Raw genomic sequence first — 57,671 nt, forward strand, 5'->3', positions numbered from 1 at the left:
AAACGAAAGGGCAGTTAATGAAAAGTCTCCATACTGCTTTTTCGTTTGCACCACCTTCGATTCTTTCCTTAACGATTTGTGGAGATGTTTGGGGATATTATAACTGGTAAATACAATTATAAGATTAGAAAGTTAGGAGATGTGGCATTTATAGGTTCAAGTCATAGAGTATTCACAACGGAATTTGTAGAAAGTGGTATTCCATTTTATAGAGGTACGGAGATAGGTGAACTAGCAAATGGTATTGAACCGAGTGAACCATATTATATTTCGGAAGAACATTATAACAAACTTACAAAGGATAATACTAAACCAAGGATTGGTGACTTACTAATGCCTTCTATCTGTAATAAAGGTCAAATTTGGATGGTTGATACTGATAGACCATTTTATTATAAAGATGGTCGTGTTTTATGCATATCTCCTAATAGAGATATATTTAATTCAAAATATTTGGAGTATTTTATGCGAATAAAGACATTAGTGGAATATCCGAAACTCGGATCAGGGTCTACATTTGCTGAATTTAAGATTTTTTTACTGAAAGATATGGATGTTTTAGTACCACCAAGAAATGTTCAAAACCAATTCGCAGACTTTGTTGCATCCGTCGACAAATCAAAATAATACAAAGTTTGCTCATATGTTCATACGATAAAAAATGCAATATAATATGTAAATATATAAAAATTCACACAATAAAAGTAACGTTTTGCAAAATAAAGCAACAAATAGCTTGAAAGAAAAGAGAAGGATTGATATAATGCACATGGGTATTAATACCCAAGGTGCTACTTCACAATTGACGTGAATGGCGGTTTGCTTTTTACGGAGAGTTTATAGCTTCGATTACATAGATTACTTAATCAGAAAATATGTATGGAGGAACTCGCTTATGCTAACAATCGGTGACTTGATTGCAGTAATTAGTCTCTGCTTAACCAGTTTTGGTCTTGGCTATACGATTGGTGCGAATAGCAATAAGACCGAAAAAAAATAACCGCCCCAGTCTGCAAACTAAGCGGTTATTTTTAACCTAATAAACATCAGGCGAACCGTCATGGTAGCACCTTTTTGTATTTAAATATGAACTGTCTGTATCATAGCACAAAACGACTTTTGTGTCAAATTATCAGCAGAATCTTAAGCGGCTATTATAAGCGATTCATCAGATCTTTCTGATTACAACAGATGTTCCGTTTGCAATGACTCCGATTACATTATTGGAAAACATATTGTAGTCAATGTCAATGCCAATGACTGCATTTCCACCCAATGCAGCTGATTTTTTGATCAGTTTATCCATGGCAGCGTGCCTTGCTGTCTCGAGCTTTTCCTCGAATATCCCGGATTGCACGCCAAAGAAATCAGCAAACGAAGAAGTAAATTCTGAAAGAAATCCGGTGCCAAGAACTACTTCGCCGGCGACAATTCCAAGGTAAGATACGATTTCATAACCTTCAAACTGAAATCCGGTTGTTACCATGTGGGTTTTTTCACGATAATCCAGATCCTTTTTTTCGTTTTCTGCCCGTTGTATTTCTTCTTTTTTTGCACGACTGTCCCACAATTTTTCGTCATAATCCGGATTGCTGTATTGATAACCTGCACGCATCGCTTCGATGATCTGAGGTAATTCTTTAGGATCAATATGGCTTAACTCTTCGTCTGATAACAGTTGGACCATTTCATTTCCACAATAATCGCAGTTTTCTGCAAGATGATTGCTTTCTCTGCAATTTCCGCAGTGTTTACAGCATAAAATCATAAGCGTTCCTCCTTTAGCGTATGTATTTTCAAAACGGTAAGCTCATAAGTTAATATCATTGTAATAGGAAGCTGCCATTTGTACAATGTTTTTCTTTTGTGAACAGGAACCGAACCTGTTATTCTCTGGTGAAATATGTGTTTTCAAGCAGAATTTACCGGATTTGCAGGATTCCTCTCATAACTTTGCAGGATTCCTCTCATAACTTTACAGGATTCCGCTTATAACTTTCTTGTGAGAAAAACCACTTCGTGTTAAAATATCAGAAGACATTTCACGAAAATACAACAAGAGGGGGTGGCGGCGTGACGAACTTTGATTTCCTGAAGGATATTCCGCAGTTTGCAGCGTTTGCGGATGTTGCGGTGGCAGCGGAAAAGATCCTGATGATCGACCCGGAGGCGAGCGTGATGAACTGCCGGCGGGCGATGGAATTTGCCGTCAAATGGATGTATTCGGTTGACGATATGCTGGTGATGCCATATCAGGACAAGCTGGTCAGCCTGCTGAATACGGAAGAGTTTAAAGGAATTGTGGATGCAGACATTTTGCGGAGAATGGATTTTATTCGCAGGGTGGCAAATCAGGTGGCACATACGGGAAGAAAGCTGACGCTGGATCAGGCGAAGCTGTGCCTTGAGAATCTTTATATATTTCTGGATTTTGTAGCTTATTGTTATGCGGATGATTATCAGGAGGGGCAGTTTGATGCAGGTCTTCTGGAGCAGAATCAGGAGATTCTGGCAGCGGAGACAGCCTTTCCGGATATTGATCTGGAGGCTTTGATCGCAGAAAATAAAGCATTGAAGGCAGAACTGACTTCCAGGCGTGAGGAGCAGAAGCAGACGTATGTTCCGAAGCCGCTGGAGCTGTCGGAGTATGCAACCCGCAAACAATATATCGATACGATGCTGATTGATGCCGGATGGATGGAAGGAAAGAACTGGCTGAATGAAGTCGAAGTCTATGGCATGCCCAATAAATCAGGCAGCGGTTTTGCGGATTATGTGCTTTATGACGATGCACACCGGCCGCTGGCGGTGATCGAGGCGAAAAAGACCTGTGCAGATGTGGCGAGCGGACGGCAGCAGGCAGAGTTATATGCGGATTCTCTGGAGCGGCAGTATGGACGCAGACCGGTCATTTTCCTTACGAACGGATTTGAGACGAGGATTGTGGACGGACAGTATCCGGAGCGGCAGGTTTCCTGCATTTATTCCAGAAGAGATCTCGAAAAATGGTTTAATTTAAAAACCATGCGGGGCGATCTTGGCAGTGTCCGGATTGATAAAAAAATCGCCGGAAGGTATTATCAGGAAGAAGCGATCAAGGCAGTATGCGAGAGCTTTGATAAAAAGAACAGAAGAAAAGCACTGCTTGTCATGGCGACCGGATCGGGAAAGACAAGGACAGTCATTGCACTTTGCGATGTGCTTCTGCAAAACGGCTGGGTGAAAAATATTTTGTTTCTTGCAGACCGCACTTCCCTTGTCACACAGGCAAAACGAAGCTTTGTCAATATGCTGCCGGATCTTTCGGTGGCAAATCTGTGTGAGGAGAAAAGCAATCTGCATGCACACTGTATTTTTTCAACTTATCAGACGATGATCAACTGCATTGATGCCACACGGGACGAAGACGGAAAATTATTTACGAGCGGCCATTTTGACCTTGTGATCTGTGACGAGGCACATCGTTCGATCTACAATAAATACAAAGACATTTTCACATATTTTGATGCACCGCTTGTTGGTCTTACTGCGACGCCGAAAGATGAGATCGATAAAAATACCTACAGCATTTTTGAGCTGGAGAAGGGCGTGCCGACTTACGGTTATGAGCTGGCACAGGCGGTAAAAGACGGTTATCTGGTGGATTTCCTTTCGGTGGAAACAAAGCTGAAATTTCTGGAAGAGGGCATTGCGTACGATGAGCTTTCGGACGAAGATAAAGAAGCATACGAGAACACCTTTGTGGATGAAAACGGACAGGTTGTGGAGCGGATCCAGTCCTCAGCACTGAATACCTGGATTTTCAATGACGATACGATCAGACAGGTGCTGGACATTCTGATGACACATGGAATCCATACAGACTACGGAGAAAAGCTCGGCAAGACGATTATTTTTGCGAAAAATCATGCTCATGCGGAAAAAATATTTGAGGTGTTCAATAAAGAATATTCACATCTGCCGGGTTATGCAAAAGTGATCGACAATCGTATCAGCCATTCCCAGAGCCTGATCGATCAGTTTTCGGAGCCGGATAAACTGCCGCAGATCGCCATTTCCGTTGATATGCTGGATACGGGAATTGATGTGCCGGAAATTTTAAATCTGGTCTTTTTTAAAAAGGTAATGAGCAAGGCAAAATTCTGGCAGATGATCGGGCGTGGAACGAGGCTCTGTCCGGGACTTTTGGATGGTGAGGATAAGCAGAAATTCTATATTTTTGATTTTTGTGGGAATTTCGAGTTTTTCCGGATGCAGAAGGGAAAAGAGACAGCAGTCCGGCTGCCTTTGCAGAGTGCGATTTTTAACCTGAAATTTCAGATTTCGTATAAATTGCAGGATTTACAATATCAGACAGAAAGACTGATCGCCTATCGCAAAAACCTGGTTGAGAGTATGCAGGGAAAAGTACAGGAACTGAGCCGGGATAATTTTGCGGTGCGTCAGCATTTGAAATATGTGGAATATTATTCCAATCCGGAGAATTATCAGAATATCCGTTACGAGGATACGCTGACCGTTCAGGAGGAGGTTGCACCGCTGATCATGCCGGATCAGGAAGAGGCGTCCGCCGTTCGTTTTGACGCACTGCTCTATGGGATTGAGCTTGCTTATCTGATGGGAAATAAATATGGAAAAGCGAGAAAGGATCTTCTGAAAAAGGTGCGTGCGGTGGCAGGTGTTGCCAATATTCCGCAGATCAAAGCACAGGAAAAACTGCTGAATCAGATCCTGCACACGGATTATCTGGAGACGGCCGGTGTGGATGAATTTGAACATATCCGTGAAAATCTGCGGGAACTGATCAAATATATCAAAGAAAAAGAAGGAAAGCGGTATGATACCGATTTTGCGGATGAACTTCTAGCGATGGAATGGAAAGAGTCGGAGCTGGAAAATGATGACCTGAAAAATTATAAAGCGAAAGCAGAATATTATGTCCGCAGGCATCAGGATAATGAGGCGATTGCCAGGCTGAAGAATAATCAGCCGCTGACAGCGGCGGATGTACAGCTTCTGGAAGAGATCCTCTGGGGAGAACTGGGGACAAAAGAAGAGTATGAGACGGAGTACGGGCAGAAGCCGCTCGGAGAATTTGTCCGTGAAATTGTCGGCTTGGATATGAACGCTGCAAAAGAAGCATTTTCAGAATATCTGGATGAAAACAGCCTGGACAGCAGGCAGATTTATTTCGTAAATCAGATCGTGGAATACATTGTGCAAAATGGCATGATGAAAGATCTGTCGGTGCTTCAGGAGGCACCATTTACGGATCAGGGAAGTGTCGTGGACATTTTTACGGATCTGAACGTATGGATGGGAATCCGGAAAGTGATCGACCAGATCAATGCAAATGCCGCAGCAGCTTAGGAGATAAATAAACTATGAATTTTTTTGATTACATAAAGAACGAGTCGTTTTTTAAACCGCTTACGTTTAAGTACCGCAGGATTTATTATGACTGTATCCGGATTTTGATCGACCGTTCGAAGGAACTTCCGGTTCTCTACGAGTCGGATGCAAAGGACAGTATCACGCTGTATCTGAAAAACGAAGAGATTCAGCGACTGATCGAAGAAGCGGATGATGAGAATGAGGCGGTGCAGCTTCAGGCGGCTGAGATTCTGGCCATTTTCCGTGAATGTGGATGGATTAAGCCACGGCAGATCGGACGCAGCGGAGAATATGTTGTAAATCTTTCGACGGATTGCCGAAGAGTGATTGATTTTCTGGATAAACTGACTGAAAAGAAAAATGAAGGTACGATGTCAAACCGCATTCTCTCAATGTATGAGATCATGAAATCCGCATCGGAAGAAGGCTCGGTGCGAAAAGAACGACCGTATTCAAACATTCTGGTGCCGATGATGGAAAATGAAACCGAGCTTCGCAATGAGCTGGCTGATTTAAAAGACAGTATATCGGATATCATGAAAACAGTCATCGAATTTCAGGACATGAACAGTTTCGGGCAGTTCATTATGAAAAATGAAATGTTGGACCGGTTTTTCAGTGAATATTTCTTCGTAAAAAACAACGGACTGATCCCGACCCAGCTTTCTTTCATCCGTGACCGGATCGAGGATCTGCGTTATGGGGATATGTATGAGAAAATGGTCGAAGAATGTGGAAAACGTCTGCGTTGCCCGAAAGAGCAGGCAATTTCCCGTGTGGACCGTTACATGGCGGAACTCCAGTATTTCCTGAGTGTGGAATACGAAGAAAATATGGAACTGATTGATACTCGCATCAACAGTTATTATAATCTGGCAAATACAAGAATCATGCAGATGGCGAGCAGCCGTGTCAGACTGGAGAATCTTCTCGGCGATTTCCTGGACCGTGTTTCCAGGATTTCAAAAGAAGAGCAGGATGCGGCGATGGAAAAAGTGGAGAAATGCACTCGTGTTATCAACCAGAAATACGTTGGTTACAAATCATTCGAGCAGAATCGGCGTATCCGCAACGAAGGTCAGAATATCGCATTAAACACCAATGCGATGTCGGAAGAAGAGATGCAGAAACGGACGGAGAATCTGTTCCGCAGTGCACCGAACCGATATGCTCCGGCCCGTGTCGGAGCATATCTGGATGAGGCACTTGGATCGGATGTGAGCATGGAGCTGAAAGAAAAGGGTGTGCAGACAAAAGAAGAGGCACTGATGATCGCAGCGGCGATGCTTTATGCGAAAAATGCAGAATTTCCATACGAAGTCCGCATCAAGGACGAAAAAGTGAGCACAAAGATTGCCGATATCAGCAATGTGGTGATCTCGAGAAAATAAAGATGTCAGAATTGTGGATCACAGGGTACGAAAATATTTACAGGGCATCTTTTTGAACGCAGAGAAGCGGATTGTGAATGTCCGCTTTACAAATACAATGAGGTAAATTTATATGCAGGATTTAAGTTTTATAAGCAATATGAGCGACGAGGATGCGTATCTGTTCAAACGCTGTGTGCGGCGGCTTCTGGATACGACATTTCTTGTAAAAGACAAAGAAGAAAAGCTCTATCAGTTTGTGGCCTCCGAATCCAACCGTTACGACATGAACCAGTATCTGGCAGTGATCGGCTACAAAGTGGTTGTGGAAGAACAGATGGGTGTGGCGATGCTGCAGCCAAATGATGATGATAAAGAAACGGTTGGGCTGAAACGATTGAACCTTTATCATTTTGACCAGAGGCACATGAAGCTGCTGCTGGTGCTGTGGCTTTTATTTCTGGAGCGGATGGGTTATGAAGAGGCAGTCTATGTGACGGTCGGTGAGATTATCGACAAATGCAGGCTTTATGATATTGAGCTGACGCCGGTCGAGTTTAAAAAGGCATATGCGACCTTCCGCAGATTCTGCCTGATCGATTACAGTGACGATATCACAAAAGAGGACGGGGCTGTGCGTCTCTATCCTTCTTTGCAGTTCTGTCTGGATATCGGACAGTTGAAACAGGTGATGGCAGAATTTGTGGAACAGGAAGATTTCGAGGCAGCGGACATGGCAGACCTGGAAGAGGCAGAAAGTGAGGAGAGCGATGAGTAAAATAGTTTTACGCAATGTACAGCTGATCAACTGGTATGGATTTACCAACACGGTCGTTCCGGTTGCAGAAAATCTCACCCTGATCTCCGGAGAAAATGAGTGCGGAAAATCGACGATCCTCGATGCCATCAAATATGCCTACACCGGTGATACGCAGTTTAATAAGGCGACAAGCGGATATAATACAGGCGTGGGCAAGCGAAATCTGATCTCGTATACACGCTGTCTGGTCGATGCAAGTGCCGGCGTGTATGCAAGACCGGCGGAGAAGATTCCGGTTGTGTATACCCACATCGCACTGGAATATTATGACCAGATCAACGAAAAATCCTTTGTGCTCGGCGTGATCATCGAGACAGCCGTGACGGATATCCGCGGCACGTACTGGTATGCGATGGAAGACAAACATCTGTCGGATATTTCCTATGTCTATGAAGACGGTTCTGCCTTAAAGCCGTACGATGCGTCCGGATTTCAGAAACGTTACAATGTCAAACTCCGCAAGAAACAGGATGGAGTGGCATTGTTTATGCAGATGGTCGGACTGAAGCTTCCGTATCAGGAAGTGTTTCGTTATCAGAGAAAACTTCGAAATATCATGGCATACAATCCGGCGGCAAAGATCCAGGAATTTATCCGGGAATCGGTTCTGGAAGAACACGATGTCAATTTTGAAAAATTAAAAGATGCCAAGAAAAATATTGAGCAGATCAACAGCCGTTTGGAGCTGATCGAAGAAGAGATCGGTGATCTGGATGCGATCCTGAAGGATTATGCAGAATACGATGAGCGTGTCATGCAGCTGAAAGTGGATGATATTAAATTAAAATATCGAAATATGCTTTCCTGGAAAGAAAAACGCTGCATGGCAGAAGAAATGATCCGCAAAAACAGCATTGAAGTAGAAGCACAGATCAAAACAATCAAAGAACTGAGCACGGAGATCGATGCACTTGACCGTTATTATATGGAAGCAAAAGCCGCACTGCGGGAACTGAATGTTTCCAAAGCGATCGACAATTCCAGACAGCAGATCACTGCTTTCGAGAAACAGCTGGAGAAGCGGAAGAGTGAAAGGGAAGAGCTGGAGCAGTTCCGGAAACGTTTGCTGCATGTGGCAGAAGAACTGAACAAAATGGAATGCGAGGTTTCTCATTTTGAAACGCTTGGCAAACTGACGGCAGTCGATCTTTCCAATTCGGAGAAACAGGAAGCCATCGATGCACTGAGAGCGGAAATCCGTAAAAAACGTGACAGCATTGTGCGAAGCAGAGCTTATCTGGACCGCGAGCTCAAAGAAGTGCAGCTGGAACGCAGTGAACAGAGCAAGATCGTTGAAAACTGTGACCGCAACAAAGCGGATTATTCGCATGTGCAGGAACAGACGCAGCTGATTCGTGAGATCAACAAAGAACTGAAAAAACAGGGCATCGATGAAGAAGCCCGCATGGCGTGTGAATATGTATCGGAACTGAAAGACGAAGCATGGCGTGATGCGATCGAAGCTTTTCTTGGTGTGCACCGCTATGCGATCCTGGTCTCGCCGCAGGCCTTTGATGTTGCCAATCAGGTTATGGACCGCTCCGGACATCGTTATGTGGAGCTGGTCAATACAAAGCGTCTGGCTGAACGCAAGATCAAATGTGCGGAAGATTCGGTCTATCATTATCTTCAGATTCAGAATGAGACAGCAGCAAAGTATTTCCAGTTCTGGCTGGGAGCGATCCATGCAGTTGAGTTGGACGAGGTTGCAAAATACGATAATGCCATGTCAAAAGAAGGAAAACTCGGCAGAAATATGGCAGTTACTTACATCAACACGAAAAAGATCAAGAGCTACTGCCTTGGCGGGGCGGCGATCGAGCTGAACCGCAAAAGAGCTGCGAAAAAACTGGATCAGCTGGAAAAACGGGAAAAAGAGATTTTGAGCAGCAGACATACGATGCAGAATCAGGATGTCTTTCTGCAGAGCAGTCTGGATTATTTCAAAGATTACAATCTGGAAGCCAACAGAGAATGTGAGCATTTAAATGCAGAGCTGGAAGCAGAAAAGGTGCGTTATCGTGAACTTCTGGAAGCCCAGAAAAACAATGCAGAATTTATGGCACTTTCGCAGCGTGTGACCGATCTGGAAAAACAGCTTCGCAATAAAACACGGGAGAAAGACGAAGAGAGCAAGAAGCGTTATCGTCTGGAAGCAGAGATCGAGCAGAAAAAGAAAGACAGCGTGATGTATCAGGCGAAAGAAGCGGAAGAGCAGAAACATCTGGAAGAAGAACAAAAGCTCAATCGTTCTGCAGCAGAGCAGGCGATCACAGAATACGACCGCTATCTTGCCGGAGAAGATAAAAAAGGCGGCATCATGCAGCTTTCCGAGAAAGAGCAGATGGAAAAACGCGTCAGCAGTTTTGCGGCAAATATCAATGGACAGCAGCAGGCGTACAACAACCGAAAGCAGGAAGAAGAACGTCTGCCGATCGGTCTTGAGTACGAAAAAAGCTATCACCAGAGACGCGGAAAAATCTGGATCGATGACCTTCAGAATCTGCAGCAGAAATTAAAAGAGCAGACCATGCGTTATGAAAGCATTTTCAAAAGAGAATTTGTTCTGAATATTTACGAGACGGCAAGGGCTGCAAGAAAAGACATCGCACAGATCAACAAAGAGCTTCGCAAGCTGAAATTCGCGACATGCTATCAGTTTGATGTGAAATTTTTGAATGACAATTCTGACTATGCCAAAATTCTGCGTTATGCAGAGTATCTTCAGCAGACCGGAAATCTGGCGGACGGTCAGATCGCCCTTACAAAGCTGATGGGTTATGAGGATGACGAAGTAGAGAGACGGGAGCGGGAGATCAAAGATATTATTAACCGCATCATTGAAAAAAATGATCTGGCGGAGATCCAGAAATTTGCAGATTACCGCAATTATATGAGCTACGAGATCATCATCAACAACGAAGAAGTAAAAGACGGAAAATTATCCAAACAGGTAGGATACAATTCCGGTGCCGGAACGCAGATCCCATATACGCTGATTTTGTCGGCGGCACTCTCCATGCTCTACAATGTGCGAGTCAATTCCGTAAGACTGATCTTTATTGATGAGCCGTTTGAAAAGATGAGTGACCACAATATCAAACTGATGCTTGATTTCTTCAAGAACCAAGACTTTCAGGTTATCTTCTGTGCACCGCCAAATAAACTGGAATCGATCGGAAGTGAATGCGGTGTGATCATCCCGGTTCTGAAAAATGCAAACGACGATATGTTGATCGGAAAGGTGAAATTTCATGACACAGTTAATGGAGCAAATTAAAGAAAAAGATGCACAGGCATTTACCCACAGCGGAAAGTTTCATGCGGACGATGTATTTTCGTCTGCACTTCTGCTGTCTGTCAATCCGGAGATCACGATCCACCGCGGCAGTCAGGTGCCGGAGGATTTTAAAGGAATTGTTTTTGACATCGGAAGAGGGAAATACGACCATCATCAGAGGGATAGCAGAATCCGTGAAAATGGTGTGCCGTATGCAGCTTTCGGACTTTTATGGGAAGAGTTGGGTGCTGAGATTTTAGGAGAAGAACTGGCAGAAAAATTTGACGAGGCTTTTGTGCAGCCACTGGACAACAATGACAACACCGGCGAAAAAAATGAACTTGCCACCCTGATCGGCAATTTCAATCCGCCATGGGATGCACAGGGCGGAAACGATGCGGCGTTCTTTAAGGCGGTCGGTGTGGCCGGCATGATCCTCGATAACAAACTGGAGCGTTATCGGGGCAATGAGCGTGCCGACAAACGTGTAGAAGAAATTTTAAAACAGCATCAGAAAGAGATCGCTTCCGGCAAAAAGCCGGCGGATGAAAAGCAGATTCTGGTGCTGCCGGATTATGTCCCGTGCCAGAAATATCTTTCCGAGACAGACATTGCATTCGTGATCTTTCCATCCAATCGCGGCGGCTACTGTATTCAGCCTCAGAAGCGAGAATACTCCCTGAATTATAAATGCAGTTTCCCGGAAAGCTGGCTTGGTCTTGAAAAAGAAGAATTAAAAGAAGAGAGCGGTCTTTCCGGTGCAGAATTCTGTCATAAGGGCGGATTTCTTATGACGACAAGTACGCTCGAAGATGCCATAAAGGCATGCAAGATCAGTCAGCAGCAGTTCCATGAGCAGGTTGTGATCGTAAATCTTGGCACAGATGAGGCAGCCGATGCATTGCTTTTCAAACTTCCGCAGTTTTCCGGTGCCAGAATCGTGCACATGGAGCTGCCGGATCTTCCGCCGATGGAGTGGGACGGCATTTACGGTGAATCCACACTTGAAAAGCAGGAATGGAAAGCACAGATCAAAGATCAGGTGAAAAAGATTCTGAAATCCAAACCGGAAGCAGTCTATGTACAGGGAGATCTTTTTGCGGTGTATCCGCTGATCCATGCACTTCGTAAACGCCATATGCCGGTGCTTGTGATGACAGAGATGGAAGGGGAACAGAAAATTGTGCGGATTCCGTCCGGATCATAGTGTGATTTCAGATTTTTGACCCTGGAATCTCAAAAAGTGCACAAAAAAATAGTGGGAAAAACAGGAAAAAAGTAGAAAAATGCATTATATTCTTGCAATTTAGTCGGATTTTAGGTACAATATAGTTCTATGATGATACGGAATTGCAGAAGCTGTGGAAAAGCGGAGCAATTCATAAGGATTATTTTAGGTAAATAATGATCCGGAGATGGAAGAGGGCGGATATACGAAGGTTTTCGGATTGTTAAAAGAAAAAAGTATGAAAGGAAAAGGAAATGAATAAGAAAGACGAATTCAAACCGTACATTCCGGCAGACAGAGTCATGCCGGAGCTTACTGTGACTTCCATTATTATGGGTGTTTTGCTCGCAGTAATTTTCGGAGCAGCCAATGCATATCTTGGACTCCGAGTTGGTATGACTGTTTCTGCTTCTATTCCGGCAGCAGTTATATCTATGGGTGTTATTCGCATTATCATGCGTAAGAATTCCATCCTTGAAAGTAACATGGTACAGACCATCGGTTCAGCCGGTGAGTCACTTGCAGCAGGAGCGATCTTTACGATGCCGGCACTGTTCCTCTGGGCAGAAGAGGGTCTTTGCTCTATGCCGAGCCTTGTCGAGATCACACTGATCGCACTTTGCGGTGGTGTTTTAGGTGTACTTTTCATGGTACCGCTTCGTAATGCCCTGATCGTGAAAGAGCACCTGACACTGCTTTACCCGGAAGGAACTGCATGTGCAGACGTACTTCTGGCCGGCGAAGAAGGCGGAGCAAACGCTTCTACGGTATTCTCCGGTATGGGACTTGCAGCAGTATTTAAATTTATCGTTGATGGTCTGAAGGTGATCCCGGCAGACGTATCAGCAGCTTTTAAATCTTTCAAAGGTGAGATCGGTATGGAAGTATACCCGGCACTGCTTGGTGTTGGTTATATTGTAGGACCAAAGATCGCATCTTACATGTTTGTTGGTTCTGTATTCGGATGGCTGGTTATCATCCCGCTGATCTGTCTGTTCGGACCTGATACCTGGCTGTATCCGGCAGAAGCAGGCACAACAATCGCTCAGCTTTATGCAGGCGGCGGTGCATCAGCTATCTGGAGTACTTACGTAAAATACATCGGTGCAGGTGCCATCGCAACAGGCGGTATCATCTCTCTGATCAAATCTCTGCCTCTGATCGTAAAAACTTTCAGCGACTCTATGAAGAGCGTAAAAGGCGGAAAAAATACAAGTACTGCACGTACTGCACAGGATCTGCCGATGCAGTTTATCCTGATCGGAATCGTTGCCATGGTTGTTATCATCTGGGCAGTACCGGCTATCCCGGTAACTCTGCTTGGAGCAGCACTGATCGTAATCTTCGGATTCTTCTTCGCAACGGTATCCTCCCGTATGGTAGGTCTGGTAGGAAGTTCCAATAACCCGGTATCCGGTATGGCAATCGCTACTCTGCTGATCGCAACTATGGCGATCAAAGGAAGCGGCAAAACAGGTATCGACGGTATGACAGCAGCAATCGCAATCGGTTCTGTTATCTGTATTATCGCAGCAATCGCAGGCGATACTTCACAGGATCTGAAGACCGGTTATCTGCTTGGTGCTACACCGAAAAAACAGCAGATTGGTGAGCTGATCGGTGTTCTTGCATCCGGTCTGGCTATCGGCGGTGTTCTCTACCTGCTGAATGCAGCATGGGGTTACGGCGGAGCAGAAGTACCGGCTCCTCAGGCAACTTTGATGAAGATGATCGTAGAAGGTATCATGGGCGGAAACCTGCCATGGAACCTGGTATTTGTCGGCGTATTCCTGGCACTGGGTCTTGAGATCCTGCGTATCCCGGTAATGCCGTTCGCAATCGGTCTGTATCTGCCGATTTACCTGAATGCAACCATCATGATCGGTGGTGTTGTACGTATGGTAATGGATGCACGTAAGAATGTCGATGAAAAGACAAAAGAACAGCAGTCCACAGACGGAACACTGTACTGTGCAGGTATGATCGCCGGAGAAGGTCTGGTAGGTATCCTGCTGGCAATTTTCGCAGTATTTGGTATCAACACAAGCATCGGAGAGAGTGTAAACTTTGGCAACATCGGTGGTGTCATTCTTATGGTACTGATGATCGCATCCCTGTTTTACTTCTCTCTTAAGAAAAAGAAAAAAGCATGAAAAAAAAGAAACAGGAACAACAGATAAATTATCTGGATCTGATTCCGGTAAAAGCCGAAGGCCTGAAGTGGCACAAAGACTTCAGGGATCGCGTGATACTGGAAGTAAAAAATGAAGGTTTTTTTAACGGGATCGCACAGAAAGTATTTAACCGCCCGGAAGTCACAAAGATACATCTGGATGTACATGGAAGTTATCTTTGGCCTTTTATCGATGGAGAGAGAACCGTCATGGATCTGGCTGCTCTGGAAAAAGAGCGGTTTGGTGAAGCGGCAGAACCCCTTTATCCACGAATCGTAAAGTATTTTCAGATTCTTGAGAACAATCATTTTGTAAGTTTTAAATAATAAAATCCCTTGCGGCGGGCAGTTTCTGCTGTAAGGGATTTTTTACCACAGGGGGATTCTTTTTATGTGCACAAATAAAAAACATGCAGAAAATCTCTTGCACGCACGGGGCAAATTTTCCGGTCGCATCGGTTATGTGCTGGCAGTTGCCGGCTCTGCGGTTGGACTTGGAAACATCTGGCGATTTCCATATCTTGCGGCAAAATACGGCGGAGGTATGTTTCTGCTTGTCTATCTGATTTTAATTGTAACTTAACAGAATATCTGACAAAAAGGACATTCTAACGTGAGACCATCCGTGAAGAGGTGGGAAATGACGGGAAACCCCGTGAAATCAAGGTTTGTGGCGAATTTCATAGAGAAAAAATGAAGCATCTTTGACAGCGAATTTGAGAATAAGCTGTTTCGGATGCTTTTTTTGTGCCCTTGGAAGGGAGGGAAGTGGATAGAGTGCTTGGAAGCATTGGTTTTACTTGGTTTTTGAGCACTTGTTCTATCCACAACACCTCAAAGTTAGGTTGTAAGGACATTATACATCAGGCATCCTCTTCTGAAAATAGGTCAAGCGTTATAACGTGGCGTTATTGCGTTACTGATTAAGTGTTGTCAATGTGCGTGTTTGTTTCGTAAAGTCCCATAAAATAAGGGTTTTTTGAAAGTAACGCTTTGAAAAAAAGGCGTTATTCAATGCAATCAGTACACGGAACAGGAGAGCCGGGACTGGATGCAATCAAAGTGACAAATTGGAACCTTGCAAATAAAGTTGTCACTTTGGCTTATTTTCAAGGAAAAATGAACTTTTTCGGGAATTGCTTCCCTAAAAAGCAAAGTGACAATAAAAGGGTTACAAGTAACCCAAAAAAGCATAAAAAAATCAGCCAACCATGTCACCATTTTCTGTACCCATCAATCCGGATGATTTTGCAGTCACATCTCTTTCTTTTTTCACCTTCCGGAGCTTTAGTTGCAATAAGCCCATGAGTTCCTCTTTGTCATCTTCAGGAAGCTCCCGGAAACCATTCAACAGATCCTCTTCCAATTTGCAGATATTGGACTTCTGCATATTGGAAGATATTCCGGTTGCCAACCAATTCATATCACACTCTAACACTTGTGAAAGCTTATAAAATGCAATAACGGAAGGCGTAGTTTTTCCGTTTTCGATTTTGCTCAATGCTCCTGAAGTGATGTCACATCTCTCATATATGTCTGTTTGAGAGAGTTTCAATTCTTTTCTTCTTGTTTTAATACGTTCACCAATTCCCATCATATCTAATTCCATGATGACCTCTCTTTCTGCAAATTGGAATATATATTCTTCCTGAAAGCAGAAAAAGTGTTGACATTCTGCAAATAGGAAGATATAATAAACCTTGCAAGGGTTACTTGTAACCCACTAATCCAAGATAAATCATATCAAAAAACTTAGTAAATCTCAATAGTCGGAGTTCTCCGGCACAAAGAAAGTCACCCGGTTCAGGGTATCAGAAAATGGAACTATGAAGGAATGAAGGAGGTGCAGGATGCAGAAGCAGGAATTTGAGGAAAGAATTGAAAGAACTGTCACGGATGAGCAGTACAAAGTGATTGAAGAAGTCTACATGTGGCATCCATCTATCCGGAACACATCCGGCAAAGATGAAGTTGCTGAACTGTATAAGAGCTTTGGTATGACAATCTTCCATGACATGCTTCCAAGAGCAAAGAAAGCCCATGAGCTTGATGAGCTCCTCCGGAACGCACAGAGAGAAGTGCAACGGATACAGGAAGAGATAGAAGAGCTGTCCTGTCCTACTTTAAGAGTTGAAGAATGAGACAGTGGCATCAGGGAAAGGAAGGTTTTATGAAGGTAACAAGGATACAAGACAAGTATAACCCGGACAAGGTTTGGATGATAAAGCGGTACCTGTGCGGTACATTCTATGTCAATCAGGAGATTAAGGGGCAGAAGTTCTATGACCGTGATAGAAGGATGACAAAGCGGATGCTTGTCAGTATCGGAGTTTTAGCTTGAAGCCCTGATGTTCAAATATATAGAGAGGAGATGAGGCATTTGCTGAACCTGTCAAGTGATGAAATGGAAGCATTGGTTGAGCACAGAGAGAAGTTGGATGCAGAGCTTGAGCAGCTCCGGGAGAACCGGATGGAGCTTGAGGCAGAGATTGAGGGAAAGGAAAACGCTCTCAATATAATTGACAAAATTATAGAGGGGACGGAGGTGAGCTACTGATGAAGAACGGAAAGGCTCCCACAAGGGAACAGAAGAAGATAATGAAGGCTCATGGATTGGTGCCGGAGAATTGGCTTGTGGTCAAGAACCTTCCGGACTCATTGGAAGTAGTGAGCCGGGTATCTCTGAAGAAGGTTGGAGGAAAACCAAAGACAAGGACTATATCAAAGAGCCTGTAATTGGTTGGAAAGGTAGGCTGTAATGGAGAAATACAAGGATAGTGATGTGGAGTTGATGTCAATACTCCTGAAGCTTCAGGAACAGACAAGCCCCATCAGGATGTCCATAGGATACACAGTAGGCGGCACAGTCCGTCAGGGTATCATCCTGTATGAGGCGGCTCCAAAAGTCATTGAGACCCTTATAGAAAAAGGATACACCTGTGACCTGAATGGTTGCGGTATGAGGGTATACAAGCTGTGATGTGAGGTGAGCAGATGGCAACAAAGCAGACGAGACTGACACCCTTTGGGCGGAAGGTCAGGAAAAGGCTCATAGACAAGAATATGACACAGGTGGAGCTTGCTGCTTTGCTTGGATGCAATAAGCAGTACATCCATAAGATTTTAGTCGGTGAGCGTAGTGGAAAGAAATACATTGAGGCAATATCAAGGATACTGGATATTGAGGTAGCAGCATGAAGGAGGTGAGCTGATTGGCTGAAGTATATGTCACATTGGGAGAAGCTGCTGAACTGGAAAGAGTTAAGTACAACACAATGGTCAAGAGGGTATTAAGGAAGCAAGAGTCCTTTGTGACCAAGACCGAGAAGTCAGAGAATGGCGGAAAAGATGTGGTACTTGTGGCGGTCTCCTCACTTTCAAAGCAGGCAAGGAACGCATGGAAGGAACGGGAGAAGCTGAAATCTTTCACGGAAGAATTTCCGGACAAGAAAGAGGATGAGCAGAAGCCGGAAGTTCCATGGTATGTGAATACAGATGTTGATTGGTACATTGAAAACTACAAGGAGAGATACTACAAGGCTGTGGAGCTTGGGAACGTGGTCAGAAAGTTCCTTCAGTATGACGAAGGAGACCGGACAAAGTACGCTGAAGAGTTTGCACAGAAGTATCTTGGAAAAGGTCAGAGAACACTCTACCGATACACCAAGGCATACCTTGAAGCATCCGCATGGGCGGACAAGCTTGAGAAGGAAGACGGAGCAGGGCGTGAGTTCTTCAAGGTTCTCTGCCTGTGCCGGAAGCCAAAAGAAACCGGATGCTTTCCAAGTATCAAGCTAGAGGTCAAACAGGTTATCAAGAATATATGGTTCAATGAGGACTTTGCCCGAAACCAAGGAACCCGTGAGATGCTGTATGAGAAGCTGACAGCCATTGCCAATATCAACAAGTGGGAGAAGATACCATCCTATCAGACGGTGACAAGGTACATCAGTTACCTCATGGAGGATGAGGGGATGAGGAACGCTTGGTTCCTTGCATCCCGTGGTACCCGTGAGTACAAGAATAAGGTCATGGTGAAAGGAAGCAGAGACACCAAGGGGCTTCAGGTGATGCAGATTGTCATGGGTGATGAGCATACCTTTGACTGTTGGGTGAGCTACAAGCAGCCTAATGGCAAGGTTATAGCCATCAAGCCACACTTGGCTGCATGGGTAGACATGAGGAGCAGGGTCATCATGGGAGATGTGATGTGCAAGGATGCCAACTCTGACATCCTGAAGCAGAGCCTACTCAAAATGATATATTCAGAGCCGGGCGGAGTTCCGGAGTATCTCTACATAGACAATGGTAAGGACTACACAGCCAAGACCATGACAGGAAGAGACAGGAATGACCGGAGCGGCATGAACTTTGACAATGAGACAATGGGCTTCTACAAGAGTATAGGCATCAAGGATGACCACAGGGCTCTTCCTTATGAGCCATGGAGCAAAGGTCAGATTGAGAGGTTCTTCCGTACCGTGTGCAATAAGTTCACACGTTGGATGAAGTCATACACCGGAACACTGACAGGCTCAAAGACCTCTGACAAGGTGGATAAGGACATCAAGCGGATGCTTGAGAGAGGAGACCTCCTGACACTGGAAGAGTTCTATGAGAAGTGGCATGAATGGCTCACAACGGTCTACATGCACACGGAACACTCCGGACTGAAGAAGATGGGAGAGACTTATAAGAAGCCTTATGACTGCTTTATGAATGAGGACAGATACTTCAAGGCGGCACCGCCTAAGAGCTATGCAACCATGCTGATGATGAAGTCAGAGAACGTGCTTGTCCGTAACATTGGCATTACCAAGTGGGGATATGAGTACCGCTCTGATGAGCTTTGTGACTATATCGGGCGGAAGGTTGACATCAAGTATGACCCGGATGATATGGCTGTCCTGTATGTCTTTGACCAAAAGGGCAAGCGTATCTGTGAAGCATATTGTCAGGAGCTTCTTCAGATAGCTCCGAAGGTTACACAGAAAGCTCTTGAGGAGCACCTGAAGATGCAGAAGAGACAGCAGAAGCGTGACCGGGAAAGACTTGAAGAGGCAAGGAGACCGTTTGAGGAACTCAATGAGCAGTATGTTGGCTTCAATGAGACTACAGGTGGTATTGAGCTGATGATAGGTGGAAAGAAGCAGGAGAAGGCTGCAAAGGTCATCACGATACCTACAGACAGAACCTATCAGCAGGGCTTCAGAGCCGAGAAGAGAGAAGAGCCTGAAGCGGACAGCGAATACATGAGCAGGCAGGCAGAAAACGCCCTCAAGAAGCTTAGAGCTATAGGAGGATGATATGGTCAGGATGATATTGATTGGAGCTGCCCTTGTGGTTATGGCAGTTATAGCATTGGTTGAATTGGCGTGGTTGGCATTTTCGATTGCGGCGGCGTACTTGGAAAATATGAAATAAGGTTGAAGGAAAGGAAGGTTGTAAATATGGAAGCATTGAATACCTACAAAACAGAGAAGACATTGGCAGAGCAGATGAATGAGAGACTGGCGGAGATGAAGATGACGAAGGCAGAGGCAGCTCTCAAGATGAACTACTCAAGAGCAGCACTTAGTCAGTACCTCAATGGGAAGTATGCAAGTGACCCTACAGAGCTTGAGAAGAAGGTCAGAGAGTTTCTTGCCGCTACCGGAGGCGTTGCTGAAGGTCAGGAACCGGAGAACAGCGTACCTACAGGAGCAGGCACACTCAAGAAGAAGGTGGAGTTCTTTGAGAGCAGAGACTTTGTGCAGACCATTGGTGTGTGTCAGGCATGTCAGGAGTACATGGGGCTTGGGATAATCGTTGGAAAGTCCGGTCAGGGAAAGACACACGCCCTGAAGAAATATGCAGAGCTTCCAAGGGTGGCATACATTGAGTGTGATGACACAATGGCTTGCCGGGACTTGGTGGAAGCCATTGAGAACGGTATAGGACTCCCAAAGGGTTACGGTGGAACGATATGGAGCAGAGTCAACCGCATCCGTGAGTTTTTCAATACCAATGAAGGGTTCCTACTCATCATTGATGAGGCAGACAAGCTCATCAACAAGTACACACAGAAGAAGATGGAGATACTCCGTGGTATCTTTGACCAGTCGAATGTAGGCATTGTCATAGCAGGAGAGCCGAGACTTGAGACAGAGCTGAAGGGCAATCTTGCCCGGTTTGCTAACAGGATGGACTTCTACTACAAGCTGAAGGGACTGTCAAAGAATGAAGTAGTTGACTACCTTGAAGGATATGAGGTGGATGAGGCTGCCATGGGTGAGATGATAAGCCGGGCAACCAACACACAAAGCGGATGCTTCCGTCTGTTGGACAGAACGCTCAACAACGTGCTCCGTATCCTGAAGCAGAAGGGTGAGACCCGTATAACCATGAAGATTGTGAGTGAAGCATCCAACATGATGATGTTGTAGGAAGGAGAGAGTTCTATGAAGGAGATTAAGATTGCACTTAGTGGAGAGAAGGAAGAGCAGATTGCTCAACATATTATGAAGAGCGTATATGAAGCAATCAATGAGCATGGATACTGTGACATCAATCTGTGTGCAGATACTATCCCGGAGCCTAGAAAGGATATACAGATACCTACATTCCTGACGCAGTATGCAAGAGGCGGAGTCATTGAGAATGGGAACGATAAGAGAAAGAGAGGATAGTATGGCAGGAAATACATCACAGCCAAGTATCAAGAGGGTGTGGGGGATTGCCAAGAGTCCGGAGCTGAAGCTCACGGATGAGGAGCTGCATCTTCTTGTTCAGGCACATACAGGAAAGGACAGTATCAAGGCTCTCAACAAAAGGGAGCTTCAGACTGTCATCCGTGTACTTGGTAACATGAAGGACTCTGCTAAGAAGTCAGAGCGTGGAAGGAACCGATACAGCGGAAGTGAAGTCACAGAGAACCAACGGAAGAAGATATACAAGCTCACACAAGAGCTTGGATGGGACAAGCCTGCAAGGGTCAATGGAATGTGTCAGAAGATGTTTGGTGTCAGTGCGGTTGAGTGGCTGAACTATCAGCAATGCTCAAAGCTCATTGAAGCTCTGAAGAGTATGTTGAAGAGGCAGAAGGAGAAGGAGGAGCAGGATGAGGGATTGCAAGCTAATAGTGACAGTCAGGGATGACAAGGTCAACTTTGAGGGACAGGACATCAGTGTTGAGGAGTTGGCACAGATAGCAGGCTTCCTTCAGGTGTTCGTTGGCATGGAAGGTCTGAAGCGTGGACTGGATATGGATGATGTGAAGAACAACATGCTTGACATCCATCTTGCTGCAATGGAAACGCTAGAGGAACAGCTCCGGGCAGGAAAACTTGACCCGGATGACAGCTCATAAGAGGAAGGAGTGGTATATAGTGGCGAAGAATAAACGGTTGACCAATAAGGAGAAGCAGGCAAGGGCAGAGCTCAAGAAGAGGATGCAGGACAAAGGGGTGCTTCCTCCGGATAAGCCGAAGCTGAACCGGAAGAAGTTCATTGATGAAGCAAGGGAAGAGTGGAATGGCAGAAGTAGTGACTGCTTTATATGGGAGCATTACCTCATGGATGCCATCTCCTACATGCTTTGTCAGAGAGAAGGGATGAGCTCAAGAGCCTCACTTGAGGCTGTAGGAGCTGCCAAAGTTCTGAAGCTTGCCATCAGGCTCCGTGAGTTCTCTGAAGAGGTCAGGGAAAAGGGTGAGCATGAGTACAAGTTGGTTGACCAGTACAACTATATCAAGGACATCTTGGATGCCTAGAAAGGAGCAGACAAATGAGTACAGCTTACAAGAAGATGACAAGCCACGGGTCAATCAGTATCCCGGTGGCAATGAGGAGAGAACTTGGCATTGAGCCAAAAGACCCTATGATTGTGGAAGAGCATCAGGGTGAAATCAGAATAAAACCGTACACGCTCCGTTGTAATTTTTGCGGAACGACAGAGGATGTGCATGAGTTTCATGGGAAGGGTATCTGTGAAGCCTGTGCAACAAAAGCATTTGAGAAGTTAGGAGGAGGACAGTAATGGAACAGCAGACAGTGAAGAGCATGACCAATGAACAGCTCATTGGAGCATGTGTGTGGCTTGACCGTGAACAGAAGAAGAGCCGGGCTATGATGAACAGCTACAAGGCGGAGCTTCAGGCTAGAGGATTGGCTATCATGGAAGACCACAATGTGAAGTATGTGAAGTTTTACGGTGATGAGGGTAGTGCTGCCATCACAGACAGCATGAGCCTTGACATCCTGAACCCGGACAAGCTGAAGGAGCTTGTGGGTGAGGGAGTATACAAGATGAAGGTCAAAGAGGAGACCAAGACAACCTACAAATTTGACAGCAAATTTGAGAAGGCTATGAAGGCAATCTTCACAGGTGACTACACCTTTGAGACCACACTTGAGGAGTTCCTTGATGAAATGAGCATCAAGCCGGATGACAAGCAGAAGAAGCTCCTCCTGAAGAAACTGAAGGGAGAGTTTGAGAAGGACAAGGAGACTCTCATCTCTGTATTGGTTCCTGAAGGGGAAACAGTTCCGGACTTTGACGTGGAGCTGTGGTACATCTACCGTATCAAGAACGGGGAACTCATCAAAGCTTTTCTTCCGGAAGAGATGATTGATGCCATCATTGAGGGCATCCGGAAGAGCATCTTTGTGGAGACCAAGACATCCATCACATTAGACTATGATGACACGGAAAAGGAGGACTAATCATGGCAGAACAGAGCAAGGACATCCTTAGTGAATACACCAAGGACATAACTCCGGAGCAGAGAGCAGAGCTTCAGGAGAAAGTGAGCAACATGACGGAAGAGGAACTCAAAGAGTTCCGCAATAGTTTAGACCCTGACAGCATGGGATTTTTTGGAGAGGAGAGTGTGTAGAAATGGCAGCACCAAAGATTGAGAAGCTCCTGACCCCGTACAATTTCACAAATAAGGATAACGCAGGGCGTATCAAGTACATTGTTATCCATTATGTAGGGGCTCTTGGAGGAGCAGAGGCAAATTGTAAGTATTATGCAAGTAAGTATCTTGGAGCATCAGCACACTACTTTGTAGGCTTTAATGGAGAGGTATGGCAGAGTGTTGAGGATGAGGACATTGCATGGCACTGTGGAGCAAGCAGCTATAAACATGCAGAGTGCAGGAATAGCAACTCTATAGGCATTGAGATGTGTGTCCGCAACAAAGGAAGTCAGTCAGCGGAAAGCAAGGATTGGTACTTTGAAGAGGCAACTGTCAATGCTGCCATTGAACTGACTAAGTATCTGATGCAGAAGTATGGAGTTCCTGCTTCCAATGTTATCCGTCACCATGATGTGACCGGAAAGATATGTCCTAATCCGTATGTGTATAATTCGACAAAGCACACATGGGATGCCTTCAAGAAAGCTATTTCAGGAGGGACAGAGCAGAAGGACAGCATGACCAAGATAACCGGAAAATCTGAAGCTACAGCGGAGCAGATGACAGCATACATCAAGGCAAAGAATGGCAGCGTTGCACAGAGCGTACTTGACATGATACCTCTGTATCTGTCTGAAGGTGAAGCGGAGAATATCCGTGGTGACATTGCATTTGCACAGAGCTGTCTTGAGACAGGCAACTTCACCTTCTCCGGAAGTGCTGTGGAGCTCTCACAGAATAATTTCTGTGGTATGGGAGTGACACAGAACGGAGAGACAGGAAACAGTTTCAAAACGCCACAGCTTGGCATCCGGGCACAGATACAACACCTCAAGGCATACGCCAATACAACGAAGCTGAAGCAGGAATGTGTTGACCAACGCTTTGACCTTGTATCCCGTGGATGTGCTCCTTATGTGGAGTATCTTGGAATACAGGAGAACCCGAAGAGCAAAGGATGGGCGGCAGGAGCTGGATATGGTGAAAAGATACTGAAGATACTGGATGCAATTAAGGAAACCGGAAGCAGTCAGGCAGGAGATGGAAGTCCGAAGCCGGATGAGACCAAGAAGGATGATGACTTCAAGGAGTATCTCATCACAACCACATGTGATGTGCTGAACATCCGCTCCGGTGCAGGAACGGATAACAAGGTGGTAGGAGCTATCCGTGAAGTGGCAGGAAAGAAGAACAAGTACACCATTGTGGAGGAAAAGAACGGATGGGGCAGATTGAAGTCCGGAGCCGGATGGATAAGCCTCTCATACACCAAGAAGGTAGCTGCATCCACAGGCACAACATTCACACCGTATCTCATCACAACCACATGTGATGTACTGAACATCCGATCCGGTGCAGGAACAGGATACAGTGTAGTAGGAGCCATCCGTGAAGTGACAGGAAAGAAGAACAAGTACACTATTGTGGAGGAAAAGAATGGATGGGGCAGATTGAAGTCCGGAGCCGGATGGATAAGCCTCTCATACACCAAGAAAGCATCATAATAGTAGGAAGGAGGCTATAATGGTAGCAGATGAACTAACAAGAGACCTCATTGAAGAGACCACATTAGAGGATATTTCAGAGAGCTACCGCCCTGTGGTGGACATCATAGGGATTGAGAAGTTCATTGAGCTTAGTGAGTATGCCAAAGGAGATGAGCTCTATTTTCCAAAGACAGAGAACATCATAGCTCCGGCAAGAAACAGGCGTATCAAGAAAGAGTGGAACGGATACAACTCAAAGGAGCTTGCAGAGAAGTATAATCTGACAACCAAGCAGATAGGAAACATACTGAAGGATGAGCCAATGATAGGACAGATGAGCATTTTTGACATGAATAATGATGATTGATTTTCCGAAAATGTTTCACCTAAAGAGTCTTTCATAATGAGTATAAGATAAGAGCATGTACTTAGTACATGCTCTTATTGTTTTGTGCATTATTCTCAAAAAAAATGACAGAAAAGGAGTGGTTTGTATGACGAATTTTACAGTGGATGTATCACAGATTGTCCTCTTTATCGGTGTGATGGCGTTTATCGTCTCCATCATTACGGAGGCACTCAAAAAGTGGACATGGTTTGACAAGAAGGTGCCTACAGCCCTGACGGTCATCATCCTGTCCCTCATCCTCTGCCCGGTCTGCCTGTTGGGACTTGCGGCATATTATGGGGTAGCCATTGAGTGGTTCATGGTATTTGCATCATTCATTGCTGCCTTCATTGTGGCGTTGGTGTCAATGGATGGATGGGAAAGGGTCACAGAGCTTGCAGAAAAGCTCATCAGAAAGAAGTAGCCTATGGATTATGTTATCACGTTCTCTGATGTGATGGCAGGGGTTATCACTCTTGGGCTTGGAGTGATAACCTTCTTCATCAAGGGGTGGTTCAACAACCTCAAGAGCAGCACAGAGGAGATAAAAAAGCAGATTAAAGAGAATGATGACAAAGTAAATAAGAGAATTGACAAGTTGGAAGAGGAGACAGACCGGGATATAGCGAACATCAAACAGGAACTCAATGATATAAAGGGTGATTTTGCTACCACGTTTGTACTCCGTGAAGACTTCTTCCGCTCCATGAACGGAGTGGAGGACAGAATGAGGAGCATTGACAGCAAGATTGACAAGCTCCTAATGCAGAGTAACAGAAAAGAGTGAGGTGAACAACGTGAATGACTTAGAAAAAGCAGAAATCAAGCAGAACAAGGCAATCAGGGGATACATCATCCGGTGCTTGGTGAAGGGATACAACAACACAGCCCTCACAAGGCAGTTATCCAATGCCATGATAGCAGCCGGGCTCATCATATCCCCGGACATCAGCAAGTATCTTGATTATCTTCAGGGAGCCGGATACATCGAATTTACCGAGGAAAAGGTCACAGCCTACAATGCCTATGCCAATGATGCAGTCATCAAGCTCACCAAGGAAGGCGTAGACCTTGCGGAAGGTACGATTGAAGACAATGGGGTTGATATTTGATGGGTGATAAGAGAACCAAGCAGAGAATAACCTCAAAGATTGATGAGCTCCCTGAAGACTTGCGGATGAAAGTGGATGTGATGCTTGCTGACACATCCAATACCTATGAATATATTAGCCAATTCCTGAAGGGAGAGGGCTATGACATATCAAAGTCCAGTGTAGGCAGATATGCCACCCGGACAAATAACGCCATGCAGAGGCTTCTTGAAGCACAGGCACAGACTGACAGGCTGATACAGGTGGTGAAGGAGAACCCGGAAGCGGACTACACGGAAGCTGCCATACTCTTGACCATGAACGGGCTCCTGAACAAGGTGGCAACCGCAGAGGAAGAGTTCAATGAGATGCCACTTGATAAGGCAGGAAGGCTCATTGCTTCACTGTCCCGGACAAAGGTATATAAGGACAGGGTGAAGCAGGACATGAGAAGGAAGGCTGACATTGCTTTCCGTGAAATGGAGTCCGAGATGCTGAAGGTCATCAAGCAGGATGAGAAGTCAGCAGCACAGCTCAAGGAGATACTGGCAAAAGCAAAGGAGCGGATGATGGAAGATGATTGATATTGACAACTGGATGAGGGAGCTTGAGGAAGAGGAAGATATAGAAATCAAGAACAATGAGGAGTATCAGACCAAGCTCTTTGAGGAATATGTACTCCGTGGGTCAGACCATCAGGAGGAAAGAAGAAAACTGAATGAGAGGTATCTGTCCGGGGAGGAGCTCATGGGAGAGCATGGACTTAGAAAAGAACTTGCTGCCTTTGACATGTCATATTTTGGAAGGGCGTATCTTCCACACTACTTCATCCGGAAGTCACCACACTTCCATGAGGAGCTTGATGAGATATGGAGCCGGGGAGTAATGAAAGGAAGGAACCCTCTGAAGGAAGCAAAGGTCATATCAAGACTGAAGGGCTCCCGTCAGGTGGTGGCAGCTCCCCGTGGTCATGCAAAATCAACCAACTTCACATTCAAAGACAGTCTCCATGCCATCCTGTACGCATACAAGCACTACATTCTCATCCTGTCAGACTCTTCAGAACAGGCGGAAGGCTTTCTTGATGACATCAAGACAGAGCTTGAGGACAATGCAAACATTATCATGGACTTTGGCTCCCTGAAGGGAGACAAGGCATGGAGAACCGGAGTGATACTGACCAAGACAGACATCAAGGCGGAGGCAATAGGCTCCGGAAAGAAGGTCAGAGGTAGAAGACACCGGAACTGGAGACCTGACCTCATTGTACTGGATGATATTGAGAATGATGAGAATGTCAACACACCGGAGCAGAGGCGTAAGCTGAAGAATTGGTTTGACAAAGCAGTATCAAAAGCAGGGGATACCTACACAGACATCATGTATATAGGTACCATACTCCACTATGACTCCCTGCTCAACAATGTGCTTCAGAACCCAAGATATAAGACAAAGAAGTACAGGGCAGTCATATCAGAGGCGGTCAATACAAAGCTGTGGGATGAGTGGGAAAGCATATATACCAACCTCTTCAATGAGAACCATGAGGAGGATGCAAGGACTTTCTATGAAGCCCATAAGGAAAAGATGCTCCTTGGAGCTGAAGTCCTTTGGGAAGAGAAGCTGTCCTACTATGACCTGATGGAGATTAAGGTATCCGAAGGTACAGCATCCTTCAATTCAGAGCTTCAGAATGACCCGATTGACCCGGAGAGTGCAACATTCAATCCTGAATGGTTCGATTATTACGAACCGGAGCTCATGGACTTCTCAAGTCCGGAGTTCGTCTTTGTGGGTGCAAATGACCCGTCACTTGGAAAGAATAAGAAGTCAGATACAAGCTCCATCATCAACCTTGCCCTGTCTACCAAGACCGGGTACATGTATGTGGTGGATGCCTCCGTAGAGAAAAGGAAGCCGGATGTCATCATTGAGGATGTGTTTGAGATGAACCGGAGACTGAAGAGGGACTGCAAGAAGGGCTTCTACAAGTTTGGTGTGGAAGTTGTCCAGTTCCAATACTTTTTCAAGGAGGTCATGGCTGCAAAGTCAGCCGAGGAAGGAGAGTATATCCCGATAGAGGAGATACAGTCAACGGTCAACAAGGTACTCCGTATTGAGTCATTGCAGCCTGTCATCAAGAACAAGTACCTGAAATTCAACCGGGAGCACAAGACACTCCTGAAACAGCTTCAGGAGTTCCCTATGGGAAAGAATGATGATGCTCCTGATGGTCTTCAGATGGCGGTGCAGCTTGCACAGACAGTCAAGGCGGTAGCATCAAAAGCAAATTACAAGACAGTCCTCCGGAGACGTTTCCGGATGGGTAAAGGTGCCTACTAGGAGGTGTGATACAGCATGGCAAAAAGAAAGAAAAGGAACCGGGGCGGAGGAGTACCCTTCAATCCGGATGTAGATACAGGAACAAAAAGACCTGTGACCGCAAGAGTGGCGGTTGGGGATGTCAATGACAAGTTCTCTGATTATCCATCCAACGGACTGACACCACGCAGGCTTGCCCGTATCTTTCGGGAAGCTGATGAAGGGAATGTCAGGGCACAGATGGAGCTCTTTGAGGAGATGGAGGAAAAGGATACACACCTCTTCTCACAGATGCAGACAAGAAAGCTTGCTGTGACGGGTCTTGATTGGGAAGTGCAGCCATTCTCTGAAGATGAGATTGACAAGGAGATAGCGGACTTCATAGATGAGCAGCTCAAGGGAATTGAGAACTTTGATGAAGTGCTCATTGATATGTTGGATGCCATTGGAAAGGGTATCAGCATCATGGAGCTTGCATGGACAGTAGAGGATGGAAGGAATGTCATTGAGGATATTGAGTATGTGCATCCTAAAAAGCTTGTGTGGGATAGTACCACGGATGAGCTGAAGGTATGCACAAGAGAGTATCCTTCCGGTGTGGAGCTTCCGGAGAATAAGTTCGTAGTACATAAGTACAAGGCAAAGTCAGGACACGCAAGCCGGGCAGGAATTATGAGGGTTGTCTCATGGATGTACCTGTTCAAGAACTATGACATCAAGGATTGGGTGAGCTTCTGTGAAGTGTTCGGTATGCCGCTCCGTCTTGGTAAGTATGATGCTTCTGCATCAGAGAGTGACAAGAAGCAGCTCATGGAAGCCATCATTAGTCTTGGAACGGATGCAGCCGGGATTGTGCCGAGCTCCACAATGATAGAGTTCATTGAGTCACAGAAGACCACAAGCGTAGAGATATATGAGAAGCTTGCCCGGTACTGTGATGAGCAGATAAGCAAGGCAATCCTTGGACAGACACTCACATCAGACAGCGGTGGAGGCTCTTATGCACAGTCAAAGACCCATAACGAGGTCAGACATGACCTGACTGTAGCTGATGCAAAGTCATTAGCTGTGACAATCCGCCGGGACATTATCAGACCGCTTGTAGAGTTCAACTATGGAAGTGAAGCAAACATACCATTCTTTGGCTTTGACTGCCATGAGGTGGAAGACCAGAAGGAAGTAGTTGAAATATACAAGACACTTGCCTGTGATATGGGGCTTGAGATACCAAAGAGCCACATATACAAGAAATTCAACATACCGAAGCCGGAAAACGGTGAGGAAGTCCTGAAGCCGCCGCAGGCAGGAATGATGACAGCACAGCAGCAACCAATGGAAACAACGGAGGAGCTGAAGCTGAAGCAGGAAGAGGGACAGGCAGAACAGAGACAGGTGGACACAATCGTCTCCATTGCTAATAAGCAATCAGAGGACATCTTCCGGGAGATGATGAAGCCTATTTTCAAAATGATTGACAAAGCGGAGGACATGGATGAGCTGCAAAAGGTTCTGAAGGATGAAAAGAAGCTCCGTGAGTTGTATCAGGATATGGAGAGCCCGGAGCTTGAAGACCTGATACAGCAGGGCATCTATCTGTCACACCTGATAGGGAGGTCAATGGACTAATGGATGTATTGTATGGACTGACAAAGGACTTTGTCTTCAAGGAGGCGGTGGCGTTCCTGAAGGGGAAGAGAACACTGACAAGTGAAGAGTACAAGATGCTGTCTGATGAGAGCCGGGCAAAGGCTTTCACGGTGTCAGGATATACAAGTCTTGAAGTCCTTCAGGAGTTTCTTGACTGCCTGACAAAAGCAGCAGAAGAAGGAACCACCAAGGAGCAGTTCCTGGAAGATATGAACAGGTTCCTTGAGGAGCATGGATATGAGGGCATCAATCCTTGGAAGTGTGACAACATCTTCAGGACTAACATGCAGACCGCCCTCAATGCAGGACACTATAAGAGCATGACAGATGAGACCACAATGAAGCTAAGACCATATTGGAGATACCGGACAGCCGGAGACGGACATGTGAGAGAGTCACATGCAGTCATGGAAGGAAGAGTGTACCGGGCAGATGACCCTATATGGGATGTATGGTACCCACCCAACGGGTTCCGGTGCCGCTGCATGGTGGTGAGCTTGTCAAAAAAACAGGTTGAAAGGATGGGATTGCATGTTGAAACAGAGGCACCGTATGATGTGGACTACTCCACCGGAGAGATACTCACAAAGTTTCCTGACAAGGGCTTCTCCAATAACCCGGCAAAGACCGTATGGAAGCCGGACATGACCAATATATCTCCGGAGCTTAGGAAGATGTTTAGGGAGAGAAAACAGCCGGAAGATGGTGAAACAAAATGAGAGCCTTTTTAAGAGGCTGTGAGTGTTCGGATAGGTAAATCTAAGGATATTTACATTGAGAAGCTCTAAGGGGCGTTATAACGCGTTATAACGCTATCAGAAAGCAAAGGAAAGAGGTGAGCGGATATGGCAAAGCTGATTGCATGTGCCGGACAGGGCGTGGAGCTCTCCGGTGTGCCTACAGAAATCAAAATACTTCCCCTTGGAAGAGTACATTCCCAAAAGGGGGACTTCAATGTGGATGATGAGAGCTTTGAGCTCATCCGGAAACAGTTCAAGGACAGAAAGCTTGACCTTGTCATTGATTATGAGCACCAAACACTGTCAGATGTGCAGGCTCCGGCAGGCGGATGGATAAAAGACCTCTACAAAGGTGAAGATGCCATCATTGCAAAGGTGGAATGGACACCAAAAGCAGCCGAGTACCTGAAGAATAAGGAGTACAGATACCTCTCCCCGGTGGTATTGGTGCGAAAAAGAGACCAAAAGGCAACAGCAATACACTCTGTTGCACTTACAAACACACCTGCTATTGATGGGATGTTTGCATTAGTGAACTCCCTTGATATAGAGGACATTTCAGAAGGAGGAAATATCATGGACTTAAAGGAACTTGCAAAGGCATTAGGACTTCCGGAGACCGCAACGGAAGAGGAAATCAAGAAAGCGGTTGAGGATGCTGCAAAAGCAGCAGAGAAGCTCAAAGAAATGGATGGAAAGAAGCCGGGTGAAGGAGATGGGAAGCCGGGAGATGGTGAACCGAAGCCTGAAGGGGCTGATATGGTGGCAAACAGCACCATCCTTTCCATGCTTGGACTGAAGGCGGATGCCAAGACCGAGGATGTGGCAGCTTCCATCATGGCTCTGAAGGCAGGAGCACCGGATACACAGGCTGAACTCCTTGCACTCAAGCAGCGTATGGCTGAAAGAGATGCAGATGAGGAGGTTCAGAAGGCATTGAAGACAGGAAAAATCACAGCCGCACAGTCTGAATGGGCTAAGTCATACGCCCTGAAGGATATGGAAGGCTTCAAGGGCTTTGTGGACAAGGCTCCTGTAGTAGTTCCGCAGGGCAAGCTTGACCTGAAGGATGCTCCGGCAGCTTCCAACTCTGATGAGGTGGATATAGCCATCCTCAAGAACATGGGAGTATCCATGGAGGATGTTAAGAAGTACAACAAGAAGGAGGACTAAGAGATGAACAGAGCAGGAAACGAGAGAACCGGGAACCGGATGCTCAACATCCCTGTCAAGGGAGGAGCAGAACTGACAGAGGCAACAATGGCAGCCATCAATTCAGATGGTTATGCAGTAGAGGCAACTGCTTCCGCCGGGCTCCTGATTGCCGGATGTGTGCAGAGATATTGTGACAACCGTAACGGGGCAGATGGTGAGCAGACTGTCAGTGTGAAGCGTGGGACATTCGTATGGGAGAATGATGGAACCATCAAAGAGACTGACATCCTGAAGAAGTGCTACATCAAGGATGAGAAGACAGTGACCATCACAGCGGATGGCTCAAGTGTAGCAGGCACCATCTTAGAGGTAGATGATGATGGCGTTACAGTAGACATAACACAGGTATAAGGAGGACATGAAACATGATTGTTAATCAGGCAAATTTACACGGACTTACAGTGGGATACTCAACAGCTTTCAACAAGAGCTTTGATACCACACAGTCCAATTATCAGAAGGTTGCAACTGTGGTACCGAGCACCACAGGAGAGCAGGATTACAAGTGGCTTGGTCAGATGCCGGGCATGAGAGAGTGGATTGGTGAGAGAGAAGTACAGGCTCTTGCTGCTTATGACTACCTCATCAAGAACAAAAAGTTTGAGATGACCATTGGTGTACCGAGAGATGACATTGAGGATGACAAGTATGGAGTGTATACTCCTCTCTTCTCCAACATGGGAGAAGCTGCTGCATTGCATCCGGATGAGCTTGTCTTTGGTGCTATGATGAGCGGCTTCAATGAGAAGTGCTATGACGGGCTTTCATTCTTTAATACAGCCCACAAGGTAGGTGATGCGACCTACAGCAACAGAAGCAATAAGAAGCTGTCAAGGGAGTCCTACATGGAAGGAAGAAGCTCCATTATGAGCATCAAGGGAGATAAGGGCAAGAGCCTGAAGCTTGTGCCTGACCTTTTGGTTGTACCTCCGGCATTGGAGGAGACAGCAAGGCTCATCTTGGAAGCAGACCAGATTGACGGTACCACAAACGTGCTGAAGGGAACAGCAAAGCTTCATGTAGAGCCTGCCCTTGCAGAGCATCCGGAGTATTGGTTCCTTCTTTGCACCAACCGCTTCCTGAAGCCTTTCATCTATCAGCTTAGAAAGAAAATCAAGTTCACATCCTTAACAAGAGACACTGATGAGAATGTCTTCATGTTGGATGAGTACCTGTATGGAGCTGATGGAAGAAGCAATGCAGGATATGGTTTTTGGCAGATGGCGTATGGCTCTACCGGAGAAGTAGAAGCACAGGCACAGGGATAAGAAGTAGGTGATTGGAATGTACTGTACTGTTGGAGAGGTTCTTGAAATGATAAAGGATGATATGAAGAATGTCATCATTGGAGATGAGTACATAGAAGATGAGCAGGAGCGTGAAGCTAAGATTGCAACACTATGTGAGTCTGCTATATCTGATGCTTGTGCCGAGATTGACGGGTACCTTGCCAAACGGTACAGAGTTCCCTTCACTAAGACACCACAGGTCATCAACAAATTTGCAAAAGACATATCTGTATACAACCTTGTATCAAGGACAGGTATAGATGAGAGTGACCGGGAGAAGACCTTCCTGAACCGATACAACGCAGCCATCAAGTTTCTGCTTGATGTGGCAAAGGGCATCATAAGCATAGGCGTTGAGGAAAAAGGAGGAAGCAGCGAAGCAGCCAATGGCTTCAAGATGAAGTCTTCAGGCAGGGTGTTCTCAAGGGACAGTATGAGAGGATGGTGATGGGATGTCGTCAATCAGGGCAGAGATGTCCGGAGATACTGATGAGCTGCTCCAACGCCTGAACCGATTGAGCCACCTTGAGACCCGTGGGGTTCTGAACTCCATAGCGGAAGGATTGAGGACTTCCACAGTGGAACGCTTCACGGAGGAGAAGACTCCGGAAGGTACAAGTTGGAAGCCATCCATCCGGGCACAGGAGGAAGGCGGCAAGACGCTCACCAAGACCACACAGCTCAAAACAAGCATCCGGTCAGAAGTGAGTGACAGTGGACTTGCAGTAGGTACCAATGACATCAGGGCTGCCACACACCAATTTGGTGATGAGCGGACAATAAGAGCAAAGAATAAAAAGTACCTCACATTCAAGATTGGTGGACAATGGAAGAGAGTAGCCTCTGTCAAAGTAAGCATACCACCAAGACCGTTCTTGGGTATCAGTGAAGAGGATGAGCAGGACATCAAGGACACCTTGGAGGAAATTTTTGAGGAGTAGGACATGGTAAAGGAAAGGAACTACTTAATAGAAACGCTGAAGAGCTCCGGCATCAAGAGTCAGGTCTACACCAATATGAAAAAGCTGAAGGCAGGAAACGAAGTCCACGTTGGTGCAGTATTGCGAAACGGTGAGACATTCGCACGCTCCGGCTCAAAAAAAACATACATAGACCAAGAGGGGCAGCGGAAGCGTAGAGTGAAGCTGTGGGACAGGAGCACATCACTCCATGTAGTGATAGCGGACACATCAGAGGAGAAGGTGGAGGAAATCCTTGAGAACTTTCTCCAAAACCTGAAGAAGGGAATTGATGTGGATGGTAACTGGGTGAATATCGTGGTAGGTGAAGCGGACTGGGTAGAAGAGGGTGACAGTATCCTGAAGGCGAAAGTAGCGGTACAGTTCGACATCACTTTTGAAGGCGGTATCTATCAAGATAGAGACATTAAGCCAATGGACATTGGCTCTGTCGGATAAGGAGGAATAATCATGGCAGAAACAAAACAGGCTGCATCCTTAATGAGCATTGAGGAACTCAAGCAGAAACTTGGTGTATCTGATGCGGTGTTTGAAGGAACGAAGGCAGCAAACGGATGGAAGAGTGGAAGACAGGTGGAAGAGAAAGAGTTCAAAGAAGCCTGTGAAGCCTTCCGGAAAGCCCCGGTTGACGGGAGTAAGAAAGACAAGGAGGCAAAGGGATAATGTTTGGAGATGTAAATGTAAAAGTCGAAGACGGGAACCTTGGGAGAAGCAGCTCCACGGGTACCGGGACATCAATCAAAATCGGCATTTCCAATGTGGAAAGCAAGTCACCTATCCTGATTAGTGGCACAATGAACGCCAAGAAAATCAAGGAGAAGGTTGGCAACACACCTCTTGCTGATGCCTGCATTGATGCGGTTGAGTGGGGAGCATCCTCAATCTATTGCATCCCGGTGAAAGCAGGGACAGCCGGAACCATTGGAAAAATCACGGAAGACCAAAAGGGATACGGTACCTTTGAGGTAAAGGGAAGCCCTAACAATGCCTATGACATTGTGGTTGAGGTAATGGATGCCGGAGAGTGCAATGAGGGAAGCTTCAGATACTCATTGGATGGAGGAAATACCTTCACAGAGGAAATGACAATACCTATCACCGGAGAGGCAGAACTGGCAACTACCGGACTGACTGCAAAGTTCACGGATGCAGAAGGCGGTGACAGCTTTATGGAGGGAGACCGTTTCACATTCTCCTCCACATCACCGGCTATGAGCAATGAGTCAGTAATCAGTGCGGTTGAGAGCCTCATCAACAGCCCTCTTATGTTTGAGTTCGTTCATATCGTTGGAGTATCATCCAAGGCTTTGTGGGCTTCTCTGTGTACGATTGCCAATGACTTCCTGACTAAGTACAAGAGACCTCTGTTCTTTGTCTGTGAGGCAAGAGGAAAGAAGGCGGATGAGAGCCTTGAGGATTATGTGAACGCAATGCTTGAGGAACGGAAGGGCATCAACAATATCTACATGCAGGTTGTATGTAGCAATTCCCGTTATCAGAGAATGGATGGAAGGGTTCAGGACATCAACAATGCAGGAATTGTGACCGGACTCTATGGAAGAGCCAAAGAGTCACAGAGCATTGGAGAGGTGAAGAGCTTCCCTATCTCTGAAGCAAAGCTTCTCAAGCTCCTTCCTGAAGGAATTGAGGACTATATTGAGACCTTGGACAAGGCAAAGTATGTGACCATCAGGCAGTACATTGGCAAGGAAGACTACTATGTGACCTCTGCAAACATGATGTCACCTGAAGGTAGTGACTACTCCTATGCTGAAGATGTCAGGGTATCGAACAGACTTGTCAAGGCTGTCAGGGCAAAGGCACTTGATGAGCTTCAGGTGGAGGTTGACCCGGAAGATATTGAGACAAGCATCACCAATATTCAGGAGCAGCTCAATACACCTGTGGAAGATGCTGTCCGTGATAAAATCATAAGCTCCGGAAGCGTGACCATTGACACGGAGAACCTCAACATCCTTGTGGATGAGAAGCTTGACATCAATATCACTTATGTACCTATGGGTCATGTGAGGGAGATGAACCTCACATTTGCAGTAGAGAACCCTTATTCAGCATCTTAGGAAGGAGGTAGAGGCAGATGGCAAACAAGCAGTTAATCAACGGAAAAGCCTATGACTGGTCAAGTGTGACAATCACAGCTTCCGGCATGGAGAACATGGAACCCATGGAAATCTCCTATGATGATGAGGAGGAAAAAGAGCCTATCTATGGCAAGGGCGGAAAGATTAGAGGTTATGGTACCGGAAATCAGAAGAACTCCGTCAAGATTTCCCTGCTCCGTGAGGACTTCAATGAGATGTGCAGGGTCATCCAGTCAAAGGGATACAAGAACTTCTACAAGTATGTTATCCCGAAGATTGTAGTGAACTATGCAGACGAAGGAGCTGCAACCTGTACGGATGTCCTGACCAATGTTGTGCTGTCAAAGCGTAGCTTCAAGGCGGCACAGGGAGACAAGTCCATGAAGGTAGACCTTGATGGTATGGCAATGGGCGGTATCAAAATCAATGGTCTTGATGCGTAACTAATAACAAAATAAATGACAAAAACGGAGGTATAAACCATGAATGATACAAGAGAAGAGCAGCTCCTCAATGCAGGAAAGGCTGCTGATGCAGAGAAGAAGACAGATGTGGAGAGCCTGAAGAAGAAATATGCAGCTTCAGATGAGAAGGTCTACACGGTAGTAACAACGGTACAGGTGGATGATGAGACAGAGGATGAGTTCACATTCCTCTTCAAGAAGCCGAAGGCAGCATCCTATGACAGATATGTGAAGACCATGTCCAACTCTGTGACAAAGGCATCTAAGAGCTTTGCTTTTGACAACATCATTGATGAGCAGAGAGACATGCTCAAGGAAACAGTGGAGGAGTATCCGGCAATCACTATCAGCCTTGCAGATAAGCTTCTCCGTATGCTTGGACTGGCAGACACTACATCAGTAAAAAAGCTGTAGAGGATGCCAAGGAGCGGTTCAAGAGCAGCTTTGTGAGCTATGGGAAGATGGTCATATATACCTATCTTCCCACGGAACTGCTTCCAGAAAGCTTTGAAGACCTGACCTTTGAAGAGTTCTTTGAGCTGTATGGTCAAGCGGACTGTGCAAGAGAGATGAGAATTGAAGATATTGAGACAGGCGTAGCAAAAGGAATAGCAGACAATTTTAGTAATGACGAATAAAAAAGCCCCACAGCCGGAAACTGTGGGACTTGATACACCTCTATGGTCTTGTAAGGAATAGTATATCACATTTTAAGTAAAAAGCAACAGGGAGGTGGTTGCATGGGTATGGAGTCAGTATACAAATTGTCTGTCATCCTGAACTTGGTGGATAATCTTTCCGGTCAGATGAACAGTGTGCAGAGCAGCGTATCCGGTAGTGTAGACAAGCTCAATTCTGCCTTTGGAACCATGCAGAAGGCAGGGGTAGCAATGGCAGGAATAGGTGGAACCATCACCGGGCTTGCCATGAAAACAGTCACAGCCACCTTTGATACACAGAACGCACTTGGAGAGCTTTCCTCTTTGGGAGTGAAAGACCTGAAGGCGGTGGAGGATGCGGCAAAGAGCTTCTCCAACACATGGGCAGGAACAAGCAAAGCGGACTTCATAACGGCATCCTATGATATTAAATCAGGTATAGCATCCTTGACGGATGAAGGCGTGGCACAGTTCACACAACTGGCAGCCCTGACGGGTAAAGCCACAAAATCAACAACGGAAGAGATGGGCTCACTATTTGCCACAGGTTACGGTATCTATAAAGGTTTTTATGATGATATGTCTGACCTTGAGTTTGGTGAGATGTTCTCCGCCGGAATTGCAACAGCAGTTAAGAACTACAAGACATCCGGCTCCGAGATGGCAAGTGCGATATCAGCACTAGGAGCCACAGCTACAAATGCCAATGTCCCACTTGAAGAACAGCTTGCCATAATGGGACAGCTTCAGACTACAATGTCCGGTTCTGAAGCAGCAACAAAGTATAAGTCCTTCCTCAATCAGGCATCCAGTGCCGGAGAGAAGTTGGGACTGACCTTCCTTGATACCAACAATCAGCTACTATCAATGCCGGACATCCTGACAGAGCTGAAGAGTAAATATGGGGAGACCATTGATGCAGTAGAGAAGAGGGAACTGAAGGAAGCCTTTGGAACGGATGAGGCGGTTGCCCTTATAGACCTTTTATACAACAATGTTGAGACCCTTGACAGTGGAATACAGGACTTGCAGGGAAGCATGAAAAACGGAATATCTGTGACGGAGGAGATGGCGGAAGCCATCAACAACACACCGGAGCAGAAGTTTCAAGTGCTGAAGCAACAGATACACAACAATGTGGAGGAACTTGGAAATGGACTACTTCCGGCAGTCAACAATACCATGGACAAAGTGAGCGGACTGATACAGAAGGGTTCCAAGTGGATAAGCAACAATCAGGAAACGGTTCAGAGCATTATGAACATAGCCCTGAAGCTTGGAGTATTCCTTGTGATAGCAGGAAGCGTGATGGGTGTGATAGGAAGCCTTGGAAAGCTTTTCCTGTCAGCAAAGAACGCTATAGGACTTGTGAAGACCGCAACCTTGGGAATGAATACAGCCTTCCTTGCTTCCCCTATAACGTGGGTGATAGCCGGAATAGTGGCTCTAGTAGCCGCCTTTGTAGTCCTATGGAATAAGTCAGAAGCCTTCCGTGGCTTTTGGATTGGACTATTTGAACAGGTGAAATCATCCTTCATGCAGGCATGGCAGACATTGAAGCCTGCCCTACAAAATCTAGGTCAGAAGTTCATGGAACTGTATCAGGCGGTGCAGCCAATCCTTGAGGTACTAGGTGCTGTCTTAGGTGCAGTCCTGACGGTAGCACTTGGTCTTTTCGTTGGTTGTATTCAGGGAATTATATCCGCACTGACCCCGTTGACCAATGCCCTCTCAAGTTTGGTGAGCTTTGTTACCAATGTGGTGAACATGATTGTCTCACTATTCAAGGGCGATTTTTCGGGAGCTCTTGACTTTGCATCCGCAGCAGTCGGAGACCTGAAGGACTTCTTTTTCAACTGCTTTGATGCCATCCTCTCATTCCTTGGTGGGTTTGCATCCGGATTTTTGGATGTGGTTGGTGGTGCATTGTCGGCAATCGGCATAGATGCAACCGAGACCATAACGAAGATGAAGGACACCATCAAAAACGGGCTTGAAGCGGTGAAGGGCTTCTTTGGAAATATCTTAGGAGCTGCATCCGACACCGTGAAGGAAAAGCTTGGCAATATGAAGGCAGCCTATGAAGAACATGGCGGCGGCATCAAGGGCGTAGCAGCGGCGGCTGTAGAAGGCGTGAAGGGATACTACACAGCAGGCTTCACATTCATTGACAACCTGACGGGCGGAAAGCTCACAAACATCAAGAACCAATTCAGTGAGAAGATGTCCGGTGTGGCAAATGCAGTATCATCCGGAATGTTAGCAGCTAAGAACTATGCAAGCACACAGCTCTCCAATATGCAGGCTGCATATCAGTCAAGCGGCGGAGGCATAAAGGGAATTGTAGCAGCAACAATGACAGGAGTACAGGGTACCTTCAGTACAGCATACTCCGTGATAAACAATCTGACAGGTGGGAAGCTTGAGAGTATACGCTCTACTATAAGCAATAAGATACAGGCGGCAAAGGATACGGTCTCTTCAGTTCTTGACAGTATCAAGTCAGCCTTCTCATCAAAACTTGAAGCGGCAAGGTCTGTAGTGTCCAGTACGATTGAGAAAATCAAAGGAGTTTTCAATTTCTCATGGAAGCTTCCGGACTTGAAGCTGCCACATATTAGTGTAAATGGTGGACAGGCACCTTATGGTATCGGCGGAAAAGGTTCATTGCCATCCTTCTCCATCCAATGGTACAAGGAAGGCGGTATCCTGAACGGAGCAACCATCTTTGGAGCAATGGGAGGGAACCTCTTGGGAGGAGGAGAAGCCGGAGCTGAAGCGGTGCTTCCATTATCCGAACTGTGGAAGCAGATGACAGAGATTGTCAAAGGCGTAGTCAAAGGAGAGAACGAAGAAAGCGGTGATACAGTACAGCAGACCGGGGCAAACATCACAAGTGCTTTGACCTCAAAGGCTGCATCAGTACGAAAGGAAAAGGAAAGCAAGACAACAACCACAAAAGAGACATACACATCAGAGAGATGGGGCAAAGAAGGCGGCACCACCATCCATCAGATTAGCTTCACTGTAGATATAAGCAAGATTAAGGACTTGCCTCTGCTCTACAAGCTGATAGATGAGCTGAAGGATGCACAGAACCGGACAGACAGCCCTACTCCGGCAACAACATAGGAGGTGAGGCGGTATGCTGTATGTGCAGGAAAAGGTAGTGAAGCTTGGAGGTATATATCTTGAAGGTCAGGTCACAAGCGTGGAGGTTCAGGAAGCCGGAAGCGTGTATGTGGCACAGGATGAGAAGGGCAGATACAAGAAGTCACAGCCTGTAGGCTATGAAAATGCCAAGGTGATGATAGACATACTGCTTGAGGACACAAAGACTGCTACCACATTGGAACAGCTCACGGAGATGCAGCGGCTTTTCAAGCCTTATGGTCAGGACAAGCCGAAGCTTCTTCCAATAGTCAATGAAGACTGTGCAGTCCGTGGTATCACAAAGGTATACTTCAAGAACCTCACCTCTAAGAAGGTTATATCAGAGAGCAAACGGATAGCTTCATTGGAACTGTGGGCTCCTGATATAGCCGGGATAAAGGTGAAAAAGAAGACCACAAAGAAAAAGACTACTAAAAAGAGCACAAAGAAGTCAAAGAGTAAGAAATCAAAAAGCAAAAGCCCGGCAAAGGACAGCCGAAACACAAGCAGAGGTAAGAAGGCAGCAAGGGCGGCTGTGAAATAGCAGGAGGTGAGAAGCTTGGGATACAAGAAGCTAATATCCCCGGAGTTCCGGGTGACAGTAGGAGACTATGAGGTGACGGATGGTATAGAGGTTGAGTGTTTCTCAAGCAAAGAGTCTCACATGGACTGGTGCCGGGTGGAATTATCACCACAGCTTCAGGGAGTCCTGAAGTTCAAAGATATGGATGAAGCAAGCGTTGAGCTTGGATATGAGGATGACTTTGACAGCCTGATTGATGGATATGTCAGATGCGGTGACACGGACTACTGGAAGGAAATAATGATAAAAGATGACATGATGAAGCTTGACAGAGTGACCATCAAGGCATCCTTTGTAGACTGTGAGCCGCAGGATGTCATCCGGTATGTATTGGCATGTGCAGGGATTGAGGACTATGTGCTGTCTGATGAACATTATGGGAAGAAAGACCTTTTTGTCATTGACAGAAAGAGCGGTATCAATACCATAGCAGAGGTCAACAGCTCATGGGGCATCAAGAACCCGTTCTTCTTTCAGAAAAAGGTATTCTATTGGGGAACCAAGGAAGAACAGAAAGAGATATATGTACTTGAGGAGGGAGAGACCATCCTGTCCCTGAATAAGTACGGAGACCTTTGGGAGGCGGAGACAATAGCCATCCCTTGGATACACCACAGCCAAGAAGTTGAGGTGCAGCACAGCAAATACAGCGGAATTGTAACAGTAGAGAAGACAATAGTGAGAAGTGATGATACCGGAGCGGTACACATGTATATCTATTTTGCAGGAGGTGAGAAGGATGTCTGACATGATGAAGATGTTTGTGGAGCAGGAGCTTCAAAATCAGATAAAAGAGAACTATCCACACATGCAGTATCCGCCCGGCTTATATGCAAAGGTGGTATCTGTGAGACAGAACGGAGAGCTGTATGAAGCAACTCTCAAAATACTTGACAAAAACAAGCAGCCTGACATCCGCTTCCCGGAGGTACCGAAGGTGAAAACTGACATACCTGTCCTGAAGAATGAGATTGTGGCAATCGTGCTCATGTATGGTGAGTGCAAGCCTTATATCATAGGGAGGTGCTTCTGATGCAGATAACAGGTGCAAATGATGTAGACATCATGCTTGATGAAGATGGTCAGCCTGTATCAGACGGGAACGGGGACACAGCCCTTGTATCGGATGATGAATGTTGGCTTCAGGATATTAAGAATGAGGCAATGACAGAAGAGGGTGAGCTCTTCTATGAGGATGAGGAAGGGGATGCAAGCTATGGGTGGAGCCTGCTTGACTTTATGCAGGGAGAGTATGATGACTTCACACAGATGGAAATACAGCAGCGTATCCGTTCCAAGATGTCCAAAAGGGACTATATTGATGCCGGAAGCATACAGACAACGGTGAACTTTGACGGTCATATATACCATATCAGGATAGCCTTCCGGAGGACAGATAGCAATAGTGAATATAACATTGACATTGAGAGCAATGGCGTGGAGGTGATTGTGGAATGATAGATGAGAGCATTATGGAGAAGATTATCCCTCTCCCGGATGAAGATGAGGAGATGGAAAAGGTACAGGGAGAGCTTGAGGGTGAAGGCTTTCCTATAACGAACTTCAAAAAGGGCGGCATCTTCTATCACCTTTGCCGGATGCTTGTGACCATATACATAGAGCTGAAAGAGCTTGCCCGTACTATCGTGAATGGATGCTTCATCAAACATGCTGAAGGAGACTGGCTGAAGATTAAGGCTGCCGACTATTCCAAACAGCAGAAGGAGGCAAAGGCAGCAAGAGGTTATGTGAGCATATACAGGAGTGAATACAACAATGCTCTTCAGGTAACAAAAGGACATTGTTTCAAAACAGAACCGGATGCCGGAGGCAATGAGCTGAAGTTCTATTGCTGTGAGAATACGGTCATTGATGCCGGGGAACCTGTAGGAAGAGTGCTTGTGGAGGCTGAAGCTACCGGAACCTATTACAATATAGCACCGGGAAGAATAACCATATCCATGATACACCTTGATGGTGTGGACTATGTGACAAATGAGGATGACTGGCTCTTTGAGGAAGGAGCTGAAGAGGAAGACCTTGAAGACCTCCGTGACAGATGTATGAGCTCATGGGCGGAGCTTGCAACACGAACCATAGAAGAGAAGCTCCGGAACGCTGCAAAGGCTGTACCCGGTGTACTGGATGCCCGGATTGATGCACAGCATCCAAGAGGTCAGGGCACAGTGGATGTGATTGTCACAGGTGCAGCAGGAGAAGCTTCTCCGGAGCTGATAAGAAAGGTGGGTGAAGCCATTGAGCCGCTGAAGGGAAACTATGAGGACTATCTTGTGAAGTCCAGTGAAGTAGTGAGACAGGACTTTGAGCTTGTGATATACCTTGCTGAAGATGCGGCAACGGATGGAGTGGATGCACAGGCAACAAAACTCATTGAGGACATGATGGCTCTGACAAGGGGAGAAATGAATACCCTATACAGGGACAGCATCATCCAAGTGCTTAGTACAAAGATTGATAACTACAGGAAGACAGACATCTTGCAACCGTCTGATGACATGGTTCTTGAACAGGACAAGGTCATCATGGCAGGAGACATCAATGTGACTGTCCGGAACGTAGTACAGAGTGCAAGGGGGAAGGAGTGATGCCGCCATGATAGAGAACTTTATTGAATACATGTGGTATCTGCTCACTACTCCTCTGAAGAAGCTGAAGAAAGCACTGAATAAGTGGTACATCCTTTGCCGGGTGTTCGGCAAGAGGTTTGATGAAGCAAAGGAAGACATACTCCGGGCAAGGGATGAGGGAATGGTTGCTACATGCAGCCATGAAATGCTCCCGGTACATGGAGCTGATAGAAGGCTCACCCGGTATGAAGGAGAACATCCAGAGAACTTCCGCTCAAGGATAGCCATGTATGAGGAGATATGCAAGCTTGGAGGTACCAATGAGGGAGTGCTGCTTGCGGTGAGGACTCTTGGATATACTTCCCCGGTTCTTGTGAGAGCAAATGACCTGACAGGCTTTTCCCATTTCACACTTGATGGAAGTTGGCTCCTTGATGGGAGCCGGACATTGGAGTCTGATACCATTGAAAACAGATGGGCGGAGTTCTACATAGTAATTGTGATGGATGCGGATGAGGAGCATCCTATCAGTTTTGACATTATGCGGAAGACCGTCAGGAAGTGGAAAGAGGTGGGTGCAAAGGACAACTACTTCTTCAAGTATAACTTGAGCATCAGGCAGCCACACACAGGAAACTTCCTTGAGGTACTGTATAAGAAGCATCTATTCTATTATGACTACAGGAAGCTTGATGGAATGTGGAAACTGGATGGGAGCTATATGCTTGATGCAGAGATGACTCCCGTTGGTACCCGGATAGGATACCGATATGAGAGCCTTTATGAGCTCCATGAAGCCGGGCTTGCAGTTATGGCATACAATTATGCCTGCCGGATGGTAGAGAGTGCCATCCTGAAGGCGGCATACAGCTTCAGGATGTACTATTTTGAATACCTGAAGACAGATGGCTCATGGACGACAGATGGAAGTTATGTGGTGGATGCACAGATGTCTCCAAGAGAAATGAGATGGAGCACAACATTCCGCCATCAGCATGAAGAGAAGCTGCTAATGAAGCAGCGGTACAGGATGCAGCCTTGTGAGGAGGCATACAGTATCAGGAAGACATTGGAGCAGTACCGGATGGTCATTGACTATTTTGATTATCTGAAGCTCAACGGGCTTTGGAAGCTGACAGGCTCCCGGCTCATGGATGCACAGAGGACAGAATACACCACCAAGCAGGCATACAGCTTTGGTGTAGAACATACAAGGGAGTTCAGGGTGATATGGCATGAAGAGCACAACCTCATCTTCCTTGATGGAACATGGAGCCTTGATGGTTCCAAGATAATAGATGCTTGGCAAAAAACGGAGGTATTGTAGAATGGCAACAAAAAGCGTGATAACCAAAATCAGAAGAAAAAAGATGGCTGAAGCAAGCCATACAACCGGAACGGTTGCAAAGATAACACACATTGCACTTGGTTCCGGCGGTGTCAATGGAGATGGTACCGTGATAGTACCACTTGCGGAGAATGTAGCATTGAAGAAAGAGGTGGTCAGAAAGCCTTATACTTCATCAACCAAGACTTCAGATACATCCTATGAGTATACCATCAAGCTTGAGGAAGATGAGCTTGTTGGTACATTCATCAGTGAGATGGCACTCATTGATGAGGATGGAGATGTGGTGGCGTTCTCTAATTTCCTTGCAAAAGGTAAGGATGAGACAGAGGTGACATTCACCATTGAAGACAACTATTAAGGAGGAAGAAGAAAATGGCAAATATAACAGCAGCAGAGCATCCGAAACTTGTCCTTGAGATGACAGCAATGGAGAGGACAACTCCGGCACACTATGATGAGTGGAATGTGAGACATCAGCAGCTCCTTGACAATGACAAATACCTCAATGAGCAGTTCATCAATGTCTTTTCTGACAGTGCAGCAGCTCATAATTCCATCTACAGAGGGAAGAACCTGACAAATGTGTATACGGTGGATGAAATATGTCAGCGTATCAGTGCAGGAACCTTTAAGGACTTGTATGTGGGTGATTATTTTGACATAAGCATCACTACAGGCTTGGGTGGTGCCGAGACAGTCAGATGTATCTTGGCAGGCTTTGATGTATTTTGGAATAATGGAGATACAGCCTTCACAAAACATCATGCTGTGATTGTACCGAAGGACTGCTTCAAGACAAAATCAGTTATGAATGATACAAATGTGACAACAGGTGGGTATGTAGGCTCTAAGATGTATAAAACGGTTCTTCCTGTATATGCAGCAGCCTTGCAAACAGCATTAAATAATCATATACTTAGTCACAGAGAATTGCTGACAACAGCAGTATCTACAACAGGCAATTCAAACGCAGGAGCAGGCATCACAGGATATGCAAGCTCATGGGAATGGAAGGATTGCTTGGTTAAACTGATGAGTGAGATACAGGTATATGGTTCCACAGTGCTTAGTTCATCATTCTATGATACAGGATGTGACAATATTCAGTTCCCGTTGTTCCGGTTAGCTCCTAACCTGAAGGTAGCAGGACTTGGACATAACGGAAGTAGATGGTGGTATTGGTTGAGTGCTGTGGTGTCGGCGGCGGCGTTTGCTGGTTGTGGCAATTATGGTGGTAGTGATTATCACGACGCCGCCGGGGATGGTGGAGTCCGCCCGTATTTCTGTATCGGTTAATCTTTAATCTGCCCCCTGTATGGGGGCAGATGACCGGAAGGAGGAAATAGGTTGAGCGTTCTGAAGAACAAAAGAAGTGTATCCAGTTTGGAGTTCTATCATAATGCTATAATGCTCCGGAGAGAAATCACAATGTTGCTCCTCCGGGACTTTGGCATCAAGGACAAAGTGAGGAGTGTCAAGTCATTGTATGGGGTGCCGGGAATGGAGCAGGAGGATGAGCAGAAGTTTCGGGAGATTGTGGAGAAGTATGAAATGAAAGCCACGATAATAGAGGAATATCCGGCATGGCTCATAGATAAAATGAGGAATAATATAATGAATATTCTCCACAACATGATAATGAACATCACACAGGCAAATACGATATATCCAGTATGTGAGAGTGAGTTCTATGACCGTAGAAACTTCCAAAATCATGCCATAGGAAACTGTGAGCAGCTCCTTCAGGAGATGCAGTACATTATATCCATCATCCCGGTGGATGCACAGAAGTATATCCGATATGTGGAAATGATTGAGAAGGAGATAGCCCTCCTGAAGGGATGGAGAAAGAGTGACAACAAAATCCTGAAGAAAATCAGGGAGAATGAAGCAGCCAAAGCACAGAAAGAAGGTGCTTCCCAAAAGGCTGAAAAACAAGTATAATTATCCGGGGCAAGCTTTGTATCAAGAGACTTTTCCACCGTTGAGTGCTGTGGTGTCGGCGGCGGCGTTTGCTAATTGTAACAATAATGGTAATAGTAATAATAACAACGCCGCCGGGGATGGTGGAGTCCGCCCGATTTCGTGTATGTATACTAAGTGTAGGCTATGTGCCGATATACGATACAGGAAAGGAAAGCTTGTCCTTCCGAAAGGTAAAGAAGCTCATCTTCTGATAGAGGGAGGATGAGGGAACATCTTGATGCACCCTGATACGTCAGTTGGTGCTAGAAACGAGGTGAAGCTCTATGAATGATATGGAGTCTGTATATGATGCCAACTCCCTGCTTGATGCCTTTAACAAGTCAAAGAAGGGAACAGCGTGGAAAGAGTCAGTACAGCGGTATGAAATGAACCTTTTGAGGAATATCAACCAAACTCAAAAGGAGCTGAAGGATGGAACCTATGAGCAGAAGGACTTCTATGAGTTCAAGCTGCATGAGAGGGGAAAAACAAGGCATATTAAGTCAATGCACATCTCTGACCGTGTGGTACAGAGGTCAGTCTGTGACAATGTGCTTGTCCCGGAGCTCTCCAAGTACCTGACCTATGACAATGGTGCTTCCATGGAAGGCAAGGGTATCCATTTTGCAAGGAAACGGTTGAGCACACATCTTCACAAGTTCTACCGGAAACACAAGAGCAATGAAGGGTATGTATTACTGATTGATTTTAGCAAATTCTTTGACAATATAGTCCATGATGGTCTGATAAAGGAAATGCGGAAAAAGATTGGTGATAAGGAGACAATGAGCTTTATTGAGAAGCTCATAGATACCTTCAGGGTGGATGTTTCCTACATGACTGATGAAGAATATGCTAACTGTATGAAAACGCTGTATAACGCCTTGGAACATGCTCAAATTGATAAGGCAAAGCTGACAGGCGAAAAGTACATGAGAAAGTCCGTGGGTATTGGAAGTCAAATATCACAAATATCCGGAGTATACTATCCGACAAGGATAGACAACTACTGCAAGATTGTGAAGGGCATGAAATACTATGGGCGGTATATGGATGACATCTATATCATCCATGAAGATAAGGAGTACCTGAAGGGGCTCCTGAATGACATACAAGGGATATGTGATGAGCTAGGACTCTTTATCAATCCAAAGAAAACACAGATAGTAAAACTGTCACATGGCTTCACATTCCTTAAAATCAAATATAACCTAACAGAGACAGGAAAGGTACAGGAACGTATCAGCAAGGACTCTGTCACAAGGATGCGGAGAAAGCTGAAGAAGTTCCGGAAGCTCATGGATGCCGGGGAGATGTCCTTTGATGATGTGAGATGTGCCTATGCCTCATGGAAGGGCGGTGTGAGCCACTACGACTCATACAATGTAGTCAAGAGTATGGATAAGCTCTTTGATGAGCTTTTTATCCATCCATTTATTGAAGGAGGACACAGAGATGAGCAAAACAAAAATGAGCAAAAATGAGATAGAGCAGAAAATAAGAGACCTGAAGACCAAGCTCTCATGTCAGGAGTCTGATATTGGGGACTGGAAGATTGCCAAGTGTATTGAGTATTCTACCCTTGGGATGGAGTCACCTTATGACCTTCAGGAACTCCACAAACAGAGACAGGTCATCCGTGATGAGATTGGAGCCTTGGAAGAGGAACTTGCCAAGTGTGAAGATGAGGATGAAGCCGCTGCTGAAAAGTAGGCGTTATTCACAAAATTATTGTCAAAAAAGCGGAGGGTTTTTCCCTCCGTTTCGTGCTTATAAATACCGGAAATATTTCCCGAAAAGTTTTGTCAAAAGTTTTGAGAAGTTTTGTCAAAAATTTTGAGCGGCTACATTAATGGTCACTTTTGGATATGTTATGATCGTATCCGAAACAGCACTGGGACGTATGACGAAAAAAAGCCCGGTTGGAGCTTTCCACAAATTCGGAAAGAGCCTGCCGTTTCACCTGGGAGGCTGGATCAACGCAGTCATCCCGATGATGATCGTTCCTTATTACAGTGTGATCGGCGGCTGGGTTCTGAAATATCTGTTTGAGTATATCAGGGGCAATGCAAACCTTGTTGCACAGGATGGCTATTTCAACAGTTTTATCACCTCTTCCATGGAAGTAGAAATATGGTTTCTGATCTTTGCGGCACTGGTATTTATTGTCATTCTTGCAGGTGTAAAAAATGGAGTAGAACGTGTTTCAAAGGTTATGATGCCGCTTCTGATCCTGCTGGCAGCCTGTGTGGCTGTTTATTCCATCACAAGACCGGGAGCCGTGGAAGGCATCAAATATTTCCTGATCCCGAATCTGGAGAATTTTTCCTGGATGACGGTCGTTGCGGCGATGGGACAGATGTTTTATTCCCTGTCGATCGCGATGGGTATCCTGTATACGTATGGATCTTATATCGGGAAAGATGTAGACATCGAAAAAAGCACCACGCAGGTTGAGATTTTTGACACCGGTGTCGCACTTCTGGCCGGTCTGATGATCATTCCGGCAGTGTTTGCATTCTCCGGCGGAGATATGGAAACGCTCCAGGCAGGACCGGCACTGACGTTCATCACCCTGCCGAAAGTATTTGCGAGTATGGGAGTTGGCACGATTGTCGGCATCGCATTCTTCCTGATGTTTCTGTTTGCGGCACTGACCAGTGCAATCTCACTTCTTGAGACCAGCGTTTCCACCCTGAACGATGAGCTTCACTGGAGCCGTGGAAAATGCTGTCTGCTGATGGTTGTCGTGATGCTGGTGATCGGAACGGCATCCTCTTTTGGATATGGTATCTGGGACTCTGTGAAGATCCTTGGTATGCAGTTTTTGGATTTCTTTGACTTCCTGACCAACTCGGTCATGATGCCGATCGCAGCACTTGCTACCTGCATTCTGATTCTGAAAGTCGTCGGATTTAAAAGAATGGATGCGGAGATTGAACAGTCATCTGATTTTAAACGCAAGAAATTATATCATTTCTTCCTGAAATATCTGGCATCCGCCTGCGTTATCATTATCCTTCTCAGCTCCATTGCAAATGTACTGGGATGGATTTCGATGTAAAAACAGAAAACTTTGAAAAAACTCGATTAAGCATTGTAAAACTGGCCGTTTGGCTAGTGTACAATGCTTTTTTAATTTTATATAATGGTTATAGAATTGCGAAAATTAGTTTTCAACGGAGCAATTTGCAGGAATCAGTCAGGAATGAAAGATTAAAAAAAGAAAACAGGAGGGAAGATATGAGAAAACGAATTGCAGCAGGATTACTTGCATTTGCACTTGCATTTACCGCAATGGATTTTGGTGGCTTGGTAAGTATTCAGGCAAATGCAGCAGGACTGGTACAGGTTACTGAAGAGAACCAGAGTAATTTTCATTTAAACGGAGATTATGCCGGATATTATGCGATTGCAGACAAAGAAGATCTGCAGGCGTTTGCGGCGAAGGTCAATGCCGGAGAGAACGCTGTCAATGCAGTGCTGACGGCAGACATTGATATGACAGGTGAAGACTGGACACCGATCGGAGATACAAATGACGGTTATACAGGAATCTTTGACGGAAACGGACATAAGATCAGCAAGCTGGTCTGCGAGCGGACAGGGGATAAACAGGTATCAGGCTTGTTTGCACAGCTGAAGGAGAACAGCGTTGTCAAAAATCTTGGCATGGAAGATGGCGTGTTCACATCGTCAACGAGTACGGCCGGAGCGGTTGCAGCAAAAAGCAATCTTGGAAAAGTGATCAACTGCTGGAACAACGGAAAAGTAACAGCTCATGATTTCGGCGGCGGCATTGTCGGAAGTTCGCAGGGCTGGATCGAATCATGCAAAAACAGCGGATCGGTAAAGGCAACGTGGGGCTGGGGACGCAGCGGAGGTATCGCCGGGGAACAGGTCTGTGATATGAACAGCTCAAAACAATATGTAAGAACCTATATCAAGTATTGTTATAATACCGGAACAGCAGATGGATATTATGCCGGCGGTATAGTTGCTTATCAAGGCTATAAGAATCAAGAAGCCTGTGATATCATCTCCTGCTGGAGCGATGCAGTCATGACAGGAAGTATAGCAGGTGGAATTGTAGGGAGTCTGGACAAGGGTGACACAATTCAGAACTGTGTTTTTAATACCGATCGTTTTAAGGGACAGGTTTATAATAAAAATCAAAATGGAAGTGTCAAAGATTCAGAAGGTATGACAACCGCAGAGTTTGCATCCGGAAAGGCGACCTGGGTGTTAAATGGAAAGGATAATTCTCTGGCTTCACAGGCAAAGTGGTTCCAGAATCTTGAAGAAAATCCGGATGCTTATCCTGTAATGGATGGCACACATGGAAAGGTTTATTATCTGGAGGAAAACGATACTTACAGCAATCATCCGGGAAGTATGGCAAAAAATGAGATTTCACTGGTATCCGGTACCCAGATTGAGCGGACAAGCGATAATCTGTCTGAAACAAAGCCACTGTCTCTGAAAAAAAACGAGGTTTTTAACTGGAAAGGGGACGGAGCAATAGAGGTCGGCTATTATCTGGATGAAAAGGCACAGATACCGACCACGGCGGAAAACAGCGGAGCTGCTAAAAAAGGCGGAGCACCGGCACTGCCGGGACAATATTATGTAAAAGTGACGGCTCTGGAAGTGGAAGATTTTTATCAGGAAACTTCAGAAATCTTTTCCTATCAGATCAACTTCGATGCCGAAATCCAGATGGAAAAAATCGCAGGCAGCAAAAGCATAGATTATGCTTATACCGGAAATCCACGGGAACTGTCCTTTGAAAAAGGAAGAAAAATCACCTGGAGCTGCGAGGAAACACCGACATCCGTAAAAACCACTTATTATAAAGATCGCGGCAGCGTGCTGACAAATGCAGAAAATGCCGGTGCACTTACCGAAGGCGGAGCGCCGGCTGATAAAGGCGATTACTATGTAAAAGTAGAAATGACTTTCCGTGAAAAATATAAATCAGAATCGGATTATCTGTTATATAAAATTTCGGACGGAGAAATTGAGGTAACTATGGATGGACATTCCGAACCATATGTTACTTTGACAGAAGCATTTCGTGATACAGAGGGAAAAACAGCACAGATGAAGCTGTTGAAGAATATTGAATCGGTACGGGAAGTGGAGGTAAACAGTGGAAATCTGATTCTGGATCTGAATGGATATCGTCTGCAAAATTTAAAGAGGACCACTCTGAATCAGGATGCTTCTCTTAAAATTACAGACAGCAGTGAAACGCAGACGGGTGTATTTTACGGTACGTTGCTAGTAAGAAGTAAAAATATAGAGTTTGCCGGCGGAATTTATGAAAATCAGTCGAACAGCTATTTTGTGTATAACGGTGCGAAAATTAAGGTGAGCGGTGGAAAATTCGATCGGGTTTCAAAAGAATGGGCAGAACTTGGAGAAGAGCTTTGTCTGGTGGATAATGAGACGAATGAGAAACAGCCATATGCCGAGACAAGCTGTACGAATGTGCATGTCGAGGCGTGTAAGAAACATGATTATGAGCAGGATGTGCAGTACTGCGTGTGGTGCCATAAGAAAAATCCGGATTTCCAGGGTTATGTTCGGATCACCGTAAATGGAGTAGAAACTTATGTAGATACACTGAAAGAAGCGTTACAATACGCAAATGGCAAAGAAGCAGAGATTACCTTTATGCAGTCAATGGAAAATACGGGAAGTCTTCCGACTCTGAAAAGTGGAAAAATCACTCTGGATTTAAATCAAAAATCTCTGACAGCGAAAAGTGTTGACCGGATCTACATAGACGGAGCAGAGGTTACGGTAAAAAACGGAACCTTTGATATTGTAATAGCACAGAGGAGCGGGAAACTGAGAATAGAAAGCGGTGATTTCAGACAGATCGGCTATTGGGACAGTTATCAAAACAGTATAGAAATGACCGGCGGAAATTTTCAGAACATCGTATTATATTCAGGCAGTGCAGAAAATATGCTTCCGCAGGGTTATGCGTTCTACAGTACGGAAGATGGACGCTTTCTGAGCAGAAAAGAAGTACTTACTCAGAGTGATCTGAAAAATGTGGAGGTTCGAAATACAGGTATGAGCTGTGAGACACTTCCGCAGATTTCCGGAAATGTAGAACAGACTTTGCAGGAGTATACCTTAATTCCGGGCGTGATCAGGGCAGATACCGGAAACGGAGAAAGTACGCTGCTGGAAGGAACCTGGAGTTTTACGGAGAAAGAAAATCTGGAAGTGATACCGGAACTTGGAAAAAGATTGATATGCGATCTTGTTTTTACACCGAAAGATGGAAATTATCCTTATTATGTAGTAAAAGGTGTAGAAGTTCATGTTGAGAAAAAGACTCCGCAGCAGACTGCATTTCATGAATCGGCAAGTTATATTTATACCAAGGGTTCTGGCACGGTATTTGTGGATCTGCGGGCAAAACTCCCGGCGGACAAAAAGGAAGATTATTATTCCTATTCTGCAGCAGGGGATGAGCAGATTTTTGATGATTATGAGATTACGCGGAATGGACAGTTAAATTATAAAGTGAAAGATTTTACAGACAGGAGCATGATAGGAAAAACAGGCACAATTCATGTAAGGGTAACAATGAAAAATTATAAGGATGTTTCTTATGACTTAACGGTCACACTGACAGATCAGAAAAAGGTTGTCCTGAAAGAAGGCAGTGAGGTAAAAGTTTTACAGGATCAGAAGCTTACTTACGGGGGAACATTATCCGATCTGAAACTGAATCTGGAAGGGGAAGAACAGGCAGTCTTTGTTGAGCAGGGAACCGACACGCAGGTTCAGGGAACGCTTGCGTGGAAAGATGGCACACAAAGACCGGATACATCCGTGACAAGTGCAGAATGGATCTTTACACCGGATGATGTGGCATATGCAAACACAGAAGGCAGCACAGCGATCACCGTAGAGCCAAAAGAACTGAAAGTCTTAGAGGCAACGGCAGATGATAAAGTATATGATGGAACCGCGTATGTCAGCTTCCGTGATATTGTTCTTGAGGGCATTGAAGAAGGAGATGAAGTTTCGGCAGACATCGGAACGATCCGCGGGACTTTGAAAGATGTAAAAGCGGGAAATTATACTTCGGTAACTTTGCCAGAGCTGAGATTAACCGGAAAAGACAAGGAGAATTATATTCTTGTGCAGCCGACAGACGAAATTCCTCTGACAAAAGCGGTGAATGTGGCAAAAAGCAGTGGGCTTCAGATCGAAGAACAGAATAAAAGTTACTTATATTTAAAGGATCAGGAAGAGCGGATCAGTCTCAGGGAAATCCTCCCGGTGGACTGCGGGAATGCACAGTATGCTGCACCGGAGATGACCGGAAACATGGAATATATCACAGAACCGAGTATAGCAGACGATATATTATCTTATACAGTGAAGCAGGGGGCACTGGACAGGAAAGGAAAGATCCAGATCAAAGTTACGACTGAGAACTATGAGGACTTTGTGATCACCTTCAATCTGGAATGTAATGACCAGACACCGGTCAGATTACAGGAAGGAACAGAAGTAACCCTGAAAAAAGATACGCTTACTTACGGTGGTCTTTTGTCGGCACTGGAGTTTTCGGAAGCAGAATTTGTGGACGAAGAAGGAAATACAGTGGAAGGAACGCTTGAATGGAAAGACGGCACACAAAGACCGGATACATCCGTGACAAGTGCAGAATGGATCTTTATGCCATCTGATGAGGCATATGCAAATGCAGAAGGCAGCACAGCGATCAAAGTAAATGCAAAAGAACTTACGGTAACAAAGGCGACCGCCAGAAACAGGAAATATGATGGAACAAATCAGGTTGCCATCACGGAAGTACTGCTAAGCGGTATGCTGGAAGGTGATGAAGTGAGCGTAGATCTGACGGATCTTCATGGAACGTTAAAAGATAAAAAAGCAGGAAAATATACTTCGGTAACATTACCGAAACTGACGCTTGCCGGAAAAGACAAAGCAAATTACAGGCTGGTACAGCCAGTCACAGAAATCCCTCTGACAAAAACGGTGACGATCGAAACACCGGAAACACCGGAAACACCGGAGACACCGGAAACACCGGAGACACCACAAAAACCGTCAGATCCAGGTGAAAAGCCGGGAACTTCTGAGCCGATACAGAAGCCATCGAAACCAGAATATCTGAAAAAAGGAACAAAGTTCATAGGACCGGACAAAAATCAGTATAAAGTAACCTGTGCGGACGGAAAGACATTTACAGTGGCATATCTGAAACCGAAAAAGGGTGTCAAAGGAACGGTAAAAATACCGGACAGCATTACCGTAAACCATGTTACTTATAAAGTTACAGAGATTGCAGCGAATGCTTTTAAGAATCAGAAAAAGATCCGAAAAGTGTTGATCCCGTCAGGCGTGAGCAGGATCGGAAAGAAAGCATTTTGTGGCTGCAAGAAGCTGAAAAATATCACGATCAAAACGACAAAACTGACAAAGAAAAGAGTGGGAAGCAAGGCATTTTCCGGCATCCATGCGAAAGCGGTCATCAAAGTGCCGAAGAAAAAACTTTCTGCTTACAGGAAGATACTGAAAGCACGCGGAGCCGCAAAAAAAGAAAAAGTACAGGCGATCAAGGTAAAATCTAAAAAAGCATAAGATAAAAAGACTTGGGCAGTGTGTGCCGGAGATGCGGAGATGATTTCTGGTACTCACAAATGCCCGGAAAGGATTGAAACTATGCAGGGAGCAGAAAACACAGAAAAACAGCAACTCTCCGCTCCACTTAGAGCACGTATGTGGGAATACCGTATTATCAGTGTGATCGTTTGTGCATTTGCCTTCTGGATCGCAGCAAAAGGGAACTGGAATAAGATCCCGGTCAGCATTGCAACGGTTGTCCTGATCATTGGTATTGCAATCTGGATGCTGGGATCGCCGGATGATTATAACGGTTCAACGGATATCTGCAGTATGATCGCCATGGATTGTCCGAGAAAGATTGAAGAATTTTATGAGGCCTACAAAGATGTCCGCACGCCGCTTGGCTCTGCTTATCTTGTTCAGTTTTACACGATGAAGCAGCCGGCTCTGATGTTCGGACCGGACAAAAACGGCGATTTTCTCTATTTCTGGCTTTCAAAAGACGGGAATATCGGTTATCTTGGCTATTCGTTCATGACCAGTATGATAAAGGGAAAATATAATGATTCGATATTTCCGGCAGAAGAGGATTTTGGCGATAATACAGCAGAATATGTCTGCTATCAGTCGGATGTACTTCTGATGCAGAAGCAACTGAGGGAGAGCCTGGAGCATTTTGTGAAAACAAAACAGGTTTTGGAAATTCCGCAGTCCCGCCCATCGGAAGTCTATACTTTTACGGAGGATTTTAAACTGACCGGTCAGCATTTTGATCTCTGTGACAGCGAAGGAAACCGTGTTTTCGAAATCGAAGGAACGGCTCCGCTGCGCACACTTTCTGTTTATGACGATCAGCATAACGAGATCTTTAAAATGACCAAGAAGATCGTAAGTGTACTGCCGACCTACCAGTTTTATTACCTGGGTGAGCTTTACGGCACGCTGGAGAAGAAATTTGTGCTGGTCAAAGATAAATTTGAGATGAAGGTCAAAGAAGGAAAACTGGAACTGACCGAATATGCCGGTTCGATCGGCCATAATTTCTGCGTAACCTTAAATGGCAAAACGCTGGGAACAATCCTGGACAACCTGGATCTGAAAATGGAAAATATTGTCTTTGACAATGCAGTGATCATTGCATATGAAGAAAAATATCTTCCGCTGCTTGCGGCAATGGCGGTGATGGTGGCACGCGAACTTGCACGGGATCGCAGTTAGGAGGTGTGAATGAAAGAAAAAGCAAAGATAAGAAAAGCGGTGTATATCGCAGTGATGTGGTGTATTCTGGCAAGTGTTCTTTTGGGATGCAGAAAATCTAATGTCGAGTCCTATGCATCTGCAGAGGAAGCAAAGCAGGCAATGAGTCAGTGCCGGACATTTCTGGTAGAAGGAGATCTGGATGAGGTCAACCAGGAGGGGAATATTCTTGCGGACGGGAAAATAGCCGGGCGGTTAAAAGAAACAGGTATTCTCAATACGAAATGGACGGTATCGGTCGATGGAAAAACCTGGTTCTGGATGAAATTTGTGACTGATGAGCCGATCAATAACATCGATGGCGTGATTGCCGGGACAACCTATGGTTATTATGATGAAAACAATCAGTGCCTTGGCTATGCACAGAAGCGGTTGTTCGAGAACGAAAATCTGGAACGTGAATATTATCTCGTATTTATGGATGCAGACGGAAATCCAAAAGATTATCTGGCAGAAGAACGCGGAGAGGAACTTTACGATTACGAGGGCAATCAGATCGGCAGCGGAAAAGCAGAACTCAAGGGTTATATTGGGGAGAAATGCTATTTCGAAATTGATACCGAAACGGGTGTATCTGTGGATGCAGTGGATAAAATG

At 45.6% G+C, this 57,671-nt stretch carries 60 protein-coding genes and 2 pseudogenes (1 of these 62 running past the window's edge); 60 read left to right on the forward strand and 2 right to left on the reverse strand.

The features are described from left to right. Window positions 1–141 precede the first annotated feature (141 nt). Window positions 142–627, forward strand: coding sequence for a hypothetical protein (locus GPK60_RS03530; protein WP_215658867.1), 486 nt, complete (start codon window positions 142–144; stop codon window positions 625–627). A 541-nt stretch (window positions 628–1,168) separates the two neighbouring features. On the opposite strand, the gene GPK60_RS03535 is transcribed toward GPK60_RS03530, so the two are convergent. Then, window positions 1,169–1,768: a YbjQ family protein gene (locus tag GPK60_RS03535; protein WP_215658868.1), complete on the reverse strand. Its 600-nt coding sequence runs from the start codon at window positions 1,766–1,768 to the stop codon at window positions 1,169–1,171. A 251-nt stretch (window positions 1,769–2,019) separates the two neighbouring features. Here GPK60_RS03535 and GPK60_RS03540 point away from each other — a divergent pair, with 251 nt between their 5' ends. The 8 genes and pseudogenes from GPK60_RS03540 to GPK60_RS03575 form a co-directional block, all read left to right on the forward strand. Next, complete coding sequence (locus GPK60_RS03540; protein ID WP_346727708.1) at window positions 2,020–5,370, forward strand: DEAD/DEAH box helicase family protein; 3,351 nt, start codon at window positions 2,020–2,022, stop codon at window positions 5,368–5,370. A 14-nt stretch (window positions 5,371–5,384) separates the two neighbouring features. Beyond that, a complete protein-coding gene (locus GPK60_RS03545) occupies window positions 5,385–6,785 on the forward strand; it encodes a Wadjet anti-phage system protein JetA family protein (RefSeq protein WP_215658869.1) in 1,401 nt (466 codons plus the stop codon). Between the two features lie 112 nt (window positions 6,786–6,897). Further along, a complete protein-coding gene (locus GPK60_RS03550) occupies window positions 6,898–7,542 on the forward strand; it encodes a DUF4194 domain-containing protein (protein ID WP_022118187.1) in 645 nt (214 codons plus the stop codon). Further along, the gene (locus GPK60_RS03555; RefSeq protein WP_215658870.1) at window positions 7,535–10,864 is read left to right on the forward strand and encodes an SbcC/MukB-like Walker B domain-containing protein; all 3,330 of its coding nucleotides are present in this window, start codon (window positions 7,535–7,537) and stop codon (window positions 10,862–10,864) included. Before GPK60_RS03550 ends, GPK60_RS03555 begins: the two co-directional genes overlap by 8 nt. Next, window positions 10,839–12,071 (forward strand): MYG1 family protein, encoded by a 1,233-nt coding sequence (locus GPK60_RS03560; protein ID WP_022118190.1) that lies wholly within the window; start codon window positions 10,839–10,841, stop codon window positions 12,069–12,071. The genes GPK60_RS03555 and GPK60_RS03560 overlap by 26 nt, the downstream gene beginning before the upstream one ends. Window positions 12,072–12,346: 275 nt before the next feature. Further along, a complete protein-coding gene (locus tag GPK60_RS03565; protein ID WP_022118191.1) occupies window positions 12,347–14,245 on the forward strand; it encodes an oligopeptide transporter, OPT family in 1,899 nt (632 codons plus the stop codon). After that, window positions 14,242–14,592, forward strand: coding sequence for a PqqD family protein (locus GPK60_RS03570; RefSeq protein ID WP_022118192.1), 351 nt, complete (start codon window positions 14,242–14,244; stop codon window positions 14,590–14,592). Before GPK60_RS03565 ends, GPK60_RS03570 begins: the two co-directional genes overlap by 4 nt. Window positions 14,593–14,656: 64 nt before the next feature. Continuing rightward, a pseudogene (locus GPK60_RS03575) lies at window positions 14,657–14,845 on the forward strand (hypothetical protein); the annotation flags it as partial. 621 nt (window positions 14,846–15,466) lie between these two features. Here GPK60_RS03575 and GPK60_RS03580 read toward each other — a convergent pair. Beyond that, complete coding sequence (locus GPK60_RS03580) at window positions 15,467–15,874, reverse strand: helix-turn-helix transcriptional regulator (RefSeq protein ID WP_215658871.1); 408 nt, start codon at window positions 15,872–15,874, stop codon at window positions 15,467–15,469. A gap of 241 nt (window positions 15,875–16,115) precedes the next feature. On the opposite strand from GPK60_RS03580, the gene GPK60_RS03585 reads away from it, so the two are divergent. The 51 genes and pseudogenes from GPK60_RS03585 to GPK60_RS03835 form a co-directional block, all read left to right on the forward strand. Then, complete coding sequence (locus GPK60_RS03585; RefSeq protein ID WP_009320368.1) at window positions 16,116–16,406, forward strand: hypothetical protein; 291 nt, start codon at window positions 16,116–16,118, stop codon at window positions 16,404–16,406. 29 nt (window positions 16,407–16,435) lie between these two features. Further along, entirely contained in the window at window positions 16,436–16,606 is a 171-nt protein-coding gene (locus GPK60_RS03590; protein ID WP_009295587.1) for a hypothetical protein, read from the forward strand. Between the two features lie 39 nt (window positions 16,607–16,645). Beyond that, window positions 16,646–16,822, forward strand: coding sequence for a hypothetical protein (locus GPK60_RS03595; protein WP_009295588.1), 177 nt, complete (start codon window positions 16,646–16,648; stop codon window positions 16,820–16,822). Continuing rightward, a complete protein-coding gene (locus GPK60_RS03600) occupies window positions 16,822–17,001 on the forward strand; it encodes a hypothetical protein (RefSeq protein ID WP_009295589.1) in 180 nt (59 codons plus the stop codon). The genes GPK60_RS03595 and GPK60_RS03600 overlap by 1 nt, the downstream gene beginning before the upstream one ends. Window positions 17,002–17,023: 22 nt before the next feature. Then, entirely contained in the window at window positions 17,024–17,245 is a 222-nt protein-coding gene (locus tag GPK60_RS03605) for a hypothetical protein (RefSeq protein WP_009295590.1), read from the forward strand. A 14-nt stretch (window positions 17,246–17,259) separates the two neighbouring features. Beyond that, complete coding sequence (locus GPK60_RS03610) at window positions 17,260–17,463, forward strand: helix-turn-helix transcriptional regulator (RefSeq protein ID WP_009295591.1); 204 nt, start codon at window positions 17,260–17,262, stop codon at window positions 17,461–17,463. A gap of 14 nt (window positions 17,464–17,477) precedes the next feature. Then, window positions 17,478–19,571 (forward strand): Mu transposase C-terminal domain-containing protein, encoded by a 2,094-nt coding sequence (locus GPK60_RS03615; protein WP_215658872.1) that lies wholly within the window; start codon window positions 17,478–17,480, stop codon window positions 19,569–19,571. 144 nt (window positions 19,572–19,715) lie between these two features. After that, a complete protein-coding gene (locus GPK60_RS03620; protein ID WP_009295594.1) occupies window positions 19,716–20,690 on the forward strand; it encodes an AAA family ATPase in 975 nt (324 codons plus the stop codon). Window positions 20,691–20,705: 15 nt separating this feature from the next. After that, on the forward strand, window positions 20,706–20,933 hold the full coding sequence (locus tag GPK60_RS03625; RefSeq protein WP_009295595.1) for a hypothetical protein: 228 nt from the start codon (window positions 20,706–20,708) through the stop codon (window positions 20,931–20,933). Continuing rightward, window positions 20,905–21,402 carry a regulatory protein GemA gene (locus GPK60_RS03630; protein WP_009320362.1) on the forward strand — a complete coding sequence of 166 codons (498 nt, stop codon included), beginning with the start codon at window positions 20,905–20,907 and terminating at the stop codon, window positions 21,400–21,402. Before GPK60_RS03625 ends, GPK60_RS03630 begins: the two co-directional genes overlap by 29 nt. Further along, entirely contained in the window at window positions 21,386–21,613 is a 228-nt protein-coding gene (locus tag GPK60_RS03635; RefSeq protein ID WP_346727709.1) for a hypothetical protein, read from the forward strand. The genes GPK60_RS03630 and GPK60_RS03635 overlap by 17 nt, the downstream gene beginning before the upstream one ends. Before the next feature lie 19 nt (window positions 21,614–21,632). Then, complete coding sequence (locus GPK60_RS03640; protein ID WP_009295598.1) at window positions 21,633–22,016, forward strand: hypothetical protein; 384 nt, start codon at window positions 21,633–21,635, stop codon at window positions 22,014–22,016. Window positions 22,017–22,030: 14 nt separating this feature from the next. Then, window positions 22,031–22,282, forward strand: coding sequence for an AbrB/MazE/SpoVT family DNA-binding domain-containing protein (locus GPK60_RS03645; protein WP_009295599.1), 252 nt, complete (start codon window positions 22,031–22,033; stop codon window positions 22,280–22,282). Further along, a complete protein-coding gene (locus GPK60_RS03650; protein WP_009295600.1) occupies window positions 22,282–22,968 on the forward strand; it encodes a hypothetical protein in 687 nt (228 codons plus the stop codon). The genes GPK60_RS03645 and GPK60_RS03650 overlap by 1 nt, the downstream gene beginning before the upstream one ends. 2 nt (window positions 22,969–22,970) lie before the next feature. Then, window positions 22,971–23,141, forward strand: coding sequence for a hypothetical protein (locus tag GPK60_RS03655; RefSeq protein WP_009295601.1), 171 nt, complete (start codon window positions 22,971–22,973; stop codon window positions 23,139–23,141). Between the two features lie 2 nt (window positions 23,142–23,143). Next, window positions 23,144–24,670 carry an N-acetylmuramoyl-L-alanine amidase gene (locus GPK60_RS03660; protein ID WP_009295602.1) on the forward strand — a complete coding sequence of 509 codons (1,527 nt, stop codon included), beginning with the start codon at window positions 23,144–23,146 and terminating at the stop codon, window positions 24,668–24,670. A gap of 19 nt (window positions 24,671–24,689) precedes the next feature. Continuing rightward, window positions 24,690–25,019 carry a Mor transcription activator family protein gene (locus GPK60_RS03665; protein ID WP_215658873.1) on the forward strand — a complete coding sequence of 110 codons (330 nt, stop codon included), beginning with the start codon at window positions 24,690–24,692 and terminating at the stop codon, window positions 25,017–25,019. A gap of 127 nt (window positions 25,020–25,146) precedes the next feature. Further along, entirely contained in the window at window positions 25,147–25,464 is a 318-nt protein-coding gene (locus tag GPK60_RS03670) for a hypothetical protein (RefSeq protein WP_009295604.1), read from the forward strand. Window positions 25,465–25,467: 3 nt separating this feature from the next. Continuing rightward, window positions 25,468–25,827 carry a hypothetical protein gene (locus GPK60_RS03675; protein ID WP_009295605.1) on the forward strand — a complete coding sequence of 120 codons (360 nt, stop codon included), beginning with the start codon at window positions 25,468–25,470 and terminating at the stop codon, window positions 25,825–25,827. Window positions 25,828–25,837: 10 nt separating this feature from the next. Beyond that, window positions 25,838–26,152: a hypothetical protein gene (locus tag GPK60_RS03680; protein WP_009295606.1), complete on the forward strand. Its 315-nt coding sequence runs from the start codon at window positions 25,838–25,840 to the stop codon at window positions 26,150–26,152. After that, a complete protein-coding gene (locus tag GPK60_RS03685; protein ID WP_009295607.1) occupies window positions 26,152–26,715 on the forward strand; it encodes a phage protein Gp27 family protein in 564 nt (187 codons plus the stop codon). The genes GPK60_RS03680 and GPK60_RS03685 overlap by 1 nt, the downstream gene beginning before the upstream one ends. Next, entirely contained in the window at window positions 26,708–28,474 is a 1,767-nt protein-coding gene (gene terL / locus GPK60_RS03690; protein ID WP_118511533.1) for a phage terminase large subunit, read from the forward strand. Before GPK60_RS03685 ends, terL begins: the two co-directional genes overlap by 8 nt. 15 nt (window positions 28,475–28,489) lie before the next feature. Further along, on the forward strand, window positions 28,490–30,079 hold the full coding sequence (locus tag GPK60_RS03695; protein ID WP_009295609.1) for a DUF935 domain-containing protein: 1,590 nt from the start codon (window positions 28,490–28,492) through the stop codon (window positions 30,077–30,079). Further along, window positions 30,079–30,819 carry a phage minor head protein gene (locus GPK60_RS03700; RefSeq protein WP_009295610.1) on the forward strand — a complete coding sequence of 247 codons (741 nt, stop codon included), beginning with the start codon at window positions 30,079–30,081 and terminating at the stop codon, window positions 30,817–30,819. Before GPK60_RS03695 ends, GPK60_RS03700 begins: the two co-directional genes overlap by 1 nt. A gap of 126 nt (window positions 30,820–30,945) precedes the next feature. Next, window positions 30,946–32,013 carry a phage protease gene (locus GPK60_RS03705; protein ID WP_173895489.1) on the forward strand — a complete coding sequence of 356 codons (1,068 nt, stop codon included), beginning with the start codon at window positions 30,946–30,948 and terminating at the stop codon, window positions 32,011–32,013. Between the two features lie 3 nt (window positions 32,014–32,016). Continuing rightward, window positions 32,017–32,406: a hypothetical protein gene (locus GPK60_RS03710; protein ID WP_009295612.1), complete on the forward strand. Its 390-nt coding sequence runs from the start codon at window positions 32,017–32,019 to the stop codon at window positions 32,404–32,406. Between the two features lie 14 nt (window positions 32,407–32,420). Next, window positions 32,421–33,323 (forward strand): Mu-like prophage major head subunit gpT family protein, encoded by a 903-nt coding sequence (locus GPK60_RS03715; RefSeq protein ID WP_118511537.1) that lies wholly within the window; start codon window positions 32,421–32,423, stop codon window positions 33,321–33,323. 16 nt (window positions 33,324–33,339) lie between these two features. Next, complete coding sequence (locus GPK60_RS03720; protein WP_009295614.1) at window positions 33,340–33,792, forward strand: DUF1320 domain-containing protein; 453 nt, start codon at window positions 33,340–33,342, stop codon at window positions 33,790–33,792. A 4-nt stretch (window positions 33,793–33,796) separates the two neighbouring features. Then, window positions 33,797–34,285, forward strand: a complete 489-nt coding sequence (locus tag GPK60_RS03725; protein WP_009320356.1) for a phage virion morphogenesis protein — start codon at window positions 33,797–33,799, stop codon at window positions 34,283–34,285. Between the two features lie 3 nt (window positions 34,286–34,288). Further along, window positions 34,289–34,762, forward strand: coding sequence for an SON protein (locus tag GPK60_RS03730; RefSeq protein WP_173895487.1), 474 nt, complete (start codon window positions 34,289–34,291; stop codon window positions 34,760–34,762). Between the two features lie 12 nt (window positions 34,763–34,774). Next, window positions 34,775–34,987 carry a hypothetical protein gene (locus GPK60_RS03735; protein WP_009295617.1) on the forward strand — a complete coding sequence of 71 codons (213 nt, stop codon included), beginning with the start codon at window positions 34,775–34,777 and terminating at the stop codon, window positions 34,985–34,987. Next, window positions 34,987–36,405 carry a DUF2586 domain-containing protein gene (locus GPK60_RS03740; protein WP_173895486.1) on the forward strand — a complete coding sequence of 473 codons (1,419 nt, stop codon included), beginning with the start codon at window positions 34,987–34,989 and terminating at the stop codon, window positions 36,403–36,405. The genes GPK60_RS03735 and GPK60_RS03740 overlap by 1 nt, the downstream gene beginning before the upstream one ends. 17 nt (window positions 36,406–36,422) lie before the next feature. Continuing rightward, window positions 36,423–36,869, forward strand: a complete 447-nt coding sequence (locus GPK60_RS03745; protein WP_117626468.1) for a hypothetical protein — start codon at window positions 36,423–36,425, stop codon at window positions 36,867–36,869. Between the two features lie 39 nt (window positions 36,870–36,908). Beyond that, the gene (locus tag GPK60_RS03750) at window positions 36,909–37,304 is read left to right on the forward strand and encodes a hypothetical protein (RefSeq protein WP_055055767.1); all 396 of its coding nucleotides are present in this window, start codon (window positions 36,909–36,911) and stop codon (window positions 37,302–37,304) included. A 47-nt stretch (window positions 37,305–37,351) separates the two neighbouring features. After that, entirely contained in the window at window positions 37,352–37,528 is a 177-nt protein-coding gene (locus GPK60_RS03755; protein WP_215658874.1) for a hypothetical protein, read from the forward strand. A gap of 108 nt (window positions 37,529–37,636) precedes the next feature. After that, the gene (locus GPK60_RS03760; protein WP_252191282.1) at window positions 37,637–40,681 is read left to right on the forward strand and encodes a phage tail tape measure protein; all 3,045 of its coding nucleotides are present in this window, start codon (window positions 37,637–37,639) and stop codon (window positions 40,679–40,681) included. Window positions 40,682–40,694: 13 nt separating this feature from the next. Further along, entirely contained in the window at window positions 40,695–41,246 is a 552-nt protein-coding gene (locus GPK60_RS03765) for a hypothetical protein (protein ID WP_009295623.1), read from the forward strand. Between the two features lie 6 nt (window positions 41,247–41,252). Further along, window positions 41,253–42,032 carry a hypothetical protein gene (locus GPK60_RS03770; protein ID WP_227222175.1) on the forward strand — a complete coding sequence of 260 codons (780 nt, stop codon included), beginning with the start codon at window positions 41,253–41,255 and terminating at the stop codon, window positions 42,030–42,032. A 1-nt stretch (window position 42,033) separates the two neighbouring features. Next, window positions 42,034–42,318 (forward strand): hypothetical protein, encoded by a 285-nt coding sequence (locus GPK60_RS03775; RefSeq protein ID WP_243860682.1) that lies wholly within the window; start codon window positions 42,034–42,036, stop codon window positions 42,316–42,318. Further along, window positions 42,318–42,743 carry a hypothetical protein gene (locus GPK60_RS03780; protein ID WP_009295626.1) on the forward strand — a complete coding sequence of 142 codons (426 nt, stop codon included), beginning with the start codon at window positions 42,318–42,320 and terminating at the stop codon, window positions 42,741–42,743. Before GPK60_RS03775 ends, GPK60_RS03780 begins: the two co-directional genes overlap by 1 nt. Next, the gene (locus GPK60_RS03785; RefSeq protein ID WP_009295627.1) at window positions 42,740–43,891 is read left to right on the forward strand and encodes a baseplate J/gp47 family protein; all 1,152 of its coding nucleotides are present in this window, start codon (window positions 42,740–42,742) and stop codon (window positions 43,889–43,891) included. The genes GPK60_RS03780 and GPK60_RS03785 overlap by 4 nt, the downstream gene beginning before the upstream one ends. Window positions 43,892–43,898: 7 nt before the next feature. After that, window positions 43,899–45,200 (forward strand): hypothetical protein, encoded by a 1,302-nt coding sequence (locus tag GPK60_RS03790; RefSeq protein WP_173895483.1) that lies wholly within the window; start codon window positions 43,899–43,901, stop codon window positions 45,198–45,200. A 1-nt stretch (window position 45,201) separates the two neighbouring features. Beyond that, window positions 45,202–45,582 carry a phage tail protein gene (locus GPK60_RS03795; protein WP_055055764.1) on the forward strand — a complete coding sequence of 127 codons (381 nt, stop codon included), beginning with the start codon at window positions 45,202–45,204 and terminating at the stop codon, window positions 45,580–45,582. A gap of 14 nt (window positions 45,583–45,596) precedes the next feature. Next, window positions 45,597–46,520 carry a hypothetical protein gene (locus GPK60_RS03800; protein WP_215658876.1) on the forward strand — a complete coding sequence of 308 codons (924 nt, stop codon included), beginning with the start codon at window positions 45,597–45,599 and terminating at the stop codon, window positions 46,518–46,520. A 51-nt stretch (window positions 46,521–46,571) separates the two neighbouring features. Then, complete coding sequence (locus GPK60_RS03805; protein ID WP_215658877.1) at window positions 46,572–47,168, forward strand: hypothetical protein; 597 nt, start codon at window positions 46,572–46,574, stop codon at window positions 47,166–47,168. 305 nt (window positions 47,169–47,473) lie between these two features. Further along, window positions 47,474–48,673, forward strand: coding sequence for an RNA-directed DNA polymerase (locus GPK60_RS03810; RefSeq protein WP_215658878.1), 1,200 nt, complete (start codon window positions 47,474–47,476; stop codon window positions 48,671–48,673). Continuing rightward, window positions 48,645–48,902: a hypothetical protein gene (locus GPK60_RS03815; protein ID WP_118511555.1), complete on the forward strand. Its 258-nt coding sequence runs from the start codon at window positions 48,645–48,647 to the stop codon at window positions 48,900–48,902. The genes GPK60_RS03810 and GPK60_RS03815 overlap by 29 nt, the downstream gene beginning before the upstream one ends. A 136-nt stretch (window positions 48,903–49,038) precedes the next feature. Further along, window positions 49,039–50,253, forward strand: a pseudogene (locus tag GPK60_RS03820) (sodium-dependent transporter); the annotation flags it as partial. A 179-nt stretch (window positions 50,254–50,432) separates the two neighbouring features. Continuing rightward, the gene (locus tag GPK60_RS03825; RefSeq protein ID WP_215658880.1) at window positions 50,433–55,832 is read left to right on the forward strand and encodes a YDG domain-containing protein; all 5,400 of its coding nucleotides are present in this window, start codon (window positions 50,433–50,435) and stop codon (window positions 55,830–55,832) included. 138 nt (window positions 55,833–55,970) lie between these two features. After that, window positions 55,971–57,035 (forward strand): hypothetical protein, encoded by a 1,065-nt coding sequence (locus GPK60_RS03830; RefSeq protein WP_215658881.1) that lies wholly within the window; start codon window positions 55,971–55,973, stop codon window positions 57,033–57,035. A gap of 9 nt (window positions 57,036–57,044) precedes the next feature. Then, window positions 57,045–57,671 carry the 5' portion of a hypothetical protein gene (locus GPK60_RS03835; protein WP_215658882.1) on the forward strand. 51 nt of this gene lie beyond the right edge of the window, so only the first 627 of its 678 coding nucleotides appear in the window; its start codon is at window positions 57,045–57,047; the stop codon falls past the right edge of the window.

This window comes from Ruminococcus sp. MCC718, from assembly GCF_018783905.1.
Lineage (GTDB): Bacteria > Bacillota > Clostridia > Lachnospirales > Lachnospiraceae > Hominisplanchenecus > Hominisplanchenecus faecis.

What these genes read in the sequence shown, in the direction of transcription:
- GPK60_RS03740 (WP_173895486.1), top strand. Translation starts at nt 34,987, where the DNA reads ATGTTTGGAGATGTAAATGTAAAAGTCGAAGACGGGAACCTTGGGAGA.
- GPK60_RS03800 (WP_215658876.1), top strand. Translation starts at nt 45,597, where the DNA reads ATGGCAAATATAACAGCAGCAGAGCATCCGAAACTTGTCCTTGAGATG.
- GPK60_RS03565 (WP_022118191.1), top strand. Translation starts at nt 12,347, where the DNA reads ATGAATAAGAAAGACGAATTCAAACCGTACATTCCGGCAGACAGAGTC.
- GPK60_RS03730 (WP_173895487.1), top strand. Translation starts at nt 34,289, where the DNA reads ATGGTAAAGGAAAGGAACTACTTAATAGAAACGCTGAAGAGCTCCGGC.
- GPK60_RS03610 (WP_009295591.1), top strand. Translation starts at nt 17,260, where the DNA reads ATGGCAACAAAGCAGACGAGACTGACACCCTTTGGGCGGAAGGTCAGG.
- GPK60_RS03775 (WP_243860682.1), top strand. Translation starts at nt 42,034, where the DNA reads ATGATGAAGATGTTTGTGGAGCAGGAGCTTCAAAATCAGATAAAAGAG.
- GPK60_RS03725 (WP_009320356.1), top strand. Translation starts at nt 33,797, where the DNA reads ATGTCGTCAATCAGGGCAGAGATGTCCGGAGATACTGATGAGCTGCTC.
- GPK60_RS03650 (WP_009295600.1), top strand. Translation starts at nt 22,282, where the DNA reads ATGGAACAGCAGACAGTGAAGAGCATGACCAATGAACAGCTCATTGGA.
- GPK60_RS03630 (WP_009320362.1), top strand. Translation starts at nt 20,905, where the DNA reads ATGGGAACGATAAGAGAAAGAGAGGATAGTATGGCAGGAAATACATCA.
- GPK60_RS03685 (WP_009295607.1), top strand. Translation starts at nt 26,152, where the DNA reads ATGGGTGATAAGAGAACCAAGCAGAGAATAACCTCAAAGATTGATGAG.
- GPK60_RS03750 (WP_055055767.1), top strand. Translation starts at nt 36,909, where the DNA reads ATGAATGATACAAGAGAAGAGCAGCTCCTCAATGCAGGAAAGGCTGCT.
- GPK60_RS03790 (WP_173895483.1), top strand. Translation starts at nt 43,899, where the DNA reads ATGATAGAGAACTTTATTGAATACATGTGGTATCTGCTCACTACTCCT.
- GPK60_RS03555 (WP_215658870.1), top strand. Translation starts at nt 7,535, where the DNA reads ATGAGTAAAATAGTTTTACGCAATGTACAGCTGATCAACTGGTATGGA.
- GPK60_RS03825 (WP_215658880.1), top strand. Translation starts at nt 50,433, where the DNA reads ATGAGAAAACGAATTGCAGCAGGATTACTTGCATTTGCACTTGCATTT.
- GPK60_RS03795 (WP_055055764.1), top strand. Translation starts at nt 45,202, where the DNA reads ATGGCAACAAAAAGCGTGATAACCAAAATCAGAAGAAAAAAGATGGCT.
- GPK60_RS03785 (WP_009295627.1), top strand. Translation starts at nt 42,740, where the DNA reads ATGATAGATGAGAGCATTATGGAGAAGATTATCCCTCTCCCGGATGAA.
- GPK60_RS03560 (WP_022118190.1), top strand. Translation starts at nt 10,839, where the DNA reads ATGACACAGTTAATGGAGCAAATTAAAGAAAAAGATGCACAGGCATTT.
- GPK60_RS03665 (WP_215658873.1), top strand. Translation starts at nt 24,690, where the DNA reads ATGGTAGCAGATGAACTAACAAGAGACCTCATTGAAGAGACCACATTA.
- GPK60_RS03570 (WP_022118192.1), top strand. Translation starts at nt 14,242, where the DNA reads ATGAAAAAAAAGAAACAGGAACAACAGATAAATTATCTGGATCTGATT.
- GPK60_RS03545 (WP_215658869.1), top strand. Translation starts at nt 5,385, where the DNA reads ATGAATTTTTTTGATTACATAAAGAACGAGTCGTTTTTTAAACCGCTT.
- GPK60_RS03700 (WP_009295610.1), top strand. Translation starts at nt 30,079, where the DNA reads ATGGATGTATTGTATGGACTGACAAAGGACTTTGTCTTCAAGGAGGCG.
- GPK60_RS03655 (WP_009295601.1), top strand. Translation starts at nt 22,971, where the DNA reads ATGGCAGAACAGAGCAAGGACATCCTTAGTGAATACACCAAGGACATA.
- GPK60_RS03620 (WP_009295594.1), top strand. Translation starts at nt 19,716, where the DNA reads ATGGAAGCATTGAATACCTACAAAACAGAGAAGACATTGGCAGAGCAG.
- GPK60_RS03605 (WP_009295590.1), top strand. Translation starts at nt 17,024, where the DNA reads ATGGAGAAATACAAGGATAGTGATGTGGAGTTGATGTCAATACTCCTG.
- GPK60_RS03645 (WP_009295599.1), top strand. Translation starts at nt 22,031, where the DNA reads ATGAGTACAGCTTACAAGAAGATGACAAGCCACGGGTCAATCAGTATC.
- GPK60_RS03585 (WP_009320368.1), top strand. Translation starts at nt 16,116, where the DNA reads ATGCAGAAGCAGGAATTTGAGGAAAGAATTGAAAGAACTGTCACGGAT.
- GPK60_RS03590 (WP_009295587.1), top strand. Translation starts at nt 16,436, where the DNA reads ATGAAGGTAACAAGGATACAAGACAAGTATAACCCGGACAAGGTTTGG.
- GPK60_RS03670 (WP_009295604.1), top strand. Translation starts at nt 25,147, where the DNA reads ATGACGAATTTTACAGTGGATGTATCACAGATTGTCCTCTTTATCGGT.
- GPK60_RS03715 (WP_118511537.1), top strand. Translation starts at nt 32,421, where the DNA reads ATGATTGTTAATCAGGCAAATTTACACGGACTTACAGTGGGATACTCA.
- GPK60_RS03705 (WP_173895489.1), top strand. Translation starts at nt 30,946, where the DNA reads ATGGCAAAGCTGATTGCATGTGCCGGACAGGGCGTGGAGCTCTCCGGT.
- GPK60_RS03660 (WP_009295602.1), top strand. Translation starts at nt 23,144, where the DNA reads ATGGCAGCACCAAAGATTGAGAAGCTCCTGACCCCGTACAATTTCACA.
- terL (WP_118511533.1), top strand. Translation starts at nt 26,708, where the DNA reads ATGATTGATATTGACAACTGGATGAGGGAGCTTGAGGAAGAGGAAGAT.
- GPK60_RS03625 (WP_009295595.1), top strand. Translation starts at nt 20,706, where the DNA reads ATGAAGGAGATTAAGATTGCACTTAGTGGAGAGAAGGAAGAGCAGATT.
- GPK60_RS03600 (WP_009295589.1), top strand. Translation starts at nt 16,822, where the DNA reads ATGAAGAACGGAAAGGCTCCCACAAGGGAACAGAAGAAGATAATGAAG.
- GPK60_RS03745 (WP_117626468.1), top strand. Translation starts at nt 36,423, where the DNA reads ATGGCAAACAAGCAGTTAATCAACGGAAAAGCCTATGACTGGTCAAGT.
- GPK60_RS03695 (WP_009295609.1), top strand. Translation starts at nt 28,490, where the DNA reads ATGGCAAAAAGAAAGAAAAGGAACCGGGGCGGAGGAGTACCCTTCAAT.
- GPK60_RS03780 (WP_009295626.1), top strand. Translation starts at nt 42,318, where the DNA reads ATGCAGATAACAGGTGCAAATGATGTAGACATCATGCTTGATGAAGAT.
- GPK60_RS03765 (WP_009295623.1), top strand. Translation starts at nt 40,695, where the DNA reads ATGCTGTATGTGCAGGAAAAGGTAGTGAAGCTTGGAGGTATATATCTT.
- GPK60_RS03810 (WP_215658878.1), top strand. Translation starts at nt 47,474, where the DNA reads ATGAATGATATGGAGTCTGTATATGATGCCAACTCCCTGCTTGATGCC.
- GPK60_RS03735 (WP_009295617.1), top strand. Translation starts at nt 34,775, where the DNA reads ATGGCAGAAACAAAACAGGCTGCATCCTTAATGAGCATTGAGGAACTC.
- GPK60_RS03710 (WP_009295612.1), top strand. Translation starts at nt 32,017, where the DNA reads ATGAACAGAGCAGGAAACGAGAGAACCGGGAACCGGATGCTCAACATC.
- GPK60_RS03535 (WP_215658868.1), bottom strand. Translation starts at nt 1,768, where the DNA reads ATGATTTTATGCTGTAAACACTGCGGAAATTGCAGAGAAAGCAATCAT.
- GPK60_RS03550 (WP_022118187.1), top strand. Translation starts at nt 6,898, where the DNA reads ATGCAGGATTTAAGTTTTATAAGCAATATGAGCGACGAGGATGCGTAT.
- GPK60_RS03815 (WP_118511555.1), top strand. Translation starts at nt 48,645, where the DNA reads ATGAGCAAAACAAAAATGAGCAAAAATGAGATAGAGCAGAAAATAAGA.
- GPK60_RS03830 (WP_215658881.1), top strand. Translation starts at nt 55,971, where the DNA reads ATGTGGGAATACCGTATTATCAGTGTGATCGTTTGTGCATTTGCCTTC.
- GPK60_RS03580 (WP_215658871.1), bottom strand. Translation starts at nt 15,874, where the DNA reads ATGGAATTAGATATGATGGGAATTGGTGAACGTATTAAAACAAGAAGA.
- GPK60_RS03675 (WP_009295605.1), top strand. Translation starts at nt 25,468, where the DNA reads ATGGATTATGTTATCACGTTCTCTGATGTGATGGCAGGGGTTATCACT.
- GPK60_RS03755 (WP_215658874.1), top strand. Translation starts at nt 37,352, where the DNA reads ATGGTCATATATACCTATCTTCCCACGGAACTGCTTCCAGAAAGCTTT.
- GPK60_RS03720 (WP_009295614.1), top strand. Translation starts at nt 33,340, where the DNA reads ATGTACTGTACTGTTGGAGAGGTTCTTGAAATGATAAAGGATGATATG.
- GPK60_RS03760 (WP_252191282.1), top strand. Translation starts at nt 37,637, where the DNA reads ATGGAGTCAGTATACAAATTGTCTGTCATCCTGAACTTGGTGGATAAT.